The sequence below is a fragment of the Arthrobacter sp. 2RAF6 genome, assembly GCF_052115205.1.
Taxonomy (GTDB): Bacteria; Actinomycetota; Actinomycetes; order Actinomycetales; family Micrococcaceae; genus Arthrobacter.
In genome coordinates this window covers 171,905-229,575 of the sequence record NZ_JBFRGF010000005.1, presented here as the reverse complement: position 1 = coordinate 229,575, position 57,671 = coordinate 171,905, and the positions used below count along the sequence as shown (strand labels likewise).

Below are 57,671 nucleotides of genomic sequence, written 5' to 3'. Positions count from 1 at the left end.
ACTGGTGGGCGCAGCGGGCCGGACGGTGGAACTCACGATTTTGAATGGCGGTGCACACGGCGAGGCGGCAGGCCAGCAGCGGCGGATCGCCGTGGTTCCGGTGAAGGATGAGGAACGTTTGCGGTACCAGGAATGGGTGCACGCCAACAGGCGCACCGTGCGGGAGGCATCGGACGGAAAGTTCGGCTATCTGCATGTCCCGGACATGATGGCCAACGGTTGGGCGCAGCTTCACCGGGACCTCGATACCGAGACCGCGCTGGACGGGTTGATTGTCGATGTGCGGCGGAACCGTGGCGGCCACACCTCCCAGCTCGTGGCTGAATTGATCGGCCGCAAGGTCACCGGCTGGAGCATGCCCCGTGGCGAAAAGCCGCGTACATACCCGCATCACGCACCGCGCGGCCCCGTCATTATCCTGACCGACGAATTCGCGGGCTCCGACGGCGACATCATCACGCAGGTGTCCAAACTCCGCGGTATCGGCCCGGTCATCGGTACCCGGACCTGGGGCGGAGTCGTGGGCATCGACAACCGTTTCTCCCTGGCTGACGGCACCGGAGTGACCCAGCCGCGCTATGCCACGTGGTTCTCCGGCGGCATCGGCTGGAGCGTGGAGAACTTCGGGGTTGAGCCTGACATTGAAGTGGTGTTCCCGCCCCACGCCTATGCGGCCGGCACTGATCCCCAGTTGGAGTACGGGATCGGCGCGCTCAAGGAAATGGTCCAGGAACTGCCCACGGACCGGCCACCGCTGCGTGAAGGCTACCGCAAGGTCCGTCCGGCCGCTTTGCCCGCGAGGCCGCAAAAGGCCTAGCTGAAGGCCCGCAGAACGAAGTCCCCGCCCTTCCGGAAGGAAAGGCGGGGACTCGCTTTTTGGACAGGTTTCGGACGTGTTGCCGCTAGGAAGCGAGCGTGGCATCCAGCGTGATCGGAGTTGCACGAAGTGCCTGGGATACCGGGCAGTTGACCTTGGCGTCTTCGGCGAGGCGCTGGAATTCTTCTTCGGAGACACCCTGGATGCGTGCGCTCACGGTCAGGTGGATGCCCGTGATGCCAACGCCTGGCTGGAAGGTGACGTCGGCCTTGGTGTTGACCTCTTCCGGCGTGAAGCCTGCGCTTGCCACGCCGTTGCTGAACGCCATCGAGAAGCATGCCGAGTGTGCGGCAGCAATCAGCTCTTCGGGGCTGGTCTTGCCCTCTGCGGACTCCGCACGGGCCTTCCAGGTGACGTTGAAGGTTCCGAGTCCGGAGCTGTCCAGCGTGGTGTTGCCGGCGCCTTCGATCAGGTTGCCGTTCCATACGGTGTGTGCGGTGCGTGTTGTAGCCATGTCCACTCCTCAGCGTCGTTGCGAATTGGCATCCGGATACCGGATGCCGCCGGGTTCAATCCTAGGGATTCGACGGCGGTGGCGCACCGCTTGTCCGCTCTCAGAGGATTGTGACTCACGGTTTAAGCAGCGACGGCTTAAGCAGCAGCGGCCGCCCGGACGGAGAGTCCAGGCGGCCGCGAAGTTTGCTTCGGTCAGCGCAAATACGAGGTCACTGCCAGATCGTGGCGATGGCGATATTGAGCAATGCGAGGCCGCCGACGCCGTGGGCCAAACCTGTGGAGACTGGTTCGCCCTTCTTGACCCTGCGCGCACCGATGACGGCCATCACGGCGACGGCGAGACCGATCGCGAACTTGATACCGAGCTTGAAGTAGTTGGGATCGCCGAATTCGCTCGGGTCTTGATTGTGGAGCACTGGCAGGAGACCCATCATGGCAATGCCGGTGATCAGCTGCACGAAGGCGCCATCCCGCTGGCGCGGGTGGACGGTCGGCTGCTTCAGGGTGGCGATCCAGTAGCCCACGATCATGGCTGCGCCGACGATGTGCAAGAACAGCAGGACGTTGAAGAGGATAGTCATGGCTCCAGCTTAGCCAGAATCTTCTACGAGCCGTAGCAAAGCCACGGGACAATATTCGGGCATGAAAAACGGGAAGGTCCCGGCGGTTTCCCGTCGGGACCTTCCCGTCACGCGATAACTGGATTCAGAGACCCAGGTCAGCTTCGAAGGAACCTTCTTCAAGGCGGGCCTTGAGCGTCTGCAGGAAGCGGCCGGCGTCGGCGCCGTCGACCAGGCGGTGGTCGTACGTCAGCGACAGGTACATCATGGAGCGGATGGCGATCGAGTCGTCGCCGTTCTCGTCGGCAACCACTACCGGGCGCTTGACGATGGCGCCGGTGCCCAGGATTCCCACCTGCGGCTGGTTGATGATCGGCGTGTCGAACAGGGCGCCGACAGATCCGATGTTGGTGATGCTGAAGGTACCGCCGGACAGCTCGTCCGGACCGATCTTCCCCTGGCGGGTACGGCCGGCGACATCGGCGATCTTGCCGGCCAGGCCGGCAAGGTTCAGGTTGCCGGCGTCGGAAATGACCGGGACCAGCAGGCCCTTGTCGGTGTCTACCGCAATCGCGAGGTGCTCCGCGTTGTGGTAGGTGATTTCCTGCTTGCCTTCGTCGTACGCGGCGTTCAGCTTGGGGTGCTGCTTCAAGGCTTCGGCCACGGCCTTGGCGATGAACGGCAGGAAGGTCAGCTTGACGCCGTTCTGGGCCTCGAACGAGCCCTTGGCCTTGAGGCGGAGCTTGGCGATCTTGGTCATGTCGACCTCGTGCACCTGGGTGAGCTGCGTTGAGGTTTCGAGGGACTCGCGCATGCGGCGGGCGATGACCTGGCGGATGCGCGGGGCCTTCTCCACGGTCCCGCGGAGCGAAGAGGCCGCCACGGGGGCGGCAGCAGGCTTGCCGGTGGTCGTGGGAGCCGCGGACGCCGGAGCAGCAGCCTGCGGAGCCGTTTTCATTGCGTCGGCCGCGGCAAGCACGTCCTGCTTCCGGATACGGCCGCCGACGCCGGTGCCCGCCACGGTGGTGATGTCGACACCGCTCTGGTTGGCCAGCTTGCGGACGAGGGGGGTGACGTAGCCGGACTCGCTCGAAGACGCTGCGGATGCGGCTGCCGGTGCCGGAGCCGCCGGTGCTGCTGCCGCCGGTGCTGCTGCCGGAGCGGGTGCTGGCGGAGCGGGTACGGCTTCAACAACGGGTGCTGCCGCGGCAGGGGCTGCTGCTACGGGTGCAGGCGCGGCGGCGGGCGCCGGTGCTGCTGCGGCTGGGGCGCCGGAGCCGATGACGGCAAGAACGGAACCGACTTCAGCAGTGTCGTCTTCATTGACGCGGATCTCGAGCAAAGTACCGGCCACGGGGGAAGGGATCTCGGTGTCGACCTTGTCGGTGGAGACCTCGAGGAGCGGTTCGTCCACCTCGACGGTGTCGCCAACGGCCTTGAGCCAGCGGGTGACGGTGCCTTCGGTGACGCTTTCGCCCAAAGCGGGGAGAGTCACGTCGTGGCCCGATGCCTCGCTGGAAGCCGCTGCGGGGGCTGCGGCTTCTTCGGCTGCAGGAGCCGGTGCAGCTTCAGGAGCCGGTGCAGCTTCAGGTGCCGGGGCTGCGGGTGCTTCTTCCGCGGGTGCGGCTGCGGGCGCTGCAGCGCCGTTGCTGCCGCTGCCGATCCGAACCAGGGGAGCGCCGACTTCGGCGGTCTCGTCCTCAGCTACGAGGATCTCTTCGATGATGCCGGCAATAGGAGACGGGATTTCGGTGTCTACCTTGTCGGTGGAAACTTCGAGCAGGGGCTCGTCGACTTCCACTCGGTCACCAACCTGCTTGAGCCAGCGAGTGACGGTGCCTTCGGTGACGCTTTCACCTGCGCCCGCAGTTCGTGCGGGCGCAGGACCGGGTGTCTTGCGTAAGGACTTAGCCGTGGAGAGGCTTGCCTGCCATCGCGAGGTGGACTTCGCCCAGGGTCTCGTTCTGCGTCGGGTGTGCGTGGATGAACTGGGCGACGTCCTCCGGGTGTGCTTCCCAGTTGACGATCAGCTGTGCTTCGCCGATCTGCTCGCCCATGCGGGAGCCGATCATGTGGATACCGACGACCGGGCCGTCCTTCTGGCGGACGACCTTCACGATGCCGCCGGTGCCCAGGATGGAGCTCTTGCCGTTGCCGGCCAGGTTGTATTCCTGTGTCTGGACCTGGTCCTCGCCGAACTTCTCCTTGGCGCCCTTTTCAGTGTAGCCAACCGTGGCGATTTCAGGTTCGCAGAAGGTGACCTTCGGGATGTTCACGTCTTCGACGACCACCGGGTTCAGGCCGGCGATCTCTTCGGCGACGAAGATGCCCTGCTGGTACCCGCGGTGGGCCAGCTGGACACCGGGGACGATGTCGCCGACGGCGTAGACGTTGCCGACGCCGGTGTGCAGGCGTTCGTTGGTGATGACGAAGCCGCGGTCGATGGTCACGCCTGCCTCTTCGTAACCGAGGTTGGCGGTGACGGGGCCACGACCCACTGCAACCAGGAGGAGATCGGCTTCGAAGGTCTGGCCGTCAACCAGCGTGACCTTCACGCCGTTGTCGTCCTGCTCGACGCCCTGGAAGAAGACGCCGGTGCTGAACTTGATGCCGCGCTTCTTGAAGGCGCGCTCAAGGTTCTTGACGATGGCGGCGTCTTCGTTGGGAACGAGGGAGGGAAGGCCTTCAACGATCGTGACGTCGACGCCGAAGGACTTCCACACCGAAGCGAACTCGACGCCGATGACCCCGCCGCCGAGGACGATGACGCTCTTGGGGATGTAGTCCATGGTCAGCGCTTCATCGGACGTGATGACGCGGCCGCCGATTTCCAGCCCGGGCAGGGACCGGGAGTAGGAACCCGTGGCCAGGACGATGTTCTTGCCCTTGTAGGCTGTGCCGTTCACGACAACGGTGTCGGTGCCCTGCAGCTTGCCATCGCCTTCGATGACCGTGATGCCCTTGGACTTGATGAGTCCCTGCAGGCCCTTGTACTTACCGGCGACGATTCCGTCCTTGTAGGCGTTCACGGCAGTGATGTCGATGCTGTCCAACGTGACGTTGACGCCGTACTTGGCGGAGTCGCGTGCGTGGTCCGCCAGTTCCGCCGAGTGCAACAAGGCCTTGGTGGGGATACACCCGTTGTGCAGGCAGGTTCCGCCGAGCTTTCCCTTCTCGACGAGACCAACGGTGAAACCAAGCTGAACGGCACGCAGAGCCGTGGCGTAGCCGCCGCTGCCGCCGCCGAGTACCAGGATGTCGAATTCTTGCGCAGTTGCCTGATCGGCCACTAGGACGCTCCTCGCGTGAGCGATGACACGCGACTACGCGTCATCTGGTCTTGGAACTTGTACTGCCGCGATTATGCCAGCACCGAAGTTCTCTTGCATTTGTGACTACCGTGGTTCACCTTAGCGAACCACTTATCCATGCTCCACCCTGCCGGGGCTTTTGTGGGGCGCTTGTGGCCAGACTCACGTCGGGCCGTGGGGCCGGTCATGAACCGGCCCCAGTTGGGGCCTGTTCAGGCCGTGGCCAGAACGTCTTCGACGTAGGCGAGCAGCGTCCGGACGGTGCAGCCGGTGCCTTGCTTGGGCGTGTAGCCGTAGGGGCTGCCGTTGTTGAACGACGGTCCGGCGATGTCGACGTGCGCCCAGGGGATCTGCTTGCCCTCGGCGTCTTTGCCGACGAACTCGCGCAGGAACACGGCCGCGGTCATCATTCCGCCGTGGCGTTCGCCGATGTTGGCGATATCAGCCACCTGCGAGTCGAGGCTGGCCCGCAGTTCCTCCGGCAGCGGCATCGGCCAGACGAGTTCGCCCGCACGGTCTGCCGCGGACTTGAGGGCGCCCGTGACGGCGTCGGAACCCATGACTCCCGCAGTGCGGTTGCCCAGGGCGATCAGCTGGGCGCCCGTCAGTGTCGCGACATCGATGATGGCGTCCGGCTGCTCAAGGCTGGCCGCGACGATTCCGTCGGCCATCACCAGGCGTCCCTCGGCGTCGGTGTTGAGGACCTCGACCGTCTTGCCGCCGTACATGGTGAGGACGTCAGCCGGGCGCTGTGCAGCGCCGGAGGGCATGTTCTCGGCGATGCAGAGCCACGCGGTCACCTTGACGGGCAACCCGAGCCCTGCCACGGCCAGGACAGTATTAAGTACGACGGCGGCGCCCGCCATATCGCTCTTCATGTCGCCCATGCCGAGGGCCGGCTTGATGGAAATGCCGCCTGTGTCAAAGGTGATGCCCTTGCCGACAAGCGCGATCTTCTTGGTGGCCTTGGCCGGAGCGTACTCCACCTTGACGAGGCGTGGCTGGCGGGTTGAGCCCTTTCCAACGCCCAGGATTCCGCCGAAACCGTCCTTTTCGAGGCGCTTTTCGTCCCACACGGTTACCTTGACGGGCAGTCCCTTGGAGAGTTCCTTGGCAGCTTCCGCAAAGGACTCCGGGTAAAGGTGGCTCGGAGGCTGGTTGACCAGGGTGCGGGTGGCGTTGACCGCGCGTCCCACAAGCAATGCCCGATCGAGCGCGGGCTGGACATCCTTGCCGTCAAACGCCGTGTGGATCAGGACCTTGCCGACCGGATCCTTGAGGCCGTCCTTGCTGGAGCGGTGCTCCGTATAGGAATACGAACCCAGCACGGCGCCCTCGGCGACGGCCGCGACGTCGGCGAGGGACGCCGTCGGGAGGGCCAGGGTCACGGAGGACAAACCGGCCAGTTGGCGGACGGCGGATCCTGCGGCCCGGCGCAGGGTTTCCTCGGCGAGAAGGGCGTCGTCGGCGACCTTGCCGACACCTGCCAGGACGAGGACGCCCGAACCGGTTTCCGGAAGACCCGGCAGACGGTGTACCTGATCGGCTGCTCCCGTGATGCCGAGGAGGCCCAATGAAGCCGCGAGGGTTTCCGCTGCCTTCGCCCCCAGCGGGTTCCCGAGCAGTACCGGCCCGTCTTCCCCCTGACTGACGGCTATCACGAGTGCGTCGCTGGGCGCCTTCTTCAGGTCCTTGGCGATCGTGCCAAGGGTGATGTCTGTAGTCTTCACCACGAGGATTTGTCCTCATCTCTCTCTGCATGGCTTGGCCGGGCTGCATGTTGGGCGCCCGGCCCTGGTACCCCTCGGTTGTCCGCTTGTGACAACGTCGGTGGTTGCTTGGGTCCGCACACGGCGGCACGTCTCGATCGTAGTCTGTCTGTTGCGCGGGAAAGCAATTAAATGAGAGTTGCGGCACATTGGCCGACAGGAATGCGCAGCCGGTCCGGGGCGTTGTACCAATACATGGAGCGTGGCCGGCCGTCCAGGCGTCTGTTGCGGTGTGAAGCCGCCTGCTCCTCCAAGAACTTGAAACTGCGAAAGGAACATGCCGTGTTTGAACGGATTTCCGGCTCACTCCTTGACCCTGAGTCGCTCTACGCGAGCAACATCGAGCTCTTCCACAGCCCGGATCTCAGGGGCCTTAATATGCTGATGGGCTTCACGGGATTCGCTGATGCCGGACACGTGGTCCAGCAGATCAACCGGGAACTGCTGGATACGCTCGAAGTCGAAACCGTGGCTGTGTTCGACGCTGACCAGCTTATCGACTACCGCACGCGCCGTCCCCACATCAGCTTTGTCGAAGACCATCTGGAGGACTACAAAGCCCCACAACTAGCGCTTTACAAGCTGAATGACGGCTTGGGCGAGCCGTTCCTGCTGCTTGCCGGTTTTGAACCGGACCTGCAGTGGGAGCGTTTCGCGCGCGCCGTCGTCGGGATCGTGGAAAAACTGGACGTCAACCTGGTGGCCTGGATCCACTCCATTCCGATGCCTGTTCCGCACACCCGGCCGGTTGGCGTGACTGTGCACGGAAACCGCCCGGAACTCATCGAGGGCATTTCCACATGGAAGCCGACGGTTGAGGTTCCTTCGGCCATCGGCCACATCCTGGAATTGCGGCTGATCGAAGCCGCGCGGAAAGTGGCTGGGTACGTCATCCACGTTCCGCACTACCTCGCGGATGCCGAGTACCCGCCGGCAGCGGTGGCGGGACTCGAATACCTGGGGGCAGCCACGTCCCTGATGCTGCCGACGGACCGCCTTCGCGAGGCCGGCAGGGAAGTGGGCAGGCAGATCACCGAACAAGTGGAAGCATCCGAGGACGTCCAGCAGGTGGTTTCCAAGCTGGAGTCCCGCTATGACGACAAGGCCGAGGGAACGGTACGCCGTTCCCTGCTCGCCGACGAGAACGACGAACTGCCCAACGCCGAGGACCTGGGGGCGGCGGTTGAGGCGTATCTCGCACGTAAAGATGCGCGCCCATAAAGCAGCTTTAATGCGGCCCCGGGCATAATGGAAGGGTGAACGCACCCCGCGCCTGGCTCATTTGGACGATAGGGGTGCTTGCCTACCTTGTGGCAGTCGCCCAGCGCACATCCTTTGGTGTGTCCGGCCTGGAGGCCACCGAACGGTTCCATGCCAGCGCGGCGGCCATTTCCTTCTTCACGGTGCTTCAGCTGCTGGTCTACGCCGGCCTCCAGATACCGGTCGGGCTCCTGGTTGACCGCTTCGGCTCGCGTGCCATGATTGCCAGCGGTGCCGTGCTCATGGGCCTCGGCCAATTCCAGTTGGCTTATGCCGACGCTGTTCCGGCAGGCGTACTCGGCCGGGTCCTCGTCGGCGCCGGCGACGCCATGACTTTTGTCTCCGTCATCCGCCTCGTGCCGATCTGGTTCGCGCCGGCAAGGGTTCCGCTCGTCACCCAGCTGACGGGAATGTCGGGCCAGCTCGGCCAGCTCATCAGTGTGGTGCCGTTCGCCCTGGTCCTCCATTCGGCGGGCTGGAATACGGCCTTCCTGGCGTTGAGCTCGTTGTCCGCACTCGCCGTCGTCCTGGTCCTCGCCTTGCTCAGGGACGTTCCGCCGGGTCACCCGCCCCGGGAGAACGCCCAGGGGCTACGCGCCACAGGTGTGACCCTGGCCCGGGCCTGGCGGCAGCCCGGGACGCGCCTGGGACTCTGGTGCCACTTCACTGTCCAGTTCAGCGGTAACGTCTTCGCCATGTCCTGGGGCTACCCGTTCCTGGTATCGGCGCAGGGCCTGAACCCGGCCACCGTATCCGCCTTGATGGGCCTCTTCGTCGTCACCAGCATTCTCGTGGGGCCTTTGTTTGGAACTTTCGTGGCGAGGCACCCGATGCGGCGCTCGGCCATGGTCCTCCTGATTACGGCGGCTACGGCACTTGCCTGGGCTGCGGTGTTGCTGTTGCCGAGCAAGGCGCCCCTATGGTTGCTTGCCTTGCTGGTGGTCACCCTGGCCATCGGCGGCCCCGGGTCCATGATCGGCTTCGATTTTGCCCGGACATTCAATCCTTCCCACAGGATCGGCACCGCGACGGGCATCGTCAACGTGGGCGGCTTCGTTGCCGCGCTTCTGACGATCTACTTGGTGGGGCTCATCCTCGACCTTCTCCACACCAGCGGTTACTCGGGCGGGGAGCTGTACGGCCTGGCCTCCTTCCGCATCGCCTTGAGCGTGCAGTTCCTGTTCCTGCTCGTGGGTACGGTCTTGATCCTCATGACCCGTCGCAAAGTACGCCGCCAGATGGCGGCCCAGGGCGTGCACGTCCCGCCGCTTCTCGTGTCGCTGGCAAACCAGCGCCGGCGCCGCGTGGAATTGCGCCGCGAACGGCTCGCGAAGCAGCGGAGCTCCACGCCCTAGCCTGCTTCCGCCTCGGTGTTCCTCCACAGGCGCTGACGGACACCTTTGTCCACATAGGGCAATTGAGGCCTGCCGTCACGCATTATTTTGCCGATGCTGGATTCATGACAGCAGACAACCGTGTGACCATCTCCCGGCCCGAGGACATCCTCGGCTTCATTCCCCATGCCTTGGGACTCTGGCCGAAGGAGAGCCTCGTTGCCATCACGCTGCGCGGGCAGACACTTGGGGCCACCCTCCGCGTGGACCTTCCGCCCGAGAGATCCGGACGCGTGCTTGCCGCGTACTCACGGAGGATCGGTGAGTATCTGGATGCGGACCATGACGCCGACGGCGTGCTTTTGGCATTCTTCAGCGACGACGGTTGGGACGATGGCGGGGTTGTGCCACACAAGCTGCGCTTGCTGGAAGCCCTGGAAGCCGTCGTGGCCCACCGTGGCTTGGCGCTGCGGGATGCCTGGTTCATTGGTTCCGACTACTGGCGAAGCGCATTCTGCACCGATCTGGAGTGCTGTCCTCTTCCCGGGCGTCCCGTGGACCAGATCCTGGACAGCCGGCTCAACGCGGAAATGGTGTTCAGGGGGAGCAACGTCAGGGAATCGCCCGGGTTGTTGGAGCCCGCGGACCCGCCTGTCCTTGATCCGGGGTTCATGCGTGTGGAAGACGCCGTGCTTGAGGAGTTGCTCCGGCGGTGGCGGAGCAGGAAGTCATTCGAAGAAATGCTGGATGTGTGGACGAGGGTCCTCGACTCCAGCCGTCCAGAGGAATTCGACGGCGAGGCTGCGGCGTTCCTCCGTGCGAGCTTGAGGGTTCCTGCGTGGCGGGACGCCGTGGTGGTCCTCGCGGCTGCCGGGAGGGACGTTGCCTGCGGCGGTGCAGAGGCCTTCGGCTTCTTTGGCCTTGAGGACGATGAAGGGGACGCCCTGGTCATTCCGCCCGGGCTCTGTTCCCCGGCACCGGCAGCGGAAGGGCCACCAGCAGGAGGAAAGCCGCCGGCAGGGAAGGGGTCCGCCGGAGGCAAGGAAGCTCTGCGCACTTCGGCCACGGATGTCAGTGTCCTGCGCTATGGAGACGTACTCCTGGGCGTCTACCCGGAGAACCCCGACTGGGACCGGTTGACGAGCCTGGACCAGGTCCTGGCGATGCTCTCCCGGCACGGTGGCGGGGAGGCGCGGGCTGCAACGCTCACGATCCGGGGGTGGATTCAGTGGTGCCGGGGGAGCGGTTCGTTCGCCCACGAACTCCTTTCGCAGGCTGACGCTGAACAACAGGGCTATCGGCTCGCGGAACTGCTCGCGGAGGTGGTGAGGCGCGGAACGCTGTGCGGCTGGGCGAAAAGCAAGGCGTCGGCGTGGCGGAAGTTCGGTGGGGCGGCGGCATGACCCCGGGCCCTGAGGTGACTCCAGGAGCGTGCCGTTGAGGGAAATCCGTGCGGCCCGTCATCGTCCGCAAGGTAGCGGGTATCGACCCCCGGAATCCAAAACCGTGAGACAATGGTTGCCGAGACCCGGTTGGGTCCGTGTTTCAAGTGCCGTAAACGTCCCCTGAACCCAGGGAACATTAAGGCGCCGTCGGGAGTTTTACCTAAAGACTCTGCAGTCGGCGATGGCACTTGATGTTGATCACGGACTTGACAGGGTCATAGTGGTGTTGCCCCCATGGTGATTCCACAGACCGCCGCTAGAAAGGTTTTCTGTGACCCCGTCTTCCGCCGAGAAGGAACCCGCCGCCCTGGCCGAACTGTCCGCCGAAGAAAAGAAGGCGGCTACAGTTGCGAAGCGTGCGGCTACGCGTGCTGCCAATGCTTCGACTGCAGGTGCAGAGAAGCCGGCACCCAAGAAGCGCGGGCCCAAGCCCGGCGCCAAGGCCGCTGCCGAAGCAGCCAACAAGTCCGCCGGCACCGACGAGGACTCCGAAGAAGAAGCCGAGGATTTTGACGCCGTGGTTCCCGACGAAGCAGAGCTCACGGAGGAAGTCGAAGAAGGCGAAGAGGGCAAGAAGCCTGCCACGACCGGTTCCGGCTTTGTTTACTCGGATGCCGACGACGACGATGCGCCTGTCCAGCAGGTCATGTCAGCCGGCGCCACGGCCGACCCCGTCAAGGACTATCTGAAGCAGATCGGCAAGGTCGCCCTGCTGAACGCGGAGCAGGAAGTCGACCTTGCACTCCGCATTGAAGCAGGCCTCTTCGCCGAAGAGAAGATCAACGCCGACGACGGCTCCATGGACCCGAAACTCAAGCGTGAGCTCGAGTTCATCATCCACGACGGCAAGAGGGCCAAGAACCACCTCCTCGAGGCCAACCTGCGCCTCGTGGTCTCCTTGGCCAAGCGCTACACCGGCCGCGGCATGTTGTTCCTGGACCTCATCCAGGAAGGCAACCTGGGCCTGATCCGTGCAGTGGAGAAGTTCGACTACACCAAGGGCTTCAAGTTCTCCACCTACGCCACCTGGTGGATCCGCCAGGCCATCACCCGCGCCATGGCTGACCAGGCTCGAACCATCCGCATCCCGGTGCACATGGTGGAAGTCATCAACAAGCTGGCACGCGTCCAGCGCCAAATGCTGCAGGACCTTGGACGCGAACCTACGCCTGAGGAACTGGCCCTCGAACTGGACATGACTCCCGAGAAGGTCGTTGAAGTCCAGAAGTACGGCCGCGAGCCCATCTCGCTGCACACCCCGCTTGGCGAAGACGGCGATTCAGAATTCGGTGACCTCATCGAGGACTCCGAAGCCGTTGTGCCGGCGGACGCCGTGAGCTTCACCCTTCTCCAGGAGCAGTTGCACTCGGTGCTCGATACCCTGTCCGAGCGTGAAGCAGGCGTCGTCGCGATGCGTTTCGGCCTGACCGATGGCCAGCCGAAGACTTTAGACGAAATCGGCAAGGTCTATGGAGTCACCCGTGAACGCATTCGTCAGATCGAATCGAAGACGACCCCCGGATTTTCCGGGGGTCCACTTCTTGCGTCTAGGGGCTGTTCCGTTCGAGTGCTTTGCCGAGGATGCGGGCGCCTTCCGGGAAGGCGGAGGGGTTGGGCCCTGCGTAGTTGAGCCGGATAAACGGTCCTGCCGGTTCGGCCGGGAACCATTCCGTACCGACCGCGATCATCACCCCGGCACTCTCGCAGTCACGGGTCAAGCTTTCTAGGTCCGTTCCGTCGGGCAGGCGTGCCCAGAGGTTCAGCCCTCCCTTGGGGATGAGGCTGAGATGGGCCTGGGGGGCATGCTCGCGCAGGCTTGAGACAAGGAGGTCGCGGCGTGACTGGAGCTGATGGCGGAGGCTGCGCAGATGCGTCTGCCAGGCCGGCTGGGTGACCACATCGAGTGCCGCGGCCTGCAGCAATCCGCTGACATACATCGACTCGGCCGCGCGGTCCGCGAGGATACGTTCGCGGGCGGGGCCGCGCGCGATGACGGCGGCGACGCGGATGGCGGGTGAAACGCTTTTCGTGAGGGAGCGTAGATAGACCACGTGGCCGGCGTCGTCACGTGCGGCGAGGGGTACCGGCGTCGACGTAATGCCGAAGTCGTGGGCCCAGTCGTCCTCCACGAGGAACGCGCCGTACTGTCGGACGACGTCCAGGACTTCTTCGCCCCGACGGGTGGACCATTGCGCTCCAGTGGGGTTGGCATAGTTCGGTTGGGCGTAGAACAACCGTGCGCCCGTATCCTCAAAGGCCCTGGCCAATTCTTCGGGGTCCGGTCCATCGCCCCCGCTGGGCACCGGGACGATGCGGACCCCGGCTTGCGTCGCGGCAAGGATGGCTCCCCAGTAGCTCGGAGATTCCATGAGCAGCGGCTGCCCGTGCCCCACCAATGCAGTGAAGATGGAGCTGAGGCCGCCTTGGCTTCCAGGCAGCACGATGACATCGCTCGGTGTTGGCGGCGTGAGCCCAGCCGGCGTCGCGCTGCCGAGTTCGTGCGCGAACCAGGACTGCAACTCGGGAAGGCCTGGCGCCGGAGGCCGGGACAAAGCAGCGTCGCCCCGGGCCACGCGAGCGAGAGCGGCCCGCACAAGCCGCTCCGGCAGGAGTTCCCGGTCCGGGTATCCGGAGTGGAAGGCAATAGTGGCGTTCGAGGTGTCTCGCATCGTGGTGGAGGCTGAGCGCGGAGGCGCTTGCGGTGCCCGCAGTGCTGCAGTTTGCCAGCCGTAATCCGAGGGGCGTGCTGTCCGGACCGCCCGCACGAAGGTGCCGACGCCGGGCCGGCTCTCGATCAAGCCCTGCGAGGTGAGCGTTTGCAAGGCTTTCTGCACCGTCACAGGGCTGGCCTGGTACTCGGCAACCAGTGTCCGGGTGGACGGCAGCCGGGATCCTGGCGCGGCCCCGGCGATCCATTCCCGCAGTCGCATCGCAATCCTCGAACTGCTATCGTTGTTCATGAGAGACAATAGTAGCGCTACTACCCTAATTCGCCCAGTGATACCGCCCCGCCCGGCAACCGGCCTGTGGTGGGCCCTCCTCGGAGTAGCGGCGTTCTCGTTCACTGTTCCCTTCACCCGGGTGGCGGTTGGTGGCCTGTCGCCCTTGTTCATCGGCTCCGGCCGTGCCGTCGTCGCGTCGATACTCGCGGCATTCGCCCTCTCGCTCACCAGGCAGCGGCTTCCTCGAGGCAGGCAATGGGCGCGCCTTGCCGTGGTTGCCGCCGGGATTGTTGTCGGATTCCCCTTGCTCACCTCGTTCGCACTCACGACGGCGCCGGCCAGCCACGGTGCCGTCGTCATCGCCCTGTTGCCGGCAGCAACGGCAACCGCCGCAGTACTTCGTGGACGCGAGCATCCGCCGGTCGCCTTCTGGCTGGTCACAACCGTAGGGGCTGTTGCTGCGATTGCTTTCGCTTTCGCACAGTCAGGCGGGCTCGGGCAGCTGAACTGGGCGGATGTTCTGCTCCTGGGAGCTGTCGTTGCTGCGGCCATCGGTTACGCGGAAGGCGGCCTGCTCGCCCGTGAACTCGGCGCATGGCAGACCGTATCTTGGGCGCTCGTCCTGGCGTTGCCGTTGATGGCCGGCCTGGCAGTGTTCTCCATGGCCCAGCAACCGCCGTCGGCCTCACCGGGCCAGTGGGCTGCTTTTGCATATCTCGGAGTCGTCAGCATGTTCTTCGGCTTCTTCGCCTGGTATCGGGGCCTCGCCATGGGACCCATGTCCAAAGTCAGCCAGGTACAACTCGTCCAGCCCGTGCTGAGCATTTGCTGGGCAGGGCTGCTGCTGGGCGAATCCCTGGGCTGGACCACGATTGTCGGCGGGCTGGCCGTCATCGTCTGCGCCGGCGTCGCCGTCCGGGTCCGGCTCAATCCGCCGCGCCCGGAACGGAATCGCTGAAGACCAACGGAATAGATCGCCCGACCCAAGACAGGAAGAATTAACCATGTACATCCCAGCGCATTTCGAGGCCGGTCCTGACGTAATCCACCACCTCCTGACGCGGCCAAACGCGGCGAATCTGGTCACGATGACGTCGCACGGTCTGCTCGCGACCTTCCTGCCGCTCATCTACGAGCCCTCGAGCGGCGAACACGGCGCGCTCCACGGACACCTCGCCCGAACCAACTCCCAATGGTCCGAGCCGGCGATCGGAGAATCACTCGCGATCATCCAAGGCGCGGACGCCTACATCTCGCCTTCGTGGTACGCATCGAAGGCAGAGCATGGACGCGTCGTCCCGACGTGGAACTACTCCACAGCCCACGTCTACGGCAAGCTTGCCGTCCATGACGATGCCGCGTGGCTCGGGAACCACGTCAGGCAGCTGACCAACCTCAACGAAGCCGGCTCCGAGCGACCGTGGTCCGTGGATGACGCGCCGGAGCGCTACGTCTCCGGCCAGTTGCGTGCGATCGTTGGCATCGAGTTGGTCATTACCCGTATCGAAGCGAAGGCCAAACTGAGCCAGAACCGGCCCGACAAGGACATCGACGGGGTCGTGGCCGGGCTTGATGCCCAAGGGCACACGGAGATTGCTGCCGACGTAGCCCGGGCCAGGCAAGGAGGTTAACGCAACGGCCCCCTCCGTCCGGAGGGGGCCGTTGTCTCTGTGAAATTATGTCAGCCGGGCTGCCGCTGAGGCCAGCCGGTGATGGCTAGTCGGCGAGGACGGGTTCCTTCTCCTGAAGGCGAGCGGTCTCGTCATGCCAGTCCGAGGTCATCGGCCGCAGCGTGGCCTCTACTGCACGTGCGTGGTGGCCGCAGAAGAGCAGCTCACCGCCGGAGGACTCGAGTACAACGCGGACATATGCCTGGGCCCCGCAACGGTCGCACCGGTCGAGTGCATTGAGTGTGCGGTCTGCAACTGCTGTTGTCATGTTCGGCCTCCTTAGTAGTTCTGTGTATCCATATAACCAGCATTCGAAGCAAAACCATGGCAAGGATGGGTCACGTTCGCTGTCCGCGTATCACATGTGCGTAACACCGGGAAGTGGCGTCCAGCACGATTGGGAGTGGCAGCTCTCCTCCTGGCTCCGGGGCGGCTAGCCTAGGAGAAGTGTTTTTTGCCTCTGTTATACCCCCGAAGGAGCGCCCCGCCCGTGGCACCGAGTTCTGAATACAACGCCCGGCACCTTTCAGTTTTGGAAGGCCTGGAGGCGGTCCGCAAACGTCCGGGCATGTACATCGGCTCCACCGACTCACGCGGCCTCATGCACTGCCTGTGGGAGATCATCGACAACTCCGTGGACGAAGCGCTGGCGGGCTTCGGGCATGACATCCAGATCATCCTGCACGCGGACAATTCGGTGGAAATCCACGACGACGGCCGCGGCATCCCCGTGGACCTGGAACCCAAGACCGGGCTCACCGGCGTCGAAGTCGTCTTCACCAAACTGCATGCAGGCGGAAAGTTCGGTGGCGGCTCCTACACGGCGTCCGGCGGTTTGCACGGCGTTGGCGCGTCCGTGGTGAACGCGCTGTCCGCACGCCTTGACGTGCAGGTGGACCGCGGCGGCAAGACGTACCAGATGTCTTTCCGCCGGGGCGAGCCCGGACGATTCAAGGACACCGGCTCGAAGCCGAGCCCGACGTCGGTCTTTGAACCGTTCGTCGAGAACTCGGTGCTCGACGTCGTGGGCAAGGCCAAGCGGGGTGTCACCGGTACCCGCATCCGCTACTGGGCAGACCGGCAGATCTTCACCCCGGACGCGAAGTTCTCCCTCGAGGATCTTGCGGCGCGCGCCCGCCAAACGTCATTCCTGGTTCCGGGCCTCAAGCTCACGGTGCGCGACGAGCGCCGGCTCCCCGGTACCTCCGGCGAAAACGGGCCGCACCAAGAGGTCTTCCATCACGACGGCGGCATTTCCGAGTTCGTCGACTTCCTCGCCGCGGATTCGGGCGTCACTGATATTTGGCGGCTCCACGGTGCGGGCAAGTTCAAGGAAACCGTTCCGGTCCTTGACGAAAAGGGGCACAGCAAGATCGCCGAAGTGGAACGCGACTGTGAAGTGGACATCGCGCTGCGCTGGGGGATCGGCTACGAAACCACCATGCGGAGTTTCGTCAACATCATCGCCACGCCCAAGGGCGGCACGCACCAGGCAGGCTTCGAGCAGGCACTCCTGAAGACCTTCCGCAAGGCCGTCGAAACGAACGCTCGCAAGCTCAAGGCGGGCAACGACAAGATTGAGAAGGACGACATCCTTGCCGGCCTCACGGCAGTACTGACGGTCCGCTTGGCAGAGCCGCAATTCGAGGGCCAGACCAAGGAAATCCTGGGCACTTCGGCCGTCAGGGCCATCGTTGCCAAGGTGGTCGAGGAAGAGATCACAGCGCGCCTGAACTCGGCGAACCGCAACGACAAGGCCCAGTCCGCACTGCTGCTCGAGAAGATCGTCAGCGAGATGAAGGCCCGCATCTCGGCCCGCGTCCACAAGGAAACGCAGCGCCGGAAGAATGCGCTGGAGACGTCCTCGATGCCCACCAAGCTGGCAGATTGCCGCACGGACGACGTCGGACGCTCCGAGCTGTTCATCGTGGAAGGTGACTCTGCGCTTGGCACTGCCAAGCTGGCGCGGTCCTCGGACTTCCAGGCGCTGTTGCCGATCCGTGGCAAGATCCTCAACGTGCAGAAGGCCTCGGTGGGGGACATGCTCTCCAACGCGGAGTGTGCAGCCCTCATCCAAGTGGTGGGTGCCGGTTCGGGCAGGAGCTTCGACATCGACGCCGCCCGTTACGGCAAGGTGATCCTGATGACCGATGCGGACGTCGACGGCGCCCACATCCGCACGCTGCTCCTGACCCTGTTCTTCCGGTACATGCGCCCGATGATCGACGAGGGCCGGGTGTACGCTGCGGTACCGCCGTTGCACCGTGTGGAAGTCATCAACGCCGGCCAGAAGGCCAACGAGATGATCTACACGTACTCGGAGGCTGAGCTGCACGTCCTGCTGGCCAGGCTCGCCAAAGAAGGCAAGCGTTACAAGGAGCCGATCCAGCGCTACAAGGGCCTGGGTGAGATGGACGCCGAGCAGCTCGCCGAGACCACCATGGATCCGCGCCACCGCACCCTCCGCAAGGTGGGGATCGAGAACGCCAAGATGGCGGAGGATACCTTTGACCTGCTGATGGGGTCGGACGTCGCCCCGCGCAAGGACTTCATTATTGCCGGCGCCGCGGACCTGGACAGGGAACGCATCGACGCCTGATCCGGCGGGCCTGCGTCCGTGGGCCAATCCAGCCCAGCAGGCCTATCAGCCCAGTTCAGCCCAGCAAGCCCGGCACGATCAGCAGGCCTGTCGGCACGGCGAGCAACATGGCCGACGCCGCGAGCACCAAAGCGCGCTGGGCTGCAGGAAGCGGCGGCTTGGGTGAGAGCAGCCGGCTGACGCGCGACGCCGTCGTACGCGGCGAATCGGCGCCACCGGTGCCGCTCAATGGGCTGCCTTCGGGGGAAGCGGCCGGATCGCTTGTTCGGGGAAGCGCGAATTGCTCCACGGGACGGGCGGAGCCGCTGGCCACGATCGCGATCGCCTTGATGAGCGTCCCTTTGCTCTCGGTGCGCAGGGCCACATCGTCGGCGAGCATTTCGATCAGGGAGTTGACCGCAACCTGGGCGAGTCGCGTGGTGGGGAACCAGGGCAGGGCCTGGCGCCATGCTGCGAAGGCCCACAAGAGAAGGTCGTGGCGTTGCGAGAGATGGGCATTTTCGTGGATGAGGACTGCCCTGAGCTCTGTAGGCTCCAGGGCGGCCATCAGGCCGTCGGACAGGACGGTCACTGACCGTGCGCCGCCCGGCAAGCAGTAGGCCACGGGGGAGTCGTGGTTGATGACCACGGTTCCAGGGCCGTCGGCGGACGGTGAGGCCAGAAGTGCGAGGAGTTCGCGGTGCCTCCGCCGCTGCCGCTCAATCTTGACGTAGGTAAGCAGCAGGGTAAACACGAGATGGGCACTCAGCAGCGCCGCGGCGGACAAGGCGAACAAGTGCCAGAAGCCCAGTGCCGTGGTGGGCTCGTTGTGAAGCACCATGCCGGTCAGGGAACGCAGGCCTGCAATGAGGTTGTCGCCGATGGGCTCAAGCCCGTAGACAAGCATGGCCCCGATCATCGAGAGGCCACCGGCGAGTGCGATGGCTTGCCAGAGGACCATGGCCATGAAGGGCGCGCGTGCCGGCCATTCGGCCCGCGACAAGAGGACAGGAACCGGCCAGGCCAGCACCAAAGCAAGGACCGCCAGAAAATATGAGGTCCAGAACATGGGTGCTTAGTTTTTGCCGAGCAGCTTGCGCAGCGTGGCGGCTTCACTCTCGCTCACGGAACCGATGAACCGCGCCAGCACCGCTTCGCGGTCCGGGGCGGAACCCAAGGCCTCATGCATGAGGTCCGCTGTGTGGTCTGCGCGGCTCGAAACAGCCTGGTAGCGGTGCGGACGGGTGCCGCGTTCGCGCTCCACGAGGCCTTTCTTCTCAAGGCGGGACAAGACTGTCAGCACCGTGGTGACTGCGAGGTCCTTGCCCTGGTGTCCTGCAATGCCGTCCGTGGCGGCAGAATCCTGCGCCAGCAGGTCACGAAGTTTGTTGGCTGTTGCAGCCTCCTGGCCTGCCCAGAGGAGATCCATGACCGCCCGTTCCAGTTCGCCAAGACTTGCCATCAATGCATCCCTACTTTCCGCACTTCCCTTGCCCGTTTGCGTGGGCCGGGGGGAGTGCGACGATCCAACATTCCACCCTCAATCTACCGCTTTTCGGGTCGCGATTCTACGTGAGGTAGAACATGCGGCGCGGCGTGTCCTTGCGGCACTGTGACGCCGCTGGAAGAGTGGTGAGCAGATCGCAAGGGACTGTTCTACACTGTGTAGAAGAAATTACTTCTACGCTACGTAGAAAAAGGACGCCGCAAGCGGGCGTCGGGACAATGCCGGATAAAAAGGACAGCCATGGACGCCTTGGAAATCGCACGCTGGCAATTTGGAATCACCACGGTCTACCACTTCATGATGGTGCCGCTGACCATCGGGCTGGGGCTTGTCGTGGCCGTCATCCAGACCCTCTGGTACCGCACGGGCAAAGTTGAATACCTGCGGATGACCAAGTTCTGGGGCAAGCTCTTCCTCATCAACTTCATCATGGGCGTGGCCACGGGCATCGTGCAGGAATTCCAATTCGGCATGGCGTGGAGCGAATACAGCCGATTCGTCGGCGACGTCTTCGGTGCGCCCCTGGCCCTGGAAGCGCTTCTGGCGTTCTTTGTGGAATCGACCTTCCTGGGGCTGTGGATCTTCGGCTGGAAGCAACTCAAGCGTGGCGTCCACCTCGCGTGCCTCTGGATCGCCGTGATCGGCTCGGTCTTCTCGGCCTACTTCATCATCGTGGCCAACTCGTGGATGCAGCACCCCGTCGGCGTCACAATGGTCAACGGGCGTCCCGTCATGACCGACGCCTGGGCAGTCTTCACCAACAACACCGCCATGGTGGCCGTACCCCACACGCTCTTCGGCGCGCTGGCCGTCGCCGGTGCGTTCCTTCTGGGCATCGCCTGGTACCACCTCTGGCGCCGCCGCCACGACGGCATTGACACCGTCGGAGCGGACGGCCGGGCCGTCGCGGGCGAAGCCGACATTCCGGGACGGGACAAGGCCGACTACAAGGTGTGGATCAACTCCCTGCGGATCGGCGCCGTCGTCGCCATGATCTCCTTCGCCGGCACCGCCTTCACCGGCGATTTGCAGGGCAAACTGATGTTCGAACAACAGCCCATGAAGATGGCCGCGGCCGAGGCCGCCTGCCACGACGGCACCGGGTTCTCCGTGCTGAGCGTCGGCAACCTCGGGTCCAAGAGCTGCAACGACATTGTGGCCGTGATCGAGGTCCCCGGTATCCTTTCCTTCCTGGCCAAGGGCGATTTCAACACGGAAGTGAAGGGCGTCAACAGCCTCCTCGACGAGTACAAGGCCAAGTACGGCACCCACCTGCCGAACAATCCCCTGTACGGCGACCGGGCAGGACAGGAAATCCAGTACGTACCCGTCATGGAAGTGACCTACTGGGGCTTCCGCATGATGATCGGCTTCGGCGGGGTCGCCGCTCTTGCCGCATTGCTTGCCCTATGGGTCACACGCAAGGGCATGGTCCCGCAATCCCGCTGGATCATGCGCCTGGCGGTGTTCGGCATCCTGGCTCCCTTCGGGGCAAACGCCGCCGGCTGGATCTTCACCGAAATGGGCCGGCAGCCGTTCGTCGTCGCGCCCAATCCTGACGCCAGCGGCGTCGACCAAGTGTTCATGTTCACGGCCGCGGCCGTCTCACCCGGCGTCTCCGCCGCTGAGCTCATCACCTCGCTCGTCGTGTTGGCCTCCATCTACGCGGTCCTGCTGGTGGTGGAAGTCCGGCTGCTAGTCAAATACGCCCGGGGTGGCGTGGTGTCCGCGATGCCGGAGCTCGCCGGAGCCCGCCACGGCGAGAAGAAGGAAAAGAAGGACGACGACGGCGGGACCCCGGGTGCCCCGGGCCAACCCGGCGACAGCGACGTCCTGGCATTCGCCTACTAGGAAGCAGAGGGATCTTTCAAATGGAACTGTTGCCTACCGTCTGGTTCGTGGCCATCGCCGTGCTGTGGACGGGTTACCTCTTCCTGGAGGGCTTCGACCTCGGTGTCGGAATGCTCATGAAGCTCTTCGCCCGGAACAACACCGACCGCCGGGTGCTGTTGAACACGGTCGGACCGGTGTGGGACGGGAACGAAGTGTGGCTGCTGACTGCTGCCGGTGCCACCTTCGCGGCCTTCCCGCTGTGGTACGCCTCGCTGTTTTCGGCGCTCTACCTGCCGCTCCTGATTGTCCTGGTGGCCCTGATCTTCCGGGCGGTGGCTTTCGAATACCGGGGCAAAGTGGACAGCGCGCGCTGGCGGACCGTCTGGGACTGGGCGATTGCCTTGGGCTCGTTCACTGCCGCGTTCGGCATCGGCGCCGCGCTGGCGTTGACCACCACCGGGCTGCCGATCGACTCGAATGGCGACCGCCAGGGCGGCCCCTTTGCCTGGTTCAGCGGATACGCAGTGCTGGGCGGATTCGCCGTCGTCGCGTTCGCGTTGGTGCACGCCCTGGCGTTCCTGGCCCTGAAGACCGACGGCGAAGTGCGCCACCGCGCGCGCCGCTGGTTTGTGCGGCTCGCGCCGCTCGCATTGCTGCCGCTGCTCGCATGGATGGTGTCCCTCCAGCTGCTCAACGGCAAGCCGTTGACGTGGATCCTGGTCATCCTCGGAGTCCTCGCAGCTGCAGGTGCCTGGGTACTCGCCCGCAGGGGAGCTGAGGGCAAGGCCTTCGGAGCCCTGGGTGCGTTCCTGGTGTGCGCTACCGCCTCCATCTTCGGTGCCGCCTTCCCCGTGGTCATCCCTTCCACCTTGAACCCCGCCTTCAACCTCACCATTTCCAACGCCTCGTCCTCCGCTTACACCCTGGGGCTGATGAGCATCGTGGCCGCCGTCGGGTTGCCCCTCGTTATCGCCTACCAGGCCTGGACCTACTGGGTGTTCCGCCGCCGCGTGAGTGCGGCACATATTCCCGCCGCACATGGCTTCCTCCCGGCCATCGCCGCCAAGGTCCTCGTCGGCCATGCGGCGCCGGGCGGACCAGCTGCCGAACACGCAGCCCACGACGCCGGCGAGTAACGGATGAAGCCCCAGCTGCCCGCAGGACCTGCCACCCGATCCGCCTTGTACTTCCTGGGCCTGCTGTCCTCGCTCAAGGCTTTGTCCCTGGTCCTGATTGCGCAGGCCGTCGCGGGAATGTTGTCGGGACTTGCAGCGGGCGGCATGGGGTGGCGCGAAGGACTCGTCTGGGGTGCCGCCGGCGCGGTCCTCCGGTCGCTGACGGTCTGGGGCCAGGGAGTCGCGGCGCGCCGGGCGGCCCTCGGGGTCAAGGAAGAGCTGAGGTCCAGGCTGCTGGGGCGCGCCCTCGGCGCCGGGGCTGCGGGACGGGTCGGCGAAGTGAACGACGGCGGGCTCGCCGTGCTCGCGACCCGCGGTCTTGATGCTCTGGACAACTACTACACCCAGTTCCTGCCTGCCTTGGTCAATTGTGCAGCGTTGCCCTTGCTCCTCGGCGCGCGGATCCTCTTCGCGGATTGGATCAGTGCCGTGGTTGTGGTGCTGACCTTGCCGCTGGTCCCGCTGTTCATGGTGCTGATCGGCCGCCATACCGAGGACCGGGTGCACGAAGCCCAATCCGCGCTGCGGAGGCTCTCGGGACACATCCTGGAGTTGGCCAAAGGACTTCCCGTACTGGTGGGACTGGGCCGCGCGGGCGAACAGCGCGCAGCCCTCGAGGACCTCTCCGAGGAATACCGCTCGCGCACCATGGGAACACTGCGGACTGCCTTCCTGTCCGCCCTCGCCCTGGAGCTGATAGCCACCATTTCCGTCGCGGTCGTGGCCGTCTTCATCGGCGTGCGACTGGTGGCGGGCGACATGGGACTGGAAGCAGGCCTGCTGGCCCTCATTCTCGCCCCCGATTGCTATCTTCCCCTGCGCGAGCTGGGCACAGCCCACCACGCCAGCGACGACGGGCGCGAGGCCTTGGCCGCGGCCAACTCCGTGCTGGAGTCGCGGGCGGGCCGTCCGCTGAATGATGGGTACGACGCGGGCGCGCCGGCCAGCAACAGGGCGCCTGCCGCCGTCGTGGTCACCGGACTGATGGTGACGTATGCGGGAAGGGTGGCCGCCGCCGTCGGGCCTCTCGACTTCAAGGCGCCAGCGGGACAGATCACCGCCCTTGATGGCCGCAGCGGTTCGGGCAAGAGCACCATCCTGGGCGTCCTCGCAGGGACGATCGGCGACGGTCCGCTGGCAATCATTAAAGGTTCCGTTACCGGACTTGGCGCTGGTGCGGTGGCTTGGGTACCGCAGCATCCCGTCATGGTCGCCGGAACGGTGCTGGACGAGGTCGTCCTTTACTTGAAGGGCGGCAACCAGGACTTCGCGTCCCAGGTCCATGCGTCGATGGACCCCGGGTCCACGCCGGACGCGGACATTGCGAAGGCCATGCGTTGCCTGGAGCAGTCTGCCGCGGAGCACCTCGCGTTCAAACATCCTTCCGAGTTGAGCCCTGGCGAAATGCGGCGGGTGGCCGTGGCCCGCGGTTTGGCGCGCCTCAACGCGGGAGCCACGGTCCTCCTGGTCGATGAACCCACCGCCCACCTCGACGTCGCGTCCGCGGACGCGATCCGTTCGGCCATCGCGGGGCTGCGGGGGGCCGCGACTGTCATCCTGGTGGCCCACGACGCCGCGACCCGGAAACTGGCGGACAACGTAGTGAAGGTCGACGGTGTGGAGGTCGACAGCCGGACCGGGCAGAAGCAAGCTCGCCCGGCGAGCCTGGAATCCGCCGCATCCGCGCCAGCTCCGGTCCAGCGCGACGCGAATCCCGGAACCGCCCCGGACGGGGGAATTGAACCCCCCACCGCCGTCTCCACGCTCAAGGCCCTCGCGCGTATCCTGGCGCCCGTCCGATACAAGTTCGCCGGTGCCGTGCTGATCGCGGCGCTCGCCGCCTTGTTTGCCGTGGCGTTGTCCGGGCTGTCCGGATGGCTCATCATCCGGGCCAGCGAACAACCGCCCATTCTGTACTTGCTCGGAGCCATCGTAGGCGTTCGATTCTTCGGTATTGGCAGAGCGGTGCTGCGGTACTCCGAACGGCTCGTGGTCCACGACACCGTCTTCGCCGCGATGACAAGGCTTCGGGGGGCGCTCTGGGCGGCGCTCAGCGCGCGGGCGCTGTCACTCCGCCGGCTCCTGCAGGGCGGCAATGTCCTCGGATCGGTGGTGGACGACGTCGATACCCTGCGGGACGTGCTGCCGCGCGTCGTCCTGCCGCCCCTCTCTGCCCTTGCCGTCGCAGTGTCGGCGGTGGTCGCCTCGGCCCTGCTGGTTCCCGCCACTGTGCCGGCGGTTGTGGCTAGCGCCGCGGTTGGCCTCGTCCTGGCTCCCCTTCTTGCCCTGATGGCGGACCGCAACGCGGCCCGCTCAGAGCAGCAACTGCGCTCACTCGTCCTGCGCGACGTTGCCGCAGCCCTCGACGCCCGCGCGGAGCTCAGCGCAAACGGCGTGGCCGGAACGGTTCTGTCCTCCTTGACCCGGAGAGACAACGCGGCCACTGCGGCCGCACAGCGTTCCGCATGGGCTGACGGCATAGGCCAGGGGTTGACCGTGCTGGCCTGCACCCTCGGAGCGCTGGCTGCGGGCATTCTCGCGGCACCGTCGGTGCAATCCGGAACTGTCGCACCGGCTGTGCTCGCCGTCGTCGTCCTGGTTCAGCTGGCTCTCGCGGAACCCTACGGGGCGGTAGTGTCTGCCGTGCGGCAGGGTCCGGCTTTGGCCGCGGTACTGCGGCGGATCGCCCGGTCAGGAGCGTTTGACGCCTCAGAATCCGACGGCGGTGTGCTGACTCTGCCGAAGCGACCCGACGGCTCTGCGGGACTGCAGCTGGATGGACTCGTGGCTTCATGGCCCGGCGGCGCGCCCGTGTTCAGCGGGCTCAGCGCCGAAGCGGCCCCCGGACGCTGGCTTGCGCTCACAGGCCCCTCCGGCTCGGGGAAATCCACGTTGCTCTCCGTGCTGCTTGGCTTCCTGCCGGCATCGTCCGGGAGAGCTTACGTCAGCGGGAATGCTGCGTGGTGTCCCCAGGAGGCCCACCTCTTCGACTCCACTATCCGCGGCAATCTGCTGCTCGCCCGCCCGGCCAGCCGGAAGCCTTCCGAAGCGGACATGTACCAGGCCTTGGGCGCCGTCGGGCTTTCAGGATTGGTATCCGGCCTTCCCGGGGGTCTTGACAGCCGCATAGGCCCCTCGGGTTCGTTCCTGAGCGGCGGCGAACGCCAACGGCTCGCCATGGCCCGCACGCTTCTCACCGGCGCGGCTGTCCTCCTCCTGGACGAGCCGACTGCCCATCTCGACGCCGAGGCCGGACGCCTCATGATGGCGGAGCTGCGCGCCGGGCTGAAGGACGTCACGGTGGTCCTGGTGACACACAATCCAGCCGACATCAGCGGGGGAGACTCCCGGTTGGATCTTGGCTCGCCGTCGGCGCTCCCGGTGCTCGTGCACGGAAACTAGCCGAGGAGCCGCTGGAAGATGGCGTCCACCGACTCGACGATATTGTCTACGAGTTTCCGCGCGTCGTCCTCCCGGATGAGCGGCGTCGATTGGCCTGCCCAGAGGGACATCAGGCCCGGGATTCCCTGTGCCGCCGCGGCGGGCCGGAACTTGCCGGTCAGCCAGTTCTGGATCGGGAACGGGGCATACGCGGCAGGATCGGCGAGCTCGGCGATGATCCGGTTGGGGATGCCGCGTGCCAAGCGGCCGCTGAGGGCGCGGGTCAGGACAGTGTGGGCGGCGTCGGGACCGCGCATCGCGGCGAGGTGCGCGGGGCTGATGGCTGACTGGCGCGTGGCCAGGAAGGCTGAACCGATCTGCACCGCGTCCGCGCCAAGGGCCAAGGCGGCAGCGACACCACGGCCGTCGGAGATACCGCCTGCGGCGATGACTGGAACCGGGACGGCATCCACCACCTGGGGCACCAGGGCCATGGTCCCGACGAGCGAGTCCTCCGGGGCGCGCAGGAAGGAAACCCGGTGTCCGCCGGCCTCCATCCCCGTGGCGACGACGGCGTCAACGCCGCCGGCATCCAAGGCCACGGCTTCGTCAACCGTGGTTGCAGTACCGACCACCACGATGCCGTTCCGGTGGGCCTCCTCGATGACAGCCTCAGACGGCACCCCGAAGACGAAACTCAGCACGGCCGGGCGGGCATCGATGGCCGCTTGAATCTGTTCCTGCAGATCGGGCAGGTAGGTGTCCGGTTGCGCGGGTGGTTCCACGCCCACCAGCTCGAAATACGGCCGGAGGATGTCCACGTAGGCGGCGAACTGCCCGGCGTCCACGGTTGGCGGCTCTTCGCCCTCAATGGGGAGCCAAAGATTCAGTGCGAAAGCTTTCCCGGTGGCCTCCCTGAGTTCGCGGGCCGTGGTGGCAATCCGCTCCGCATCGTATCCGTAGAGTCCGTACGAACCGAGGCCGCCGGCTTCGCTGACGGTGGCCGACAGTTCCACTGATGACAAGCCACCGAACGGGCCGAGGACGATGGGCAGGTCAATTTTGAAGAGGCGGCTAGCCCGTGTGTCTTTCCACGACATCGGAGCGCCTAACCGTCCACGTCGTGCAGGTGATGGACGACGTCGTGCAGGAAGTACTGGGCAAACGTCAGCACGGTGAACGTGGATCCGTTGCTTCGGACTCCCGTGCGGGGCCACTCATCTTCGTGGACGGCGGCGAAGGAGTTGGCAATTTGAGTGCCCTCGGCGGCCAGTTGCGCAGCCACTTCCGCCGGATCCGCATTGGCGTAGTCGCCGTCGATCGCGGCCTTGTCCTGGTCCCAATTGGCGAAGTGGGCGTCGTCCTCCCGCAGCATCAGGTTCAGGCGCTGGTCGAAAAGGCTGAAGACATCCCGCACGTGGCAGGCATACTCCAACGGCGACCACGTGTGCTCGTCCGGGCGGGCGGACGCGTCTTCCCGGCGCAGAACGGCCCGCCAACGCGGCAACATGTTCAGGACTGTCCCAGGGACGGTGGACGGGGTCACAGTGGCGGCGTCGAAGCCGCATTCGGGACAGGGCGTGGACAGGACCCAGGTCCAGTCCTTGTCATCGGGAATGATCGGCATGGCAGTAGTCTAGGGGCCGGATTCCTGATCCGGTCACACCGCCCGGAGTGAGGCGTCTGTCCCCGTTCTGATCGGCCCGATCAGGAGTAAGGTTATGAGCTGGGGAAGCCTGGAAAGTGAAATAGCCATGCTAAAGGATCTAAATGTCGCCGGCGTGCTCCCTGCCAGCGATATCGCCCGCGCCCGCGACTTCTACCGCGACAAGCTCGGTCTCGAACCGGACAACCCGGAGGCCACAGACAACTTGACGTACAAGTGCGCCAACGGCACCGCCTTCCTGCTCTACGAGACGCCCAACGCCGGGACCGCCAAGAACACCCAGTTGGGATTCCAGAGCACGGACCTGGACCAGGACATGGCGGATCTCAGGGCGCGCGGAGTCGTTTTCGAAGATTACGACTTCCCGGGCCTGAAAACCGAAAACGGCGTAGCCACCTTGCCGGACGGCGAAAGGGGAGCCTGGTTCCTCGACTCGGAAGGGAACATCCTCAGTATCGCCACGATGTAGCCGAGCGAATTCGGGTTTTAGCCTTCGACAGCTGCTACTTCGCTTCCGTTCCCTTCATCCCACGCCATGCTCGCACCAATGGCATCCACGGGCTGGGAGAGGGGAACGCCGGAGCCGTCACGGCGGCCGTGTTCTTGTGGCAGGGCACGGGCAACGCCGGCGCTGGATGATGCCTTCGCCGGACCGTGACCGGCCCACCCGAGCAGCAGCGTGTCTTCACCCTTGAGGAAACGGTGGGCCCGGACGCCTCCCGTCGCCCGGCCTTTGGCCGGGTATTCCTCGAACGGGGTGATCTTAGCCGTGCCCGGGGCAGTCCCCGGCAGCGCGCCGATGCTGCCCGCGATCGTCACGACGACGGCGGCAGGGTCGTTGGCGCGCACCGTGCCGAAGTGGATGACGTCGTCGCCGTCCCCAAGCTTGATGCCCGCCATGCCGCCCGCGGTACGGCCCTGCGGCCGAACGGCAGAGGCGTTGAAACGCAGGAGTTGCGCAAGCCGGGTCACGAAGACAAGGTCGACGTCGTCGTCGGGGGCGGGCTCCACGCCCACCACAGTGTCCTTGTCCTTGAGGGCAATGATTTCCCAGTCTTCCCGGTTCAGCGGGTAGTCCGGCTGGACCCGCTTGACCACGCCCTGGACCGTTCCGATGGCCAACACGGCATCCAGCGGCACGAACGCCACGAGCGTTTCGCCCTTGAGCAGGGTGATGAAGTCTTTTGCCGCGACGCCCCCGGCAAGATTGGGCAGGCCGGACATCGGCGGCAGCGCCGGCATGTCCATGACTTGTACCCGGAGCATGCGGCCCTGCGAGGTTACCGCGCCGATTTCGCCGCGCGCGGTTGTCTTGACCACGGAGCGGTAGACATCATGCTTGCTCCGCGGGCCGGATTCGGCCAGCGGCTCCTGGTTGGAGGTCCGTGCGATCTGGCCGGAGGCGCTGAGGAGTGCCCAGCAGGGGTCATCGGGGATCTCGAGCGGGAGTGCTGCGGCCTTGCCCTTGCCTGCCGGGACGGCTGCTGCAAGTGCCGCGGCGACGGTCGGGGAGACAGCCTCGGACTCGAGGAGAACCGTGCGTCGCGGGGTGCCGTACTTCTCGGCCACTTCGGCCAATTCTCCGGACACCAGCCCGCGCAGGAGCACGTCGGACGCCAGGATCGCTTCGAGTTCGGCGATCTCCCGGCGCAGTTCTTCCTGCTCTTTCTCGAGTTCGATGCGCGAGTACTTGGTCAATTGGCGCAGGCGGAGTTCCAGGATGTAGTTGGCCTGGATCTCGGACAGGTCGTAGATGGACATCAGCCGTTCGCGGGCCGCCGAGGCCTCATCCGAGGAGCGGATGATCTGAATGACCTCGTCGATGTCCACGATCGCGATCAACAGGCCCTCCACCAGGTGGAGGCGGTCCTTCTTCTTTCCCAAGCGGAAGGCCGTGCGACGGCGTACGACGGACAGGCGGTGGCCGACGTACACCTGCAGGAGCTGGAGCAAGCCCAAAGTCTGCGGCTGCCCATCCACCAGGGTCACGTTGTTGATGCCGAAGGAGTCTTCCATCGGGGTGAACCGGTAGAGCTGCTGCAGCACGGCGTTGGGGTTGAAGCCGTTCTTGATCTCGATCACGAGCCGCAGTCCGTGCTTGCGGTCAGTGAGGTCCATGACATCGCTGATGCCCGTCAGCTTTTTGGCGTTGACGGCATCCTTGATCTTCTCGATGACCTTCTCCGGACCCACCATGTAGGGGAGTTCGGTGACCACCAGGCCGGTGCGGCGCGCGGTCAGCTGCTCGATCTCCACCTTGGCGCGGGTCTTGAACGTACCACGTCCCGTGGCATAGGCATCACGGATTCCGTCCAGACCGACGATCCTGCCGCCTGTGGGCAAGTCCGGGCCGGGGACGAACCGCATGACGTCTTCCAGCGTGGCGTCGGGATTGGCGATGAGGTGCCGGGCGGCCGCGATGACTTCCACGAGGTTGTGGGGAGCCATGTTGGTGGCCATGCCGACTGCAATGCCCGTGGTGCCGTTGACCAGCAAATTCGGAAAGGCCGCGGGCAAGACATCCGGCTGGGTGAGTTGGTTGTCGTAGTTGGGGACGAAATCCACCACGTCTTCGTCGAGGTGCTCGGTCATCGTCATCGCTGCCGCGGCGAGCCGGGCTTCCGTGTAACGCGGTGCTGCCGGGCCGTCGTCGAGCGAACCGAAGTTGCCATGCCCGTCAATCAGGGGCAAGCGCAGCGAGAAGTCCTGTGCCATGCGCACCATGGCGTCATAGATGGCCGCATCGCCGTGGGGGTGCAGCTTTCCCATGACTTCGCCCACCACACGGGCGCTCTTCACGTGCCCGCGGTCCGGGCGCAGGCCCATATCGCTCATCATGTACAAGATGCGCCGCTGAACGGGTTTGAGGCCGTCGCGCGCATCGGGGAGAGCGCGGGAATAGATCACCGAATACGCGTACTCCAAGAAGGAGCCTTCCATCTCGGAAGTGACGTCGATATCGATGATGTTCTCGGTGAAGTCCCCGTCGACGGCGGCCGAGGCCGCGTTTGCGCGGGAGGGACTTTGGCTTCGTGCCATGGAGTCGGTGGATCCTTAAACGTGTACTGCGGAAGACTTAGCTAGGCTAAGCCTATGGTGGATCAGCCCGGCGCCGGCGTATATCCGGAATATTGGGAGGCCGATGTCGTGCTTCGCGACGGCGGAACGGCCCACTTGAGACCTATCTCACCCGAAGATGCCGACGCGCTCCAAGCCTTCCACGCCGCGCAATCGGAGACCTCCATTTACATGCGGTTCTTCTCGTTCAAGCCGAGACTCTCCAGCAAGGAATTGCACCGCTTCACCGAGGTGGACCACAAGGACCGGGTGGCGTTCGTCATCACCATCGGTGGAGAGATCGTGGGGGTCGGCCGCTACGACCGGCTCGATGACCCCACGGAGGCCGAAGTGGCCTTCAATATTTCCGATGTCCAGCAAGGCCGTGGCATCGGCTCCATCCTGCTCGAGCACTTGGCTGCGGCCGCCCGGGAGAACGGCATCCGCCGCTTCACTGCCGAGGTCCTGCCCGAGAACCGCAAAATGCTCCGGGTCTTCGCCGACGCCGGCTACGAGCTCGCGCGCAAATTCGACGACGGCGTCGTCAGCGTCGAATTCAACATCGACCCCACCGAAAAATCCCTGGCCGTCATGGAATCGCGGGAACACCGCGCCGAGGCCCGCAGCGTACGGGACTTGCTGGCGCCGTCGTCGATCGCCGTAGTGGGCGCCAGCCGCCGGTGGGGGACCGTCGGGCACCAGTTGCTTGAACACATCCTGGAGGGCGGCTTCACCGGCGCAGTCTATGCGGTCAACCCTGAAGCCTTCGAGGTGGCCGGCATGAAGTCCTTCGCCCGGATCACCGACGTCCCGGGGCCGGTGCAGCTCGCCATCATCGCGGTTCCTTACGAGGAAGTGCCGAATGTCGTGGACGAGTGCGGGGCGGCCGGGGTCAAAGGCCTCGTGGTCGCCACAGCAGGGTATGCCGACGACGGCGAGCGGGGGCTGCGGAGGCAGCGGGAGCTCGTGCGCCAGGCCAGGTCCTATGGGATGCGCGTGATCGGTCCGGAGTCCCTGGGGATCGTGAACACGAATCCGGAGGTTTCGCTCAACGCGTCGATGGCCCCGAGCCTTCCACAGCGTGGGGGACTCGGGCTGTTTTCGCAATCCGCGGCGATCGGGGTTTCCGTCTACGCAGCGGCGAGCCGCCGGGGACTGGGCCTCTCCTCGTTCCTGTCCGCCGGCAACCGCGCCGATATCTCCGGAAACGACGTCATGCAGTTCTGGGAAGACGATCCCGATACCGTCGCCGTCGGGCTCTACTTGGAGTCGATCGGCAATCCCCGCAAGTTCTCCCGCCTGGCCCGCCGCTTGTCGCGCAGCAAGCCGGTCATCGTTGCCAAATCGGATGTCACCGGACTGCGCATTCCGCCGGGGCATGTCGTCAGGACCACGCTGGCGCCTGTGGCGGCCCTGGACGCGATGATGCGCCAAGCCGGCGTCATCGCCGTCGAAACCATCGAACAGCTCATGGATGTGGCGCAGATCGTTTCCAGCCAGCCCCTGCCCAAGGGCCCGGCGCTCGCTGTCTACAGCAATTCCGCGGCCTTCGGGAAGGTCGTGGCGGACAACGCGGCGCCCCACGGACTCGTCGTCGACAGGATCGTCACCGACGTGGACCTGGAAGCGGGGATGTCCGCGGCGCGCGAAGGGCTGCGGCGTAGCCTCCGGGAGAATCTTGCAGACGATTCCGTGCATGCGGTGGTGGCGGCGATGGTGCCGTCCCGTAGCCTCACGATGGAAACGATCGCGGGAGTGCTCGCCGAATGCGCCGCAGAGGCAGGCAAGCCCGTCGTGGCTGCTTTCACGGGGATCCTCGATACTTCCGTGCAACTCGATGGATTGCTCGCCGCAAACGGGGAGTCCGGACCGTCCCTTCCTTGCTACTCGAGCGCGGGCAGTGCGGTGGCGGCCTTGGCGGCAGTGGCCCGTTACGCGAAGTGGCTGGACCGGGACCAAGGCATGTTCGTGGAGCCTGCGGGTTGCGACCGCGAAGGTACCCGCGAACACATCGAACGGCTCCTGTCTTCTGTCCCGGGGGAACAATTGGTCCGGCTCGACGACGGCGAAGCAGCCGCGCTGCTGTCCCGCTACGGCATCCCGGTGGTGCCGTCAGCTGTGTTCGAGAGCGACGACGAAGCGGTCGCCGCTGCCGAACGGCTCGGCTGGCCCGTGGTGCTCAAGACCACTGATCCTGCCCTCCGGCATCGCCTGGACCTGGGAGGTGTGCGGCTGGACATCGAGGACGCTGACTCGCTGCGGCGGAACATCGCGCAGATGCGTCGCGCCCTTGAGCCCTACGGTTCATCGGCCATAGAGGTGCAGGCCATGGTTTCCGTGGGGCAGGCCTGCACGCTCCGGGCCATCGAGGATCCGCTCCTGGGTCCCGTGGTGTCCTTCGGTTTGGCGGGAGACGCCGTGAACCTCCTGGACGATTGGGCGCACCGGGTGCCTCCCTTGTCCTCCACCGATCTCCACGACTTCATCAGGGCCCCCCGGGCTTCCCTGAAACTCTTCGGCTACGAAGGGTTGCCTGCGGTGGACGTAGCGGCCCTCGAAGACCTGGGAGCACGGCTGGTCCGCCTCAAGGATGAACACCCCGGGATTGCCCTGGTGGAGTTCAATCCCGTCCTGGCCGGGACCCGGGGCGCGAAAATCCTTGCCGCCGAGGTGTGGATCGGGAACGCCGCACAGCGTACGGACAGTGCCCGCCGTGCGATGCTCAGCTGAGCTGACGGTTGACCGCCGGAGGGCCGGACGGTTATGAAGTCCCCAGCCGATCTGTGAAAATGGGGGAATGAGCTCGAAGTCCCCGACGCCTCCGTCCGGTCCGGCTACCACCGGGCACCATGCAGCACACAACCACAGCTCGCAGGGGCAGAGCCTGGACCAGGCACTTCAACGGGCAGGTTTCTATCCTGTCCTTGTTGCCGATGTTGTGGCCGATGCCTTGGACGGGCGCGACTGCCTTGCGCATCTGGTGCATTTGGAAACGCATTTCGACCGTGCCGAGGTCCGGCGGCACATCACGGTCCTGGTACTCACCGAGGACATGCTGGTGATCACCCACGTCGACGACCAGCAGCTTGACGAAGCCGGCGAGCAGATCGTCGCCCAGATTTCCACGGAGTCCGTGCCTGTGGCACAAATCCGCTCGGTGGTCCTCAGCTACATGTATGCGCAGCCGCAGAACTACACTCCAAGCGACCCCGTCAGGGAGCTGACCCTGTCCATTGCCTGGTCCGGTGGCCAGCGCCTGGATGTGGGACCTGCCAGCTGCGGCGATCCCCAGTGCGAAGCCGACCATGGATACACGGGCACCATCTCCCAGGAGGACATCGTGCTGCGGATCAGCTCCGAGGCCGACGGACCCAGGGCCGTCCAGGACGCGAAGGTCTTTGCCCGTGCGCTGCGGGCTGTGAACACAGGCGCTCCCGGGCCCTCAGTCCACCCGGGTACCATCTCTGCTCCACGACTCCGCTCGGGCGTCTTCGGCAACAGGCTGAGCCGCGGGCACCAGCGCTGATGGCGACATCGGAACCCGTCGCCCAGGAAACCGTCTCCGTTTCGAGCGCCGTCCCCGAGCTTCCCGGCGCGCCGCTGTATGGCAGCAAATCGATCGCCGAGGTCTTCACCAGCGCCGCGGCGAGCATGGGCCTGCCCGGCTTCGAAAACAAACTGCAATTGCCCGCATCGCAACGCGTGTGCGTTGTTCTCGCTGACGGCCTGGGGCGCAATCTCCTGAAGCAGAAGGCCGCCCACACTCCGTTTCTGAGGTCAATTGCGAATTCGGGACAGGGAGCCGTCCCGGTGTGGCTTGATTCGGCTTTTCCTTCCACCACGGCATCGTCCTTGGCCAGCCTTGGAACCGGCCGTACGCCCGGTGAACACGGCATGGTGGGCTATGACGTCCTGGATCCTGAGCAAGACAAGGTAGTCAACCTGCTCGGCAATTGGGACGCCGGAGTCGACCCCCTGCGCTGGCAGCCGTTCCCGACAATTTTCGAACGCGTGGCTGCTGACGCCGACGTCGTCACAGTGAGCCTGCCCCAGTTCGGCGCGTCACCGATGACCCGCGCGGCGCTCCGGGGAAGCCGGTTCGTGGGCGGCAGCTCGCTCCACGCCCGGACGGCAGCGGCGGGGGAGGAAATGGCCGCGGGAACCCGCTCGCTCATGTACTTCTACGTCAACGAGCTGGACAAAGCCGGGCACCGCTACGGCTGCCAGTCCGATCGCTGGGAGCACCAGCTCGAAGAAATCGATTCAACGGTCAAAAGGCTCTCTGCCTCACTGCCCGCGGGGACAACCATCCTCCTCACCGGCGACCATGGAATGCTCGACGTCCCGGAGTCGCAGCGCATCGACTACTCCGCGGATCCCGCCCTTATCGCCGGGGTCCGGCACACGGCAGGGGAGCCGCGCATGGTTCACTTGTACCTCGAACCCGACGCCGGATCGCGTCACCGGGAAGCGCTGTTGGCTGCCTGGCGCGCCCGCTTCGACGGGCGGATCTGGGCCTTCACCCGCGAGCAGGCCCTTGACGCCGGACTCTTCGGGACCCTTCGGCCAGAGGTTTCCCCCCGGATCGGGGACGTCATGATCGCCGCCCGGGACACTTTGGCGCTCTACGACGTCCGCCGCGTCCGTCCGACTGCCTTGGAGGTGGTGGGGCAACATGGTTCGCTGACCAAGGCGGAGCGCGAAGTTCCGCTGCTTTGCTTCCAAGCCGGAGGTCCCAAGGGTCGCCGTGGCTGAGCTTATTTTCTTCTCCGGAACCATGGACTGCGGCAAGTCCACCCTTGCTTTGCAGATGGACTACAACCACCGTGCGCGCGGCCGTGGCGGGGTCCGCTTCAGTTGTAACGACCGCGCCGGCGGTTCCGTCATCTCCAGCCGGCTCGGCCTCCAGACCGACGCCGTGGAAGTCATTGACACCACTGATTTCTGGGACGAAGTCGTCCGACGCCGGACCACGGGCCTCAAGGTGGACTACCTGATCTGTGACGAAGCCCAGTTCTACTCACCCGGGCAAGTGGAACAGCTGGCGCGCGTGGTTGATGAGATGGGCGTCGACGTGTTCGCTTTTGGAATCACGTCCGACTTCCGCACCCGGCTCTTTCCCGGATCCCAGCGTTTCGTGGAGCTCGCGGACAGGGTCCAGGTCCTGCAGGTCGAGGCCCTCTGTTGGTGCGGCCGCCGGGCAACCCACAATGCGCGGACCGTGGACGGCATCATGGTGGTCGAAGGCGAGCAGGTCGTGGTGGGAGACGTCGCCAGGGATGCCGACAGGGCGGAGGCTATTCCGGAGCACGTCGAAGGGTCGCTCCCGGTCGTCGGATACGAGACCCTATGCCGCAGGCACTACATGCGCCGGGTCACCGCACACGGGGCCAACCTCATGGCGAGCCGGGATCAGTTGCTGCCGTTCGACGTCGACGCTTGCCTTTGGCACGGCGCCAGCTGAAGCCGCAACGAACTGAATCTGCCTAGTCTCCGCGCGTCCCGAAGACGATTTCGTCCCAGCTGGGAATACTGGAGCGCTTGGGCCGTGACGGCTGGCGCTCGGCCGCCCCCGCGTCGGAGGTTTCTTCATCCTTCTGCCCGGCCCGGGTGGGCTTCGGCTCTTCGCGTTCCCGCCGGGGAGCGCCGCCGAGCAGCTCGTCGAGGCCCGCCCGCGGTGATGCTGCCCCCGGGGTTCGGGCCTCGTCACCGGCCTGCGCGTCGTTGTCGTTCCTGCCGCGCAACATGGTCACGGGGCGCAAGGCGGCGGGGATCACCGTGATTTCACGGGTATCCGTGCTGACGCCATCGTGAAGATGGAGGGAGTCGTCTTCCTTGTCGTCATGCTTCGGGGCCAGGCTCAGCCGCGACAGCATGGATGCACGCGCGTCACGGCGGCTGGGGGCGGGTTCGGCTTCAAGCTGCTCGTCCGTGTCTGTGTCGGCTGGCTCTTTGTCAGCTGTTTCGCTGTCCGCAAGTCCGTCTTCGACGTCGCCCGGCCGCGGATGCGCAGCCGGAACGCCGCTGCTCAGAAGCAGCGCCAAAGCGTCGTCACTGTCTTCGTCAAGTCCCAGCCTCTGTCCGCGACGTGAGCGCAACATGTCAAGGAGGCCATCGGCTTCCTTCGTCGCGGCAGCAGCGGCCGCACGGGCGGCTGTCCCGGCGTCGGCCTCAAAGTCAAAGGGCCGGTCGGAGACGGCAGCGAGCCGCCGGGCCGGTACAGGTCCATCAAGGGGTTCCAGTTCGCTGAGCTGCTGGGCCCAGCGGTTGCCATTCTGGATGGATTTGCGGGCGGGATGGAAGGTCCACATGGCAGGTGGCTCTTCGCCGATGCTCTCCAAGCTGCCTGGCTTGGTTTCGAAGCGTGCGACGACGGTCCACGTGCCATCGGTCCGGCGCCAGGAATCCCATTCCACCGTAGAGGAATCGATCCCGTGGGCCGTGAGCCGGTGTGCAACCATTTCGCCCAGGCTCGCGGGTTCGTCGCCGAACGCTGCGCGGTAAGTGTCCTGGCCGGGGGCAGGGGCGGCGACTTCGACTTTGCGGGCTTGCTGGGCGATGTACTCGCGCTCGGCAAGAACAGGGCCCTCATAGCGCTGCACGTTGGCGAGCGGTAGCCCTGACAGCTCCGCCACTTCCGCGGCCGTAGCGCCGCTGCGGATACGTGACTGAATGTCACGCGGGGACATGGCGACGGGCGTGATGGAAGCGCGTGCGGCCACCTGGGCAGGTGTCCGGCTCGCTGCAACCCGCAACGCCTCATCAATCGGAAGCTGGAACATCTCGCCGCCGGTACCGCTCAACAGAAGATGTCCGCCGTCGTCGTGGACGCCAACCAGCCGTAGATCCCGCATAAAATCCTCCACCATGGCCTATCTGACATTCGAAACTCTGCCACCCGGTACGGCCTTTTCCTACTAGGACAAAGGGCGCGCCGCGATATTCCGCGATTTCCGGCATTCCCTGCGCAGGCGATCGGAACCGGGGTATGGACATTCGAGTCTGCCGGGAGGACAATCTGCCCGGTATCGGGCACAAAAATGCGGCCTGCTGCGTTACACCCTTAGACCGGAGCAGGCTCTGGTCGACAGGACCGCAAGCCCTGCGTGAAGCACAAGGGAGAACGAAGAAGGGACCATGGCAACGGACTACGATGCCCCTCGGAAGACGGAAGAAGACACCGAGGACTCGATCGAGGAACTCAAGTCGCATCGCACCGAGAAACAGTCATCATCGGCTGTTGACATCGATGAGACTGATCTGGCAGATGCCTACGAGCTCCCCGGGGCGGACTTGTCTGGCGAAGAGCTGCTGGTCCGGGTCCTGCCTCCGCAGGCGGACGAATTTACGTGCTTCAACTGCTTCCTCGTCAAACACCGCTCCCAGATTGCGCGGGAGAAAGACGGGCATCTGTACTGCAAGGAATGCGAAAGCTAGCCTCGGGAGGCCTGCTTGGACAGCGCTGCCAGAAGTTCTTCGGGGCGGCGTGTGGACGTCAGCCAGTACGGGGTGCGGTCCGCCGGGTCGGTGATTTCAATGCGGACCACCGGATCTATCCAGCCGCGGAGGCACAGGAACGCGAGTCCATGGAGCCGGGTACCGCGCTCTGCCGTGGCTTCGTCCTTGCGGTATGCCGTGACGGCGCCGACAAACTCGCGCTGGATAGTGGCCCGTCCCACGTGGATGGTGTCACGGTCCACCACAATCGCAGGAGTGGATGTCACCAGCAGGGTGGACGTGATCCCGAAGAGAACCAGCGCGGCGATGATGCCCGCGGTGATGCTGATCGGCGCGAACATCAGGATGCCCGCGGCGGAGAAGCCGACCGTGATGATCCAAATCCAGGGGGAGGGCCAGAGCTTTTCCGTAAACAGGACGCCCGTTCCACTCGAGGAATGGTACGGCGCGGGTACGGAAGCAGTCGATTCAGGCATGCCACCAGCTTATCGGGACTGTGACCCCGGGAATTAACGCGCCCTATGCCCTGCGACTGACCTGCGGCCGCAACCGGGGGAGTATTCCGTGGGCGATAGAATATGTGACTGTGAGCCACGAGACAGCAGTAGCCAACCCAGCAGACACCTCCGCCGAATACGGTGCGCCGACCCTTCAGGTCCAACTGAAAATGCTCGACGCCGGTTTGGAAGCGCCGTCATACGCCCACCCCGGTGACGCCGGCGCAGACTTGCGGGCCCGCGCGGACGTATCGCTCGCCCCGGGGGAGCGGAAGCTTGTTCCCACGGGCGTCTCAATCGCGCTGCCGAACGGCTTTGTCGCGCTGATCCACCCCCGGTCAGGGCTGGCAACCAAGCACGGACTGACCGTAGTGAACGCTCCCGGGACGGTTGATGCGGGCTACCGAGGTGAAATTTCCGTGACGCTTTTGAATACTGACCAAAACCACGCAATCGAACTCAAGCGCGGCGATAGAATTGCTCAAATGGTGATCCAGCGCGTCGAGTATGCGCAGTTCGTTTCCGTGGAGGAGTTGTCCGACACCTCGCGCGGCACCGGCGGCTTTGGATCCACCGGAGGCTTCGCGCCGGCCGTGAGCTAGCAACAACCCTCGACAATCGGCGTTGCACCGAGCTGATTGCCATGCTGCCCGCGAGTTGACGGGCAGTCTGCGGTTTACTGGGGGATAGACCACTACTAAGGAGACAACCCGATGCTTTTTGGGCGCGGAAAGAAGTCCAAGGCTGAGCAGCCGAAAGACAACGGTACTGAGCAGGCCAATGCCGCGACGACGCGGCAGGACGCCGGCCCGGTAGCCGGTGGAGCCGCCAAGGGCGACTTCCGCCTGTCCAAGGGGCCATTGGATGCCAGCGAAATTGATAGCCAGGATGGCTACGTGGATCTTGGCGCCCTGCTGATCGAACCTTCCGAAGGCCTTCAATTGCGCCTCGAAGTAGAAGAGGCAACCCAGCGGGTAGTGGCGGTCACCATGGACCTCGATGGCTCGAGCCTCCAACTCCAGGCGTTTGCCGCTCCACGTTCCGAAGGGCTGTGGGACGAGATCCGCGAACAAATCGGCCAATCCGTGTCCAGCCAAGGAGGCGAAGTCGAGGAGATCATCGGCACCTTCGGCACGGAGCTCATCGCCAAACTTCCTACGGAATCCGCAGACGGCGGACGTGGCTTCCGGGCTGCCCGGTTCATGGGCGTCGATGGGCCCCGCTGGTTCCTTCGCGGAGTCATCGGCGGCAACGCGGCTTTGGACAGGAAAGCGGCTGAAGGACTGGAGAACCTCTTCCGCAAGGTTGTGGTCATTCGCGGAGACAACCCCATGCCGCCCCGTGAGCTGCTTCAGCTGAAGCTGCCCAAGGACGCTGTAGCCCCCGGGCAGCACGGTGCTCCCCATGAAACGCCGGAGCTTCAGCGGCCCGAACGCGGCCCGGAGATCACCCAGATTGGCTGACAAAGCGGCGCGTGCCGCTGCCGCCCAAGGCAGCCCGGCGTCCCTGCCCCTCACTGAGCTCCCCGTCCGGGGCCGCGTCGACTGCACGGGTTTCATAGAGTCGGTGACCTACCAGCCCGCCAACGAGCAAGCACATTTCTCTGCAATCGTCGTTGACCGGATTGCGCACAGGGGCGACACGGGTCCGTTGACCCGACTGCGCGTCATCTGGCTCGGGCGACGCAAAGTGCCCGGAATCGAACCCGGGACTGTCCTGCGGCTCGAAGGCATGGTCACGCAGCGGGACGGGATGCCCACCATGTTCAATCCGCGCTATGAAATCCTCTCCCGGCAGGAGCACCAATGACCGTCGCCAACGGATCCGGCCCCCACGAAAAGCCAGCCCAGGAAAAGCCTGGCCCGGAAAAGCCCGGCCCGGAGGAGGAGTCCCGGCAGGGCTCCCAGGGGCCGAGCATTGCGGACATCGCCGCTGGCTACGCCGAAAAGGCCGGTCTCCAACGCAACAGCCACGGGCATGTGGACATCCTCAAATCGGCCGGAGGTGTTCAGGGGATAGCGGAGAGCATCGTGCCCGGCCTCGTATTCCTGATCGCCTTCATGGTCACCCGCGACCTTCCGGCGTCCCTGATTGCCTCCCTCGCGGCGGCAGCCGTCTTCACCGTGGTCCGGCTGGTCCAACGGCGCCCGTTGACCCAGGCGCTTGCCGGGATCGCCGGCGTCGCCATCTCCGCTTGGCTCGCGAACACCACCGGCAAAGCCGAGGATTTCTACGTCCTGGGTTTCTACACGAATATCGGCTACATCGTGGGAATGGTGCTGTCGATCCTGCTCAAGTGGCCGATCGCCGGCCTGCTGTTCGGCTTCGTCCGCAACGAGGGCTTCGAATGGCGGAAGAACCCGGAGCGCTTGCGGGCATATGCCATCGGCACGTGGGTGGTCATTGCCGTGCTGGCACTACGGCTTGTGGTCCAGGTGCCCCTGTATTTCCTGGGCGAACCCGGCCTGGCTGCGCTCGCCACCATGAGGCTGATCATGGGCGCTCCGCTGTACATCCTGGGTCTCTGGGTTGCCTGGCTCCTGACCCGGCCTGCGCCGGGCCAGAAGCCGAACCGTGAGCCTCAGCCGTCGAAACCGTCGTCGTCGGACTGATCCGAAAACTCTTCCTCGACGTCAACTGAACCGTGGTCCGCGGCGGACGGGGAGAGCAGGGCCCTGAGGCCGTCTTCGGCCTCAATGGTCGTGACGAAGAACAGTTCGTCGCCGCCGTCGATCACGTCGTCGCGGCTTGGTGTGATCGGCGCGTGGTCGCGGAGGATCGCCACCAGGGTCGCGTCGTCGGGCCATTCGATACCGCCCACGGTGCTCCCGATGATGTGCGAGTCGTGGGGAACCGTGAATTCGACGAGCGAGGACACACCCGTCTGCAAGGTCAGCAAGCGGACGAGGTCACCGATTTCCACGGCTTCTTCCACGAGCGCCGTCATGAGCTGCGGGGTGTTGACTGCGACGTCGACGCCCCAGGAATCGTTGAACATCCAGTCGTTCTTGGGATTGTTGACCCGGCCAACCGTGCGGCCCACACCGAATTCGGTCTTGGCCAGCAAGGACACCACCAGGTTGACTTTGTCGTCGCCGGTCGCGGATACGACGACGTCGGCCCCTTCCAATTTCGCTTCCTGCAGGGTGCTCAATTCGCATGCATCGCCCACCAGCCAGCGGGCCCCGCGGAGCCCGCTGCGCCCGATGACTTCTGGTTTGAGGTCGATCAGCATGATCTCGTGTTTGTGGGCAAGCAATTCCCGCGCGATCGATGAACCGACGCTGCCTGCGCCGACAATAACGACTTTCACTCAGACTCCTTGGCGGGTGCGCTGGAAAGGATGCGCGCCACCTCGGCGCTGCGGTCCAGATTCAACATGGCGTGCACGGTGTCGCCCTCCTGGTACGCCGTTCCGGCCTGGGGCAGGACGCCTTCGCCAAAGCGGGTAAGGAAAGCGATGCGGATGCCGGATGCTGCTTCGATGGCAGTCAACGGGTGCCCGATCCAGCCTTGGTCAAGGTCGACTTCGGACAAGACCAGCCGGCCCGAGGGTTCGCGGTAATCCCCTGCCAAGTGCTGCTCGGGCAGGATCCGGCGAAGGACCTGGTCCGCGCTCCAACGGACGGCGGCTACCGTGGGGATGCCCAGGCGCTGGTAGATTTCGGCGCGGCCGGGATCGTAGATTCGGGCAACAACATGCGAAACATGGAAAGTTTCACGCGCTACACGGGTGGCGAGGATATTGGAATTGTCACCGCTTGAGACGGCGGCGAAGGCGTACGCCTCCTCGCAACCTGCCTGCTTGAGGGTGTCCCGGTCGAATCCGACGCCCGTGACTTTCCTACCTGTGAATCCGCTGCGCAGGCGGCGGAAGGCACGGTCGTCCTGGTCGATGATTGCCACCGAATGGCCGGCGTCTTCCAAGGTGTGCGCCAACGTTGCGCCAACTCGTCCGCAACCCATGATCACAAAGTGAGCCACGGTTTCTCCTTCACTCTTATGCATGCCGCTCGGTAAGACTCTACCGGGGCAAGTCGCGGAAGCCAGTCCGCCGTCATGACATCGCGTTCGATTCAGAGTAGCTTTGCGGAGTGCTGACAATTCTCAACGCCGCGAAGCGGGTGTTGGTGGGGCGGCCGTTCCGGAACGACCGCCTGGCCCACACCCTGCTTCCCAAGCGCATTGCGCTGCCGATTTTCGCTTCGGACGCCCTGTCCTCCGTGGCGTATGCCCCTGACGAAATCCTGCTGACCCTGGCCCTCGCGGGCGTGAGTGCCGTGGCCATTTCGCCGCTGGTAGGCCTCGCAGTCATGGTGGTCTTGCTCACGGTTGTCGCCTCGTACCGGCAGAACGTCCACGCCTACCCTTCAGGTGGCGGCGACTACGAAATCGCCAACGTCAACCTGGGGAAGTTCGCAGGCCTGACGGTCGCCGCCGCTTTGTTGGTGGACTACGTCCTCACCGTCGCCGTGTCGATGTCCTCCGCGGCGGCGTACCTCACCACGGCGATCCCCTCGCTGCATGGGCAGCAGGCGCTCATCGCCACCGTCGGCGTCGTTGTCCTGGCATTGGTGAACCTGCGCGGAATCAAGGAAGCCGGCAGTGTCTTCGCGGTTCCCACCTACATCTTCATGTTCTCCATCCTGGGCATGACGGCCGTCGGTATCTTCCAGGCGGCCACAGGCCAACTCGGCCAGGCTCCCTCGGCGGCCTTCACCATCGTCCCGCAAGAGGGATTCGACCAGGGACTCGTGGGCCTGGCAGGCGCGTTCCTGCTCCTGCGGGCCTTCTCCTCCGGCGCGGCCGCCCTGACCGGTGTGGAGGCCATTAGCAACGGCGTGCCTAACTTCAAGAAGCCCAAGAGCAAGAATGCGGCCACCACGCTCTTGCTGCTCGGAGTCATCGCTTCGGCCATGCTTGCGGGTATCATCTACCTTGCCAACGCCACCAAGGTCCACATCGTGCTGGATCCGGCCAAGGAATTCCTCCTGCATGGCCAACCGCTCCCGGACGACTACATCCAGAACCCTGCCATCAGCCAGATTGCACAGACGATCTTCGGCGCCGGGTCCATCCCGTTCTACGTTGTTGTCGCCGCCACGGGCGTCATCCTCGTCTTCGCATCCAACACGGCATTCAACGGATTCCCGGTCCTGGGGTCCATCCTCGCCCAGGACGGCTACCTTCCCCGCCAGCTTCGGACCCGCGGAGACCGCCTGGCCTTCAGCAACGGCGTCCTGGCCCTTGCGGCCGGGGCTTTGGTCCTCATCATTTCCTTCAACGCCGATGTCACCAAGCTCATCCAGCTGTACATCGTCGGCGTCTTCATTTCCTTCACGATGAGCCAGCTGGGCATGGTGCGTCACTGGGGCAGGGAACTCAAACTTGCGCAGGACAAAGCCGTCCGCCGCAGGATCGTGAAGTCCCGCACCATCAACATGGTCGGCTTCGCAATGACGGCGCTGGTGCTGACCATCGTGCTGATCACCAAGTTCGAGCAGGGCGCCTGGATCGCCCTTCTGGCGATGTTCGTGCTGTTCCTCATCATGTGGAGCATCCGCGCCCACTACGACAACGTGGCCAAGGAACTGGCCGTTGACGAGGATTCTTCCCCGCGTGCATTGCCCACCCGGGTCCATGCAGTGCTGCTGGTTTCCCATGTCCGCAAACCGGTGCTGCGCGCCCTGGCCTACGCGCGGGCGTCGAGGCCGTCCCGGCTGGACGCCATCATCGTGGACATCGACCACGAGGAAACGGCGCACACCGTGGAGGCCTGGGACAAGCTGGACATCCCTGTCCCGTTGACCGTGTTGGCGAGCCCGTACCGGGAAACCGTCACGCCCATCCTGGACTACGTCAAGAACATGCGCCGCGATTCCCCGCGCGACCTGATCGTCGTCTACATCCCGGAGTACGTCGTCGGCAAGTGGTGGGAACAGCTCGTGCACAACCAGACCGCCCTGCGCATCAAGGCCCGGCTCCACTTTGAACCCGGCGTCATGGTGGCGAGCGTTCCATGGCAATTGAAGTCCTCCGAAGAAGCAAAGGCATTGCAGGATACCTGATGACCCACCCCAGCAACACCGAATCCAGCTCGCCCACGGCCCAGGACGGAGCTGCCACGGAGCTGGTGGTGGACGTCGGCCCCATCGCCCATGGCGGCCACTTTGTCGCACGGCACGAAGGCCGGGTCATTTTTGTCCGCCACGGCATCCCGGGGGAGAAGGTCCGGGTCCGGCTGACCGACGCCGGTGAGTCTTCCCGTTTCTGGCGTGCCGACGTCGTCGACGTCCTGGAGGCATCAGACGACCGGACACGCCATTTCTGGCCCCTCGCCGACTCGCTTGCCGCCTGGCGCAAGGGCGGTCCGCCCGTGGGCGGGGCCGAACTCGGGCACGTAACACTGGAACGGCAGCGCCTGCTCAAATCCGAAGTCCTCGCCGAGCAGCTGAAGCGGCTCGCCGGCGTCGAACTCAATGTCGAAGTGGAGCCGGCGGCCGCCGGTGACGCGGGCTCCGACGGCGATACGGGGTCCGACGGCGATACAGGGCTCGGCTGGCGGACCCGCGCCAGCTTTGCCGTCACACCCGGTGGGCGCCTGGGGATGCATGCCCACCGCTCCGACGTCGTGATTCCGGTCCACGAAATGCCCTTGGCACTGCCGGGCATCAACGAGTTGCGGCTCTGGGACATCGATCTGCGGGGGATCTCACGGGTGGAAGTGGCCGCGCCTGCCAACGGATCGCGTCCGCTCGTCCTTCTAGCCCCGGAAGAAGGTACCGATGCCCGGCGCCTCAACCGGATCCTGGGCCAGCTCCCGCATGAAGTCTCAGTGGCAAGCTTCGACCCCGTCGGCGGCGAAGTCCTGCAGCTGCGCGGCAGGACGTGGGTCCAGGAATCGGCTGCCGGTCACGAGTACCGTGTGACGGGAGAAGGGTTCTGGCAGATCCACAAGGATGCGCCCGGGATCCTGGTGGGGGCGGTGACGGGCTTCCTGCACGACGGCGGCTACCTCCTTGCGGGATCGGCCGTCGCCGATCTTTACGCGGGAGCCGGATTGTTTACGGCGCCCTTGGCGGATGCTGTGGGGATCACCGGTTCGGTGCTGTCAGTCGAAGGATCGCCCGGGACCAGCCGGGATGCCCGCAAGAATCTGCATGGAGAGACCCAAGTGGAAATTGTGCAGGGCAGGGTGGAACGGGTCCTTCGGCAGCGCCCCCGGAGCTTCGATGCCTTGGTGATCGACCCGCCGCGGGCCGGCGCGGGCAAAGCCGTGGTCAGCCAGCTCATCGAGTCCGGGCCGCGGGCAATCGCTTATGTGTCGTGTGATCCGGCCTCCTTCGCGCGTGATCTGGGGTACTTCCGGAACGGCGGATGGCAGCTTGAATCCCTCCGGGCCTTCGACTTGTATCCGCACACACATCACCTCGAGACCGTTGCGTTGCTGGTGCCCGCGGCATAGCCGCCACTACGATGGGGGAGAAGTCCTACGTCGCGCTTCACTTCTCCACCGGCCGCACGATGCCCAGATTAGGTTTGCCTAACTAGCTAGCGGTCAACCACGCGACAAAGATGAAAGCTGTTGCGAGAGGAGTCCTGCCATGAGCACTGTGGACAGCTTCGGTTCCAAAGGCGTACTGAATGTAGCCGGCACCGATTATGAAATTTTCCGGTTGAACTCCGTTGAGGGCGCAGACCGCCTTCCGTTCAGCCTTAAGGTATTGCTTGAAAACCTCCTGCGGACGGAAGATGGCGCCAATATAACGGCCGACCACGTCCGCGCCCTGGCCGGCTGGGACCCGGATGCCCAGCCGGACACCGAGATCCAGTTCACCCCCGCCCGGGTCATCATGCAGGACTTCACCGGGGTTCCCTGTGTGGTTGACCTTGCCACCATGCGTGAAGCCATCAAGGACCTCGGCGGCGACCCCAAGCGCGTCAACCCGCTGGCTCCGGCTGAGATGGTCATCGATCACTCCGTGCAGATCGACGCCTTCGGCAACTCCGGCGCCCTTGAGCGCAACATGGAGATCGAATACCAGCGCAACGGCGAGCGTTACCAGTTCCTGCGCTGGGGCCAGACTGCTTTTGACGACTTCAAGGTTGTTCCCCCGGGAACCGGCATCGTCCACCAGGTCAACATCGAATACCTGGCACGCACCGTCATGACCCGCTCGGTGGACACCGAGACAGGCACAGTCCTCCGCGCCTACCCCGACACCTGCGTCGGCACGGACTCGCACACCACCATGGTCAACGGCCTCGGCGTGCTGGGCTGGGGCGTGGGCGGCATCGAAGCCGAGGCTGCCATGCTGGGCCAGCCCGTCTCCATGCTGATCCCGCGCGTTGTCGGCTTCAAGCTCACGGGCTCCATTCCCGCTGGCGCTACCGCCACGGACGTCGTCCTGACCATCACTGAGCAGCTGCGCAACCACGGTGTGGTCGGCAAGTTCGTGGAGTTCTACGGCGAAGGCGTTGCGGCTGTGCCGCTGGCCAACCGCGCCACCATCGGCAACATGAGCCCGGAGTTCGGTTCCACGGCAGCGATGTTCCCGATCGACGACGTCACACTCGAGTACTTGCGCCTCACCGGCCGCTCCGATCAGAACGTCGCCCTGGTCGAGGCGTACGCGAAGGAACAGGGCCTCTGGCACGATCCCTCGCACGAGATCAAGTTCTCCGAGTACCTCGAGCTGGACCTGTCCACGGTTGTTCCCTCCATCTCGGGCCCGAAGCGTCCCCAGGACCGCATCATCCTCACGGAGTCCAAGGCCCAGTTCCGCGAGGACCTGCGCAACTACGTGAAGGAAGACCTTGCAGACGGAAGCCTGGACGAAGCGATTGACGAGAGCTTCCCGGCCTCCGACTCGCCGTCGTTCACCGCCTCCACGACGCACCTGGCCGAAGTAGCGCCGCACGCACACGGCCCGAAGTCGAACGGTCGCCCGTCGAACAAAGTGAGCGTCACAACAGCTGACGGCCGCGAATTCGAACTGGACCACGGTGCCGTTTCGATCGCTTCGATCACGTCCTGCACCAACACGTCCAACCCATCCGTGATGCTTGCTGCCGCGCTGCTCGCCCGCAACGCCGTGGACAAGGGCCTCGCCTCCAAGCCGTGGGTCAAGACTTCTGTCGCTCCCGGCTCCAAGGTTGTCACCGACTACTACGAGAAGTCCGGCCTGACTCCCTACCTGGAGAAGCTCGGCTTCTACATCGTGGGCTACGGCTGCGCAACCTGCATCGGCAACTCCGGACCGCTCGACGCCGAAATCTCGGAGGCCATCCAGGCCAACGACCTTTCCGTCACGGCTGTCCTCTCCGGTAACCGCAACTTCGAAGGCCGCATCAACCCGGACGTCAAGATGAACTACCTGGCCTCCCCGCCGCTGGTCATCGCCTACGCCCTGGCCGGAACCATGGACTTCGACTTCGACGCCGATCCGCTGGGCCAGGACCAGGACGGCAACGATGTCTTCTTGAAGGACATTTGGCCGAACCCCGTCGAGGTCCAGAAGGTCATCGATTCCTCGATCGACAAGGAAATGTTCGCCCGCGGCTACGAAGGCGTCTTCGACGGCGACGACCGCTGGAAGGCACTCGAGACCCCGGCAGGCGACACCTTCGCCTGGGACGCGAAGTCCACGTACGTGCGGAAGCCCCCGTACTTCGAAGGCATGAAAGCGCAGCCGGAACCGGTAACGGACATCGCCGGCGCCCGCGTGCTGCTGAAGCTGGGCGATTCGGTCACCACCGACCACATCTCCCCGGCCGGCTCCTTCAAGTCGGACACCCCGGCAGGTCAGTACCTTCTGGCCAACGGTGTGGAGCGCAAGGACTTCAACTCTTACGGTTCACGCCGTGGCAACCACGAGGTCATGATCCGCGGAACGTTCGCGAACATCCGCATCAAGAACCAGTTGCTCGCGGACTTCAACGACGGTGTGGGCGTCGAGGGTGGCTTCACCCGCGACTTCACCCAGGCGGACGGCCCCCAGGCCTACGTCTACGACGCTGCCCAGAACTACCAGGCAGCCGGCACCCCGCTCGTGGTCCTGGCCGGTAAGGAGTACGGCTCCGGCTCTTCCCGTGACTGGGCTGCCAAGGGAACCGCATTGCTGGGTGTGAAGGCTGTCATCGCCGAAAGCTACGAGCGGATCCACCGCTCCAACCTCATCGGCATGGGCGTCCTCCCGCTGCAGTACCCGGCCGGCCAATCCGCTGCATCGCTGGGCCTGGTCGGCACGGAAACGTTCTCCGTCGAGGGCGTCACCGAGCTGAACAACGGCACGACGCCGAGGACGCTCAAGGTCACGGCAACGGCCGAGGACGGCAGCACCAAGTCCTTCGATGCCGTGTTGCGCATCGATACGCCGGGCGAAGCGGACTACTACCGCAACGGCGGCATCCTGCAGTACGTGCTTCGGCAAATCTCGGCACACTAGCGCGAACTCCGCCTGAGCCGAAAGGCAACAGCTACAGCCCCGGCTGGTCATCGACCGGCCGGGGCTGTAGCCTTTCCTGCGGCTTGGTGCCGGCCAAGGCGTTAGAGTTGTATAGCACGTCAATCACCCTAAGGAGGGGCCGTTGGGACTTTTGGAGACAATCCGGAACCCGCAGGACCTGAGCAAGCTCACCAGCCAGCAGTTGGAGCAGCTTGCAGGCGAGATCAGGACTTTCCTCATCACCAACGTCGCTCAAACGGGTGGTCACCTTGGACCGAACCTTGGCGTGGTGGAACTCACGATGGCCATCCACAAAGTCTTCGATTCGCCGCGCGACAGCATCGTTTTCGACACCGGCCATCAGTCCTACGTCCACAAATTGCTGACCGGCAGGCAGGATTTCAGCACCCTCCGGCAGCAAGGGGGAATGTCCGGCTACCCCGATCGGGCCGAGTCCGAGCACGACATCGTGGAGAGTTCCCACGCGTCCTCTTCCTTGTCCTGGGCCGACGGTATCTCCCGGGCCCGCCAGTTGACCGGTGAGGGCGATCGCTGCGTTGTCGCCGTCGTCGGAGACGGCGCCCTGACGGGCGGCATGGCGTGGGAGGCGATCAACAACATCGCCGCCGACAAGCGGCGCCGCGTGGTGATCGTCGTCAATGACAACGGGCGCTCCTATGCCCCTACCGTCGGCGGTGTGGCAGACTACCTCGCTTCATTGCGCCCCACGATCGACTCCCTCCGGGCAGCGCCCACCTATGAAGTCGTGCTGGAGTGGTGGAAGAAGAAACTTCAGAGCGGCGGACCGATCGGCCAGTTCACCTATAAGAGCCTGCATGCCATGAAGAAGGGCATCAAGGATTGGTGGGCTCCGCAAGGCATGTTCGAAGACCTCGGCATGAAGTACATCGGCCCTGTCGACGGCCACAACATGCGTGCCCTTGAGCACGCGCTCACTACTGCCCGCAATTACGGCGGCCCCGTGATCGTCCACGCGATGACCGAAAAGGGCCACGGTTACGCACCTGCCCTCGCCAACGAGGCGGACCAGTTCCACGCCGTCGGGATCATCGATCCCGAAACCGGCGAACCCACCGAAGCCGGTGGAGCCCGATCGTGGACATCCGTGTTCGCCGAGGAAATCGCGGACATTGCCGATGAACGCGAAGACATCGTAGGCATCACCGGGGCCATGCTGATCCCCGTCGGATTGCACACGTTCGCGGAACGGCACCCGGAACGAGTGATCGACGTCGGCATCGCCGAACAGCACGCCCTCACCTCGGCCGCTGGCATGGCCTTCGGTGGACTGCACCCGGTCGTCGCCGTTTACGCCACGTTCCTGAACCGTGCGTTCGACCAGCTCCTCATGGACGTTGCCCTGCACAAAGCCGGAGTGACGGTGGTGTTGGACCGCGCCGGCGTGACAGGTCCGGACGGAGCCAGCCACCACGGCATGTGGGACATGGCGATGGTCCAGATCGTGCCGGGGCTGCACCTTGCGGCTCCGCGCGATGCCAGCCGCCTGCGGGAAGAACTCCGCGAGGCGGTTGCCATCTCCGATGCCCCCAGCGTGGTGCGCTTCTCCAAAGGCAGTGTGGGAAGTGAGATCGAAGCGATCGAACGGCTTTCCGACGGCGTCGACGTGCTGGCGCGCCGCCCCGAAGGCTCCACCGAGAACGATGTCCTGATTGTCAGCGTGGGCGCAATGTCCGAACTCGCCCTCGACGTCGCGTCCCGGCTCGGATCCCAAGGCATCAGTTCCACAGTGGTGGATCCGCGGTGGGTCCTGCCTGTACGCAAATCCATCATTGCCCTCGCAGCCCGGCACCGATTGGTGATCTGCATCGAAGACGGCGTCCGTGCGGGCGGCGTCGGCTCCCGGATTCGCCAGGAGATGCGCGCGGCCGGCGTGGACACGGCCCTCAACGAGGTGGGGCTTCCGGTCGAATTCCTCGAGCATGGAACCAGGAGCCAGGTCCTCGAGCGGGTGGGGCTTACCGCCCAACAGATAACGCACGACGTCGTCGCGCAGGTCCTGGGGACAAAGGTGCCTTTCGCGCGGCCACTGCCAGGACAGGAACATCCCAGCACAGGCAGTCTCCCCAAGCTGTGAACGGCCTGTTCCGGCCGCTATCAAACAAACAGGCACCCTTCGACGGCACAGGTCCAAACAGTACCTGCGCGGAGTGGTTCAGAAAAGGACTGGCATGAGCGGTATCATCCGCACGTATAAGCGCGACGACGAAGCGGTCCTGCATTTCCGGGAGGCTTGGTATGACGACGAATTCAAGCAGTTCGTCATCAACCACGGGGTCGTAGGACACCAGAGCAGTACTGACGAAACCGACGTCGAGGACGAATCCGCCGTGGAAGGACTCATGACCGCCTTCGCCGTGCAATGCGAAGAGGACGGCTATGCGGAGATTCCCGAGGCAGAGCAGTTCTGGGTGGTCGCGCAGATTGCATTGAAGACGAAGGACGGCACCGACCGCGACCGCTACCTTGAACGCAAAGCCAAGGCCGCGCTGACGAGCGAACTGGCATGGCGGGGCCTCGGTACCGTGGATCGATCCGAAATCGGCGAATCGAAGCTCAACATTTTCTGCCTGTGCCCGGACGTCAACAAGGCCGTCAACGCCATCAAGGTGTGCATCCGGGGAGAAGACCTGGACTTCACCAAGCTGAGCATCGCGGCCGCACCCCATGCCGAACCCTCCGCATTCAAAGTGAAACACTCGCCGAAAACCGGGGCGGGCTTTACTCTCTAAGGACCATATCTCCGCTTCGAAGGGACAAACATGGCGCCCAAGAGCAACTGGCCCGGACACACTCCGCTGCCCAAGGGCTTGTCCGCTCCCGCACGGAGGGCACTCGCCCACGAGGGTCTGGAAACCTTGGAACAGCTTGCCGAATTCGGTGAGGGGCGGGTGGCGGCCCTGCACGGCATGGGCCCCAAGGTCATGGCCCAGTTGCACGACGCGATGGAAGAGGCAGGAATCGCCTTCGGATCCTGAACGGGCGGATCGGCCCCAGCTTGCGTTGTAGGGTGAAACCATGACTGAATATCGCCGTCTTGGAAATTCCGGATTGACCGTCTCAGTAGTCGGTTTGGGGTGCAACAACCTCGGCCGGGCCAATACGGCCACGGAATCGCAGGAGGGTACCAACGCGGTAGTGCATGCCGCCTTGGATGCCGGCGTGACCCTTTTCGATGTTGCAGACGTCTATGGCCGGGAACCCGGCCTCAGTGAGACCATGTTGGGCGTCGCCCTGAAAGGCCGCAGGGACGACGCCATCGTGGCCACGAAATTCGGCATGGACATGCACGGCTCCAACGGCAACGATTTTGGTGCCCGGGGATCGCGACGCTACATCATCCAGGCCGCCGAGGCATCGCTGCGCCGCCTCGGCACGGACTGGATTGACCTGTACCAGTACCACACCCCGGACCTTCTCACCCCTGTTGACGAGACCCTCGCCGCCCTCGACGACCTCGTGACAAGCGGCAAGGTCCGTTACCTTGGCCATTCCAACCGCGCAGGCTGGCAGATCGCCGAAGCCGAATACGTCGCCCGGATGCAGGGCGGTGCGCGGTTCATTTCGACCCAGAACCACTACAACCTGCTGGACCGTCGCGCGGAGCTCGAAGTGCTGCCGGCCGCCCAGGCCTTCGGGCTCGGTGTCCTGCCGTATTTCCCCTTGGCGAACGGCCTCCTGACGGGCAAGTATGCTCCTGGCAACGCCCCGGAAGGATCGCGCCTCAGCCACACGCGGACCAACATGGTCAACGACGCCGACTGGGTCCAGCTGGGCCGGTTCAGCCAATTCGCCAAGGAGCGGGACTTGAACGAATTGCAGCTTGCCTTTTCCTGGCTGGCCGCCCAGCCCGCAGTCAGCAGCGTGATTGCGGGTGCCACCCGCCCGGCGCAAATCACCGAAAACGCGAAAGCCGTGCGATGGGTACCCACGGCAGAAGAACGCGCCGAACTGGATGGCATCTTCCCGCGTATGCCCAAGGTTGCCCTTTTCTGAGGAGCGTTCCATGAGCGGGGAGCAGGCAGCGGCTGCAGGCCAGCGCGAGTCCGTGAGTTTGCTCGTGGACTGCGACACGGGAATCGATGACGCCCTCGCCTTGGCCTATTTGTGCAGCCAGCCGCATGTGGAGCTCGTTGCCGTGAGCAGCACCCCGGGCAATGTTGCGGCGGAGCAGGTGGCACGCAATAACCTGTCCCTGCTCGAGTTGTGTGGCCGCCCCGACGTGCCCGTGGCCATCGGTGCGCGGGCGCCCCTGCGGATCCCGCTGACCACCACGCCGGAAACCCACGGGCCCCAAGGCGTCGGCTACGCCGAGCTACCGGAACCGCACGGAAAAGTGCACGACGCCGACGCCGTCGAGCTCTGGGTCGAAGCGGCCCGGTCACGGCCGGGGGCGCTGACCGCCCTGCTGACGGCGCCCCTCACCAACTTCGCCCTCGCCCTGCGGGCCGAGCCGCGGCTACCGGAGCTGCTGCGCGGCGTCGTGATCATGGGTGGCAGCTACTACTACCAGGGCAACACGACGCCCACCGCCGAGTGGAACACGCACGTTGATCCGCACGCAGCGGCCGAGGTGTTTGCAGCCTTCTCCGGACTTCCTGAGGAACGCCTGCCCGTCGTGTGCGCCCTGGAGACCACGGAACGGATCGAACTGAGACCCGAACACGTGGCCGCCCTGGCTTCCGAGGCGGGTTGCACGGAGCCGGAACTTGTCCTTCCGGAGCAGCCCGAAGGGCGGCGCAGCACGGCCTCGAACGAACTCGTGCGGCACGTCAGCGATATGCTTCGCTTCTATTTCGAGTTCCATCGCCACTACGGCCAGGGCTACGTGGCGCACATCCACGACTACTTCGCAGCGTCCGTCGCCGCCGGAACCGCCAGGTACAAGACCCGCACGGCGACAGTGCACGTCGAGACGGCAGCCCCGAGGCTCATCGGAACCACTGTGGCGGACTTCCGCGGACTGTGGGGCGAGCCTCCCAACGCGCGCATCGTCTCGGAGAACCACCCAAGCGAGGCCTTTGCCGAATTGGCGGGCTCATTGGGAGGCCTTGCCCGGAGGCTGTCGGACACTGCTGGGCGCGAGCGTCCCTGAAACGAGGTGGAACATGACGGATCCGTTGACGGCCCCGAGATCGGTGCGGGAATGGTTGCCGCGCTGGGCGCGTTGCTCGTCTCCGGCAGCGGCCACGTCGGTGGGCTGAAGTACAGATCGGCGGATCTGCTCAATACCTCCCTGGCAGGTGCCGGGGGAGCAGCGGCGGGCATGCTGGGCAGCGTCATGCAACCGTGGAGCAGCATCCTGATCGTCGCTCTCGCTGCCCTCGCTACCGTTTTTGGTGGTCTTCGGCCGAGCGCAGCCAAGGCAAGCACGCAAGCCATCGTCTTCATGATTATCGGCGCGTCCCTCGCCTCAAGTGCGGTGCCGATCGACACCCTGCTTTGGTTCTTCGCAGCCGGTGCGCTCGGGGGAAGCTTGTTGACGCTGCTGGTGTTCGGCGTCGAATACCGCCTCCTGGGTAAGACCGCCTCGGAGGTTGACCCTGCCCGCCGTTCCTGGCACAAGGACCTCGGGGCATGGCGACGCCGTTTGGCAACCCTGTCCGGATGGCAGTACACGCTGCGCTTGACGAGTTGCATGATCGTCGCCCAGGTTGTGGCGAATCTCGTGCGGGGTCCACACTCCCAGTGGATCCTGCTGACGGTTGTCCTCGTGGTCCAACGCGACCACCGGGCCGGACTGACGCGCACCTTCCAGCGAGGCCTGGGTACCGCGCTGGGCGTCGTCGTGGGCGGGCTGCTTCTCGGTGCCCTCCCGATCTGGGCGACGGTCGGCATCATCTGCGTCGTCGGGGCAGCCCGGCAATACCTCAAGGCCGCCAACTACACGGCCTATGCCTTGGTCATGACCCCGCTTGTCGCGGTGCTCAGCGGCCTGGGGCACCAGATTTCTCCGTCGCTCCTGGGCGAGCGCTTGATCGACACCACGATTGGCTGCCTCATTTCGCTGGTGATCGGCTATGCCGCCTGGCGCGGTGCGCGGCAGGCGGCATAGCCGAATTCACGAGCGGCCGGAACGGGAAATCGTCCTGCGGCGGGCGCAACCGGAAAGCTACCCGGCAGCCGGCTTCGAAGCGATCCCGGGTGCCAGGAAGCGCTTGCCGTTGACACGCTCGGAGGCGCCCACCCGGTCCAAATAGGGTGTGATCCCGCCCAGGAACATCGGCCAGCCAGCACCGAGGATGACGCAGAGGTCGATGTCTTCAGGTCCGGCCACCACGCCTTCGGAGAGCATGAGCCCGATTTCCTCCGCCAATGCGTCCTGCGTGCGACGCAGGACTTCCTCGGCCGTGGAAGGCGTGGTGCCGAAGGACATGAGCGCCAAGGTATCGGCCGGGATGACCGGCTTTCCCTCAGGACCAGGCGCCCAGAGGGACTTCACTCCGTTGTCGATCAGCTTCTGGAGGTTCTGGGATACCGCGAAACGTTCGCCGAAGGCTGCGTGGAGCGATTCCTGGACGTGCTGGGCGACCGGAAGGCCCACCATCGCGCTGAGGGTGAACGGACTCATCGGCAGGCCCATGGGGCGCAGCGCCGAGTCGGCTACTTCCGCGGGCGTGCCTTCGTCGAACGCGGCAATGACTTCGCCCATGAGCCGCAGCAGGATCCGGTTGACGACGAAAGCGGCTGCGTCCTTGACCAGCACGGCTGTCTTCTTCAAGCCCTTGGCGAGCTCGAACGCGGTGGCCAGGACGGCGTCGTCGGTCTTCGGAGCACGCACGATTTCCAGGAGCGGCATGACCGCAACCGGGTTGAAGAAATGGAATCCGACCAGGCGCTCCGGGTACTGCAGATCCTCAGCCATCGCGGTCACGGACAGCGAGGACGTGTTGGTGGCGAGGATGCATTCGGGAGAGACGATCGCTTCCACTTCCGCGAAGACCTGCTTCTTGACATTCAGTTCTTCGAAGACAGCTTCAATGACGAAGTCGGCATCGGCGAATGAGTCTTTGGAGACGGAGCCGGTGACCAGGGCCTTGGTCCGGTTGGCGGCGTCGGAGCTGATCCGCTTCTTGCCGAGCAGCTTGTCCACCTCCGCATGGACGTAGGCAACTCCCTTGTCCACGCGCTCCTGGTCGACGTCTGTCAGGACGACGGGCACTTTGAGCTGGCGTGCGAACAGCAGGGCGAGCTGGCTCGCCATCAGGCCGGCACCCACGACGCCGATCTTCGTCACCGGGCGTGCGAGCTTGCGGTCGGGCGCACCGGCAGGCCGCTTGGAGCGTTTCTGCACGAGGTCCAGGAAGGCGTAGACGGTGGAACGGAACTCGTCCGTCTGCATCAACTCCGCAAGCGTCTCGCATTCGAGGGCCGCGGATTCCGCCTTGCCCATGGTCCGGTTGGCCTCGAGGATATCCAGCACCTTCGCCGGAGCCGGTGATGCGTTTGAGGTCTTGGCTTCCACGAATCCCCGGCCCGCTGCCACGGCGCCGGCCCAGCGTTCGGCAACGGCTGGATCCGCCGGATCCACGGAGTTGCTCCGTTCCGGGACGACTTCGCCCGCGATCACCTTCGCAGCCCAGGCAATGGACTGCTCCACGAAATCCGCGGGTTCGAAGATGGTGTCGGCAATGCCTAGCTGGAAAGCCTGGGGGCCGGTGAGCGTGCGGTTGTTGCTCAGCGGGTTCTCGATCATGACCTTGACGGCGTTTTCCGGGCCAATGAGTCGCGGCAGGATGTAGACACCGCCCCAGCCAGGGACGAGCCCGATGAAGGCTTCGGGCAAAGCGAGGGCGCCCGCGCCGGTCGAGACCGTACGGTACGTGGACTGGAGGGCGATTTCGAGGCCGCCACCTAGCGCGAGGCCATTGATGAAGGCGAAGCTGGGAACACCCAGCTCGGCAAGCGTCGCGTAGACGTCGTGGCCGAGCTGCGCCATCCACAGGCCGTGTTCGCGCTCTTCGAGTTGTTTGACCGCTGAGAGGTCCGCTCCGGCCACCAGGAAGTACGGCTTGCCCGTGACGCCGACGCCGACGATCCCGCCGCGCGCCGCGCGGTCCTTGAGGCCTTCGAGCACTGTCCCGAGCTCGACGAGGGTATTGGGTCCAAGGGTGGTGGGCTTGGTGTGGTCCAGGCCATTGTCGAGGGTGATCAGCGCGAACGTTCCAGCATTGCCGGGGAGTTCGATGTCCTGGACATAGGAGTGGGTCACTGTCTCGTCCGGGAACAGTTCGGCCAGTTTCTGGAATTCGGCGGCGCTCATGCTGCGGCTCCCTTGCTCTCGGTGTCGACGGAGGTCCCTGTTGCGCTGTTGTAGCCGTTGTAGCTGTTGTAGTCCACGTGACGCGGGTTCTCCCAGATTACTGTGGCGCCCATTCCCAAGCCGATACACATGGTCGTTATGCCGT

At 64.9% G+C, this 57,671-nt stretch carries 47 protein-coding genes and 1 pseudogene (2 of these 48 running past the window's edge); 30 read left to right on the top strand and 18 right to left on the bottom strand.

Annotation, left to right across the window (positions count from 1 at the left end; translation table 11 throughout):
• Nucleotides 1-817 carry the final stretch of a S41 family peptidase gene (locus AB4Z38_RS06155; RefSeq protein WP_441428888.1) on the top strand. It extends 2,669 nt beyond the left edge of the window, so 817 of the gene's 3,486 nt are visible here — the last part of the coding sequence; its start codon lies off the left edge, out of view; it ends in the stop codon at nucleotides 815-817.
• Nucleotides 818-902: 85 nt separating this feature from the next.
• On the opposite strand, the gene AB4Z38_RS06150 is transcribed toward AB4Z38_RS06155, so the two are convergent.
• The 5 genes and pseudogenes from AB4Z38_RS06150 to AB4Z38_RS06130 form a co-directional block, all read right to left on the bottom strand.
• Entirely contained in the window at nucleotides 903-1,331 is a 429-nt protein-coding gene (locus tag AB4Z38_RS06150) for an OsmC family protein (protein WP_441428887.1), read from the bottom strand.
• Nucleotides 1,332-1,542: 211 nt separating this feature from the next.
• Nucleotides 1,543-1,914 carry a hypothetical protein gene (locus AB4Z38_RS06145; protein WP_441428886.1) on the bottom strand — a complete coding sequence of 124 codons (372 nt, stop codon included), beginning with the start codon at nucleotides 1,912-1,914 and terminating at the stop codon, nucleotides 1,543-1,545.
• Nucleotides 1,915-2,038: 124 nt separating this feature from the next.
• Nucleotides 2,039-3,751 (bottom strand): annotated as a pseudogene (sucB, locus tag AB4Z38_RS06140) (2-oxoglutarate dehydrogenase, E2 component, dihydrolipoamide succinyltransferase); the annotation flags it as partial.
• A 49-nt stretch (nucleotides 3,752-3,800) separates the two neighbouring features.
• Complete coding sequence (gene lpdA, locus AB4Z38_RS06135; RefSeq protein ID WP_441428885.1) at nucleotides 3,801-5,183, bottom strand: dihydrolipoyl dehydrogenase; 1,383 nt, start codon at nucleotides 5,181-5,183, stop codon at nucleotides 3,801-3,803.
• Nucleotides 5,184-5,416: 233 nt separating this feature from the next.
• On the bottom strand, nucleotides 5,417-6,937 hold the full coding sequence (locus tag AB4Z38_RS06130) for a leucyl aminopeptidase (protein ID WP_441428884.1): 1,521 nt from the start codon (nucleotides 6,935-6,937) through the stop codon (nucleotides 5,417-5,419).
• A 318-nt stretch (nucleotides 6,938-7,255) separates the two neighbouring features.
• Between AB4Z38_RS06130 and AB4Z38_RS06125 the strand changes: the two genes are divergently transcribed.
• From AB4Z38_RS06125 to AB4Z38_RS06110, 4 genes are all read left to right on the top strand, one after another.
• Nucleotides 7,256-8,194: a proteasome assembly chaperone family protein gene (locus AB4Z38_RS06125; RefSeq protein ID WP_441428883.1), complete on the top strand. Its 939-nt coding sequence runs from the start codon at nucleotides 7,256-7,258 to the stop codon at nucleotides 8,192-8,194.
• Between the two features lie 35 nt (nucleotides 8,195-8,229).
• On the top strand, nucleotides 8,230-9,588 hold the full coding sequence (locus AB4Z38_RS06120; RefSeq protein WP_441428882.1) for an MFS transporter: 1,359 nt from the start codon (nucleotides 8,230-8,232) through the stop codon (nucleotides 9,586-9,588).
• 104 nt (nucleotides 9,589-9,692) lie between these two features.
• On the top strand, nucleotides 9,693-10,970 hold the full coding sequence (locus AB4Z38_RS06115; RefSeq protein WP_441428881.1) for a DUF4192 domain-containing protein: 1,278 nt from the start codon (nucleotides 9,693-9,695) through the stop codon (nucleotides 10,968-10,970).
• A 313-nt stretch (nucleotides 10,971-11,283) separates the two neighbouring features.
• Nucleotides 11,284-12,642, top strand: a complete 1,359-nt coding sequence (locus tag AB4Z38_RS06110; RefSeq protein ID WP_441428880.1) for an RNA polymerase sigma factor — start codon at nucleotides 11,284-11,286, stop codon at nucleotides 12,640-12,642.
• Here AB4Z38_RS06110 and AB4Z38_RS06105 read toward each other — a convergent pair.
• Nucleotides 12,560-13,972 (bottom strand): aminotransferase-like domain-containing protein, encoded by a 1,413-nt coding sequence (locus AB4Z38_RS06105; protein ID WP_441428879.1) that lies wholly within the window; start codon nucleotides 13,970-13,972, stop codon nucleotides 12,560-12,562. The genes AB4Z38_RS06110 and AB4Z38_RS06105 overlap by 83 nt on opposite strands.
• Between AB4Z38_RS06105 and AB4Z38_RS06100 the strand changes: the two genes are divergently transcribed.
• Both AB4Z38_RS06100 and AB4Z38_RS06095 read left to right on the top strand, forming a co-directional pair.
• Nucleotides 13,971-14,912 carry a DMT family transporter gene (locus tag AB4Z38_RS06100; RefSeq protein ID WP_441428878.1) on the top strand — a complete coding sequence of 314 codons (942 nt, stop codon included), beginning with the start codon at nucleotides 13,971-13,973 and terminating at the stop codon, nucleotides 14,910-14,912. The genes AB4Z38_RS06105 and AB4Z38_RS06100 overlap by 2 nt on opposite strands.
• A gap of 46 nt (nucleotides 14,913-14,958) precedes the next feature.
• On the top strand, nucleotides 14,959-15,585 hold the full coding sequence (locus tag AB4Z38_RS06095) for an FMN-binding negative transcriptional regulator (protein ID WP_441428877.1): 627 nt from the start codon (nucleotides 14,959-14,961) through the stop codon (nucleotides 15,583-15,585).
• An 85-nt stretch (nucleotides 15,586-15,670) separates the two neighbouring features.
• Here AB4Z38_RS06095 and AB4Z38_RS06090 read toward each other — a convergent pair whose 3' ends face one another.
• Nucleotides 15,671-15,892: a DUF7455 domain-containing protein gene (locus AB4Z38_RS06090; protein WP_059389114.1), complete on the bottom strand. Its 222-nt coding sequence runs from the start codon at nucleotides 15,890-15,892 to the stop codon at nucleotides 15,671-15,673.
• 222 nt (nucleotides 15,893-16,114) lie between these two features.
• Here AB4Z38_RS06090 and AB4Z38_RS06085 point away from each other — a divergent pair, with 222 nt between their 5' ends.
• On the top strand, nucleotides 16,115-18,223 hold the full coding sequence (locus tag AB4Z38_RS06085) for a DNA gyrase/topoisomerase IV subunit B (RefSeq protein ID WP_441428876.1): 2,109 nt from the start codon (nucleotides 16,115-16,117) through the stop codon (nucleotides 18,221-18,223).
• A gap of 55 nt (nucleotides 18,224-18,278) precedes the next feature.
• Here AB4Z38_RS06085 and AB4Z38_RS06080 read toward each other — a convergent pair whose 3' ends face one another.
• On the bottom strand, nucleotides 18,279-19,271 hold the full coding sequence (locus AB4Z38_RS06080; protein ID WP_441428875.1) for a M56 family metallopeptidase: 993 nt from the start codon (nucleotides 19,269-19,271) through the stop codon (nucleotides 18,279-18,281).
• 6 nt (nucleotides 19,272-19,277) lie between these two features.
• Nucleotides 19,278-19,664, bottom strand: coding sequence for a BlaI/MecI/CopY family transcriptional regulator (locus AB4Z38_RS06075; protein WP_078105520.1), 387 nt, complete (start codon nucleotides 19,662-19,664; stop codon nucleotides 19,278-19,280).
• Nucleotides 19,665-19,949: 285 nt separating this feature from the next.
• Between AB4Z38_RS06075 and AB4Z38_RS06070 the strand changes: the two genes are divergently transcribed.
• From AB4Z38_RS06070 to cydD, 3 genes are read left to right on the top strand one after another with little or no spacing between them, the layout of a single operon-like run.
• A complete protein-coding gene (locus AB4Z38_RS06070; RefSeq protein ID WP_441428874.1) occupies nucleotides 19,950-21,560 on the top strand; it encodes a cytochrome ubiquinol oxidase subunit I in 1,611 nt (536 codons plus the stop codon).
• A gap of 20 nt (nucleotides 21,561-21,580) precedes the next feature.
• Complete coding sequence (cydB, locus tag AB4Z38_RS06065) at nucleotides 21,581-22,678, top strand: cytochrome d ubiquinol oxidase subunit II (RefSeq protein WP_441428873.1); 1,098 nt, start codon at nucleotides 21,581-21,583, stop codon at nucleotides 22,676-22,678.
• Between the two features lie 3 nt (nucleotides 22,679-22,681).
• Complete coding sequence (cydD, locus tag AB4Z38_RS06060; RefSeq protein ID WP_441428872.1) at nucleotides 22,682-26,119, top strand: thiol reductant ABC exporter subunit CydD; 3,438 nt, start codon at nucleotides 22,682-22,684, stop codon at nucleotides 26,117-26,119.
• Here the strand turns inward: cydD and AB4Z38_RS06055 are convergent.
• Nucleotides 26,116-27,198 carry an NAD(P)H-dependent flavin oxidoreductase gene (locus AB4Z38_RS06055; RefSeq protein ID WP_441428871.1) on the bottom strand — a complete coding sequence of 361 codons (1,083 nt, stop codon included), beginning with the start codon at nucleotides 27,196-27,198 and terminating at the stop codon, nucleotides 26,116-26,118. The genes cydD and AB4Z38_RS06055 overlap by 4 nt on opposite strands.
• A gap of 8 nt (nucleotides 27,199-27,206) precedes the next feature.
• Nucleotides 27,207-27,725 carry a DinB family protein gene (locus AB4Z38_RS06050; RefSeq protein WP_441428870.1) on the bottom strand — a complete coding sequence of 173 codons (519 nt, stop codon included), beginning with the start codon at nucleotides 27,723-27,725 and terminating at the stop codon, nucleotides 27,207-27,209.
• 127 nt (nucleotides 27,726-27,852) lie between these two features.
• Between AB4Z38_RS06050 and AB4Z38_RS06045 the strand changes: the two genes are divergently transcribed.
• Entirely contained in the window at nucleotides 27,853-28,233 is a 381-nt protein-coding gene (locus AB4Z38_RS06045) for a VOC family protein (RefSeq protein WP_441413355.1), read from the top strand.
• 17 nt (nucleotides 28,234-28,250) lie between these two features.
• On the opposite strand, the gene AB4Z38_RS06040 is transcribed toward AB4Z38_RS06045, so the two are convergent.
• The gene (locus AB4Z38_RS06040; protein WP_441428869.1) at nucleotides 28,251-30,803 is read right to left on the bottom strand and encodes a DNA gyrase/topoisomerase IV subunit A; all 2,553 of its coding nucleotides are present in this window, start codon (nucleotides 30,801-30,803) and stop codon (nucleotides 28,251-28,253) included.
• A gap of 54 nt (nucleotides 30,804-30,857) precedes the next feature.
• Here AB4Z38_RS06040 and AB4Z38_RS06035 point away from each other — a divergent pair, with 54 nt between their 5' ends.
• From AB4Z38_RS06035 to AB4Z38_RS06020, 4 genes are all read left to right on the top strand, one after another.
• Nucleotides 30,858-33,551 (top strand): bifunctional acetate--CoA ligase family protein/GNAT family N-acetyltransferase, encoded by a 2,694-nt coding sequence (locus AB4Z38_RS06035; RefSeq protein WP_441428868.1) that lies wholly within the window; start codon nucleotides 30,858-30,860, stop codon nucleotides 33,549-33,551.
• A 67-nt stretch (nucleotides 33,552-33,618) separates the two neighbouring features.
• On the top strand, nucleotides 33,619-34,347 hold the full coding sequence (locus AB4Z38_RS06030) for a DUF5998 family protein (protein WP_236817024.1): 729 nt from the start codon (nucleotides 33,619-33,621) through the stop codon (nucleotides 34,345-34,347).
• The gene (locus tag AB4Z38_RS06025; protein WP_441428867.1) at nucleotides 34,347-35,576 is read left to right on the top strand and encodes an alkaline phosphatase family protein; all 1,230 of its coding nucleotides are present in this window, start codon (nucleotides 34,347-34,349) and stop codon (nucleotides 35,574-35,576) included. Before AB4Z38_RS06030 ends, AB4Z38_RS06025 begins: the two co-directional genes overlap by 1 nt.
• A complete protein-coding gene (locus tag AB4Z38_RS06020; RefSeq protein ID WP_441428866.1) occupies nucleotides 35,569-36,285 on the top strand; it encodes a thymidine kinase in 717 nt (238 codons plus the stop codon). Before AB4Z38_RS06025 ends, AB4Z38_RS06020 begins: the two co-directional genes overlap by 8 nt.
• A 22-nt stretch (nucleotides 36,286-36,307) precedes the next feature.
• Here AB4Z38_RS06020 and sepH read toward each other — a convergent pair whose 3' ends face one another.
• A complete protein-coding gene (sepH, locus tag AB4Z38_RS06015; RefSeq protein ID WP_441428865.1) occupies nucleotides 36,308-37,675 on the bottom strand; it encodes a septation protein SepH in 1,368 nt (455 codons plus the stop codon).
• 283 nt (nucleotides 37,676-37,958) lie between these two features.
• On the opposite strand from sepH, the gene AB4Z38_RS06010 reads away from it, so the two are divergent.
• Nucleotides 37,959-38,258 carry a DUF4193 domain-containing protein gene (locus AB4Z38_RS06010; RefSeq protein WP_078105507.1) on the top strand — a complete coding sequence of 100 codons (300 nt, stop codon included), beginning with the start codon at nucleotides 37,959-37,961 and terminating at the stop codon, nucleotides 38,256-38,258.
• Here the strand turns inward: AB4Z38_RS06010 and AB4Z38_RS06005 are convergent.
• Nucleotides 38,255-38,755, bottom strand: a complete 501-nt coding sequence (locus AB4Z38_RS06005) for a DUF3093 domain-containing protein (RefSeq protein ID WP_441428864.1) — start codon at nucleotides 38,753-38,755, stop codon at nucleotides 38,255-38,257. The genes AB4Z38_RS06010 and AB4Z38_RS06005 overlap by 4 nt on opposite strands.
• Nucleotides 38,756-38,865: 110 nt before the next feature.
• Between AB4Z38_RS06005 and dut the strand changes: the two genes are divergently transcribed.
• The 4 genes from dut to AB4Z38_RS05985 all read left to right on the top strand — a co-directional run bounded on the left by dut (nucleotide 38,866) and on the right by AB4Z38_RS05985 (nucleotide 41,388).
• Nucleotides 38,866-39,378, top strand: a complete 513-nt coding sequence (dut, locus tag AB4Z38_RS06000; RefSeq protein WP_364538293.1) for a dUTP diphosphatase — start codon at nucleotides 38,866-38,868, stop codon at nucleotides 39,376-39,378.
• 111 nt (nucleotides 39,379-39,489) lie between these two features.
• Complete coding sequence (locus AB4Z38_RS05995) at nucleotides 39,490-40,239, top strand: DUF3710 domain-containing protein (RefSeq protein ID WP_441428863.1); 750 nt, start codon at nucleotides 39,490-39,492, stop codon at nucleotides 40,237-40,239.
• The gene (locus AB4Z38_RS05990) at nucleotides 40,232-40,585 is read left to right on the top strand and encodes a hypothetical protein (RefSeq protein ID WP_284981465.1); all 354 of its coding nucleotides are present in this window, start codon (nucleotides 40,232-40,234) and stop codon (nucleotides 40,583-40,585) included. The genes AB4Z38_RS05995 and AB4Z38_RS05990 overlap by 8 nt, the downstream gene beginning before the upstream one ends.
• The gene (locus AB4Z38_RS05985) at nucleotides 40,582-41,388 is read left to right on the top strand and encodes a DUF3159 domain-containing protein (RefSeq protein WP_441428862.1); all 807 of its coding nucleotides are present in this window, start codon (nucleotides 40,582-40,584) and stop codon (nucleotides 41,386-41,388) included. The genes AB4Z38_RS05990 and AB4Z38_RS05985 overlap by 4 nt, the downstream gene beginning before the upstream one ends.
• Here the strand turns inward: AB4Z38_RS05985 and AB4Z38_RS05980 are convergent.
• Nucleotides 41,358-42,089 (bottom strand): potassium channel family protein, encoded by a 732-nt coding sequence (locus tag AB4Z38_RS05980; protein WP_284981467.1) that lies wholly within the window; start codon nucleotides 42,087-42,089, stop codon nucleotides 41,358-41,360. The two genes, AB4Z38_RS05985 and AB4Z38_RS05980, sit on opposite strands and share 31 nt — an antisense overlap.
• Nucleotides 42,086-42,760, bottom strand: a complete 675-nt coding sequence (locus AB4Z38_RS05975; protein ID WP_284752024.1) for a potassium channel family protein — start codon at nucleotides 42,758-42,760, stop codon at nucleotides 42,086-42,088. The genes AB4Z38_RS05980 and AB4Z38_RS05975 overlap by 4 nt, the downstream gene beginning before the upstream one ends.
• Before the next feature lie 110 nt (nucleotides 42,761-42,870).
• Between AB4Z38_RS05975 and AB4Z38_RS05970 the strand changes: the two genes are divergently transcribed.
• The 9 genes from AB4Z38_RS05970 (at nucleotide 42,871) to AB4Z38_RS05930 (ending at nucleotide 55,318) form a co-directional block, all read left to right on the top strand.
• Nucleotides 42,871-44,844, top strand: coding sequence for an APC family permease (locus tag AB4Z38_RS05970; protein WP_441428861.1), 1,974 nt, complete (start codon nucleotides 42,871-42,873; stop codon nucleotides 44,842-44,844).
• Complete coding sequence (locus AB4Z38_RS05965) at nucleotides 44,844-46,241, top strand: class I SAM-dependent RNA methyltransferase (protein WP_441428860.1); 1,398 nt, start codon at nucleotides 44,844-44,846, stop codon at nucleotides 46,239-46,241. The genes AB4Z38_RS05970 and AB4Z38_RS05965 overlap by 1 nt, the downstream gene beginning before the upstream one ends.
• A gap of 139 nt (nucleotides 46,242-46,380) precedes the next feature.
• Nucleotides 46,381-49,224: an aconitate hydratase gene (locus AB4Z38_RS05960; protein ID WP_441428859.1), complete on the top strand. Its 2,844-nt coding sequence runs from the start codon at nucleotides 46,381-46,383 to the stop codon at nucleotides 49,222-49,224.
• Nucleotides 49,225-49,366: 142 nt separating this feature from the next.
• Nucleotides 49,367-51,340 (top strand): 1-deoxy-D-xylulose-5-phosphate synthase, encoded by a 1,974-nt coding sequence (dxs, locus tag AB4Z38_RS05955; protein WP_441428858.1) that lies wholly within the window; start codon nucleotides 49,367-49,369, stop codon nucleotides 51,338-51,340.
• A 94-nt stretch (nucleotides 51,341-51,434) separates the two neighbouring features.
• A complete protein-coding gene (locus AB4Z38_RS05950) occupies nucleotides 51,435-51,995 on the top strand; it encodes a hypothetical protein (RefSeq protein ID WP_441428857.1) in 561 nt (186 codons plus the stop codon).
• A gap of 30 nt (nucleotides 51,996-52,025) precedes the next feature.
• Nucleotides 52,026-52,241 (top strand): hypothetical protein, encoded by a 216-nt coding sequence (locus AB4Z38_RS05945; RefSeq protein WP_028266791.1) that lies wholly within the window; start codon nucleotides 52,026-52,028, stop codon nucleotides 52,239-52,241.
• A 40-nt stretch (nucleotides 52,242-52,281) separates the two neighbouring features.
• Nucleotides 52,282-53,259, top strand: a complete 978-nt coding sequence (locus tag AB4Z38_RS05940) for an aldo/keto reductase (RefSeq protein WP_441428856.1) — start codon at nucleotides 52,282-52,284, stop codon at nucleotides 53,257-53,259.
• A 10-nt stretch (nucleotides 53,260-53,269) separates the two neighbouring features.
• Nucleotides 53,270-54,358, top strand: coding sequence for a nucleoside hydrolase (locus AB4Z38_RS05935; protein WP_441428855.1), 1,089 nt, complete (start codon nucleotides 53,270-53,272; stop codon nucleotides 54,356-54,358).
• Nucleotides 54,359-54,364: 6 nt separating this feature from the next.
• Nucleotides 54,365-55,318, top strand: coding sequence for an FUSC family protein (locus AB4Z38_RS05930; protein WP_441428854.1), 954 nt, complete (start codon nucleotides 54,365-54,367; stop codon nucleotides 55,316-55,318).
• 57 nt (nucleotides 55,319-55,375) lie between these two features.
• Here the strand turns inward: AB4Z38_RS05930 and AB4Z38_RS05925 are convergent, their stop codons facing one another.
• Both AB4Z38_RS05925 and AB4Z38_RS05920 read right to left on the bottom strand, forming a co-directional pair.
• On the bottom strand, nucleotides 55,376-57,526 hold the full coding sequence (locus AB4Z38_RS05925; protein ID WP_441428853.1) for a 3-hydroxyacyl-CoA dehydrogenase NAD-binding domain-containing protein: 2,151 nt from the start codon (nucleotides 57,524-57,526) through the stop codon (nucleotides 55,376-55,378).
• Nucleotides 57,523-57,671, bottom strand: the end of a protein-coding gene (locus tag AB4Z38_RS05920) for a thiolase family protein (RefSeq protein WP_441428852.1). 1,144 nt of this gene lie beyond the right edge of the window; only the last 149 of its 1,293 coding nucleotides appear in the window; its start codon lies off the right edge, out of view; its stop codon occupies nucleotides 57,523-57,525. Before AB4Z38_RS05920 ends, AB4Z38_RS05925 begins: the two co-directional genes overlap by 4 nt.

Coding starts and splice junctions, on each gene's coding strand:
- AB4Z38_RS06150 (WP_441428887.1), bottom strand. CDS start 1,331: ATGGCTACAACACGCACCGCACACACCGTATGGAACGGCAACCTGATC.
- AB4Z38_RS06145 (WP_441428886.1), bottom strand. CDS start 1,914: ATGACTATCCTCTTCAACGTCCTGCTGTTCTTGCACATCGTCGGCGCA.
- AB4Z38_RS06115 (WP_441428881.1), top strand. CDS start 9,693: ATGACAGCAGACAACCGTGTGACCATCTCCCGGCCCGAGGACATCCTC.
- AB4Z38_RS06100 (WP_441428878.1), top strand. CDS start 13,971: ATGAGAGACAATAGTAGCGCTACTACCCTAATTCGCCCAGTGATACCG.
- AB4Z38_RS06105 (WP_441428879.1), bottom strand. CDS start 13,972: ATGAACAACGATAGCAGTTCGAGGATTGCGATGCGACTGCGGGAATGG.
- AB4Z38_RS06095 (WP_441428877.1), top strand. CDS start 14,959: ATGTACATCCCAGCGCATTTCGAGGCCGGTCCTGACGTAATCCACCAC.
- AB4Z38_RS06090 (WP_059389114.1), bottom strand. CDS start 15,892: ATGACAACAGCAGTTGCAGACCGCACACTCAATGCACTCGACCGGTGC.
- AB4Z38_RS06080 (WP_441428875.1), bottom strand. CDS start 19,271: ATGTTCTGGACCTCATATTTTCTGGCGGTCCTTGCTTTGGTGCTGGCC.
- AB4Z38_RS06075 (WP_078105520.1), bottom strand. CDS start 19,664: ATGGCAAGTCTTGGCGAACTGGAACGGGCGGTCATGGATCTCCTCTGG.
- AB4Z38_RS06070 (WP_441428874.1), top strand. CDS start 19,950: ATGGACGCCTTGGAAATCGCACGCTGGCAATTTGGAATCACCACGGTC.
- cydB (WP_441428873.1), top strand. CDS start 21,581: ATGGAACTGTTGCCTACCGTCTGGTTCGTGGCCATCGCCGTGCTGTGG.
- cydD (WP_441428872.1), top strand. CDS start 22,682: ATGAAGCCCCAGCTGCCCGCAGGACCTGCCACCCGATCCGCCTTGTAC.
- AB4Z38_RS06055 (WP_441428871.1), bottom strand. CDS start 27,198: ATGTCGTGGAAAGACACACGGGCTAGCCGCCTCTTCAAAATTGACCTG.
- AB4Z38_RS06050 (WP_441428870.1), bottom strand. CDS start 27,725: ATGCCGATCATTCCCGATGACAAGGACTGGACCTGGGTCCTGTCCACG.
- AB4Z38_RS06045 (WP_441413355.1), top strand. CDS start 27,853: ATGCTAAAGGATCTAAATGTCGCCGGCGTGCTCCCTGCCAGCGATATC.
- AB4Z38_RS06040 (WP_441428869.1), bottom strand. CDS start 30,803: ATGGCACGAAGCCAAAGTCCCTCCCGCGCAAACGCGGCCTCGGCCGCC.
- AB4Z38_RS06035 (WP_441428868.1), top strand. CDS start 30,858: ATGGTGGATCAGCCCGGCGCCGGCGTATATCCGGAATATTGGGAGGCC.
- AB4Z38_RS06030 (WP_236817024.1), top strand. CDS start 33,619: ATGAGCTCGAAGTCCCCGACGCCTCCGTCCGGTCCGGCTACCACCGGG.
- AB4Z38_RS06025 (WP_441428867.1), top strand. CDS start 34,347: ATGGCGACATCGGAACCCGTCGCCCAGGAAACCGTCTCCGTTTCGAGC.
- sepH (WP_441428865.1), bottom strand. CDS start 37,675: ATGCGGGATCTACGGCTGGTTGGCGTCCACGACGACGGCGGACATCTT.
- AB4Z38_RS06010 (WP_078105507.1), top strand. CDS start 37,959: ATGGCAACGGACTACGATGCCCCTCGGAAGACGGAAGAAGACACCGAG.
- AB4Z38_RS06005 (WP_441428864.1), bottom strand. CDS start 38,755: ATGCCTGAATCGACTGCTTCCGTACCCGCGCCGTACCATTCCTCGAGT.
- AB4Z38_RS05995 (WP_441428863.1), top strand. CDS start 39,490: ATGCTTTTTGGGCGCGGAAAGAAGTCCAAGGCTGAGCAGCCGAAAGAC.
- AB4Z38_RS05985 (WP_441428862.1), top strand. CDS start 40,582: ATGACCGTCGCCAACGGATCCGGCCCCCACGAAAAGCCAGCCCAGGAA.
- AB4Z38_RS05965 (WP_441428860.1), top strand. CDS start 44,844: ATGACCCACCCCAGCAACACCGAATCCAGCTCGCCCACGGCCCAGGAC.
- AB4Z38_RS05960 (WP_441428859.1), top strand. CDS start 46,381: ATGAGCACTGTGGACAGCTTCGGTTCCAAAGGCGTACTGAATGTAGCC.
- AB4Z38_RS05950 (WP_441428857.1), top strand. CDS start 51,435: ATGAGCGGTATCATCCGCACGTATAAGCGCGACGACGAAGCGGTCCTG.
- AB4Z38_RS05945 (WP_028266791.1), top strand. CDS start 52,026: ATGGCGCCCAAGAGCAACTGGCCCGGACACACTCCGCTGCCCAAGGGC.
- AB4Z38_RS05940 (WP_441428856.1), top strand. CDS start 52,282: ATGACTGAATATCGCCGTCTTGGAAATTCCGGATTGACCGTCTCAGTA.
- AB4Z38_RS05935 (WP_441428855.1), top strand. CDS start 53,270: ATGAGCGGGGAGCAGGCAGCGGCTGCAGGCCAGCGCGAGTCCGTGAGT.
- AB4Z38_RS05925 (WP_441428853.1), bottom strand. CDS start 57,526: ATGAGCGCCGCCGAATTCCAGAAACTGGCCGAACTGTTCCCGGACGAG.